Source organism: Sporosarcina gallistercoris (assembly GCF_014836415.1).
GTDB classification, from domain to species: domain Bacteria; phylum Bacillota; class Bacilli; order Bacillales_A; family Planococcaceae; genus Sporosarcina; species Sporosarcina gallistercoris.
Genome location: NZ_JACSQY010000001.1, coordinates 519,042 through 576,712, shown reverse-complemented (window position 1 = coordinate 576,712; position 57,671 = coordinate 519,042). Strand labels below are relative to the sequence as shown.

Annotated in this window: 60 protein-coding genes (2 of these 60 cut by a window edge); 41 read left to right on the top strand and 19 right to left on the bottom strand. The window is 43.9% G+C overall.

Translation table 11 applies throughout. The features are described from left to right. The 12 genes from fadH to H9659_RS02875 form a co-directional block, all read left to right on the top strand. Nucleotides 1–274, top strand: the end of a protein-coding gene (gene fadH, locus H9659_RS02930; RefSeq protein ID WP_039044180.1) for a 2,4-dienoyl-CoA reductase. The gene continues 485 nt to the left of window position 1, outside the view; 274 of the gene's 759 nt are visible here — the last part of the coding sequence; its start codon lies off the left edge, out of view; the stop codon is at nucleotides 272–274. Nucleotides 275–353: 79 nt separating this feature from the next. Then, nucleotides 354–596, top strand: a complete 243-nt coding sequence (locus H9659_RS02925; protein WP_039044179.1) for a hypothetical protein — start codon at nucleotides 354–356, stop codon at nucleotides 594–596. 136 nt (nucleotides 597–732) lie between these two features. Further along, complete coding sequence (cbpB, locus tag H9659_RS02920; protein ID WP_191688439.1) at nucleotides 733–1,173, top strand: cyclic-di-AMP-binding protein CbpB; 441 nt, start codon at nucleotides 733–735, stop codon at nucleotides 1,171–1,173. A 117-nt stretch (nucleotides 1,174–1,290) separates the two neighbouring features. Next, entirely contained in the window at nucleotides 1,291–2,184 is an 894-nt protein-coding gene (locus H9659_RS02915) for a LysR family transcriptional regulator (protein WP_191688438.1), read from the top strand. Between the two features lie 76 nt (nucleotides 2,185–2,260). Continuing rightward, on the top strand, nucleotides 2,261–4,657 hold the full coding sequence (locus H9659_RS02910) for a hypothetical protein (protein WP_191688437.1): 2,397 nt from the start codon (nucleotides 2,261–2,263) through the stop codon (nucleotides 4,655–4,657). Then, complete coding sequence (locus tag H9659_RS02905; protein WP_191688436.1) at nucleotides 4,654–5,604, top strand: ABC transporter ATP-binding protein; 951 nt, start codon at nucleotides 4,654–4,656, stop codon at nucleotides 5,602–5,604. The genes H9659_RS02910 and H9659_RS02905 overlap by 4 nt, the downstream gene beginning before the upstream one ends. Next, nucleotides 5,585–6,433 carry an ABC transporter permease gene (locus H9659_RS02900; RefSeq protein ID WP_191688435.1) on the top strand — a complete coding sequence of 283 codons (849 nt, stop codon included), beginning with the start codon at nucleotides 5,585–5,587 and terminating at the stop codon, nucleotides 6,431–6,433. The genes H9659_RS02905 and H9659_RS02900 overlap by 20 nt, the downstream gene beginning before the upstream one ends. Before the next feature lie 14 nt (nucleotides 6,434–6,447). After that, entirely contained in the window at nucleotides 6,448–7,911 is a 1,464-nt protein-coding gene (locus tag H9659_RS02895; protein WP_191688434.1) for a hypothetical protein, read from the top strand. A 24-nt stretch (nucleotides 7,912–7,935) separates the two neighbouring features. Continuing rightward, a complete protein-coding gene (locus H9659_RS02890; protein WP_191688433.1) occupies nucleotides 7,936–8,928 on the top strand; it encodes an AAA family ATPase in 993 nt (330 codons plus the stop codon). Beyond that, a complete protein-coding gene (locus H9659_RS02885) occupies nucleotides 8,928–9,794 on the top strand; it encodes a DUF58 domain-containing protein (RefSeq protein ID WP_191688432.1) in 867 nt (288 codons plus the stop codon). Before H9659_RS02890 ends, H9659_RS02885 begins: the two co-directional genes overlap by 1 nt. A 15-nt stretch (nucleotides 9,795–9,809) precedes the next feature. Continuing rightward, nucleotides 9,810–11,555 carry a vWA domain-containing protein gene (locus H9659_RS02880; RefSeq protein WP_191688431.1) on the top strand — a complete coding sequence of 582 codons (1,746 nt, stop codon included), beginning with the start codon at nucleotides 9,810–9,812 and terminating at the stop codon, nucleotides 11,553–11,555. Beyond that, nucleotides 11,539–14,124 carry a VWA domain-containing protein gene (locus H9659_RS02875; RefSeq protein ID WP_191688430.1) on the top strand — a complete coding sequence of 862 codons (2,586 nt, stop codon included), beginning with the start codon at nucleotides 11,539–11,541 and terminating at the stop codon, nucleotides 14,122–14,124. Before H9659_RS02880 ends, H9659_RS02875 begins: the two co-directional genes overlap by 17 nt. A gap of 54 nt (nucleotides 14,125–14,178) precedes the next feature. Here the strand turns inward: H9659_RS02875 and H9659_RS02870 are convergent, their stop codons facing one another. The 6 genes from H9659_RS02870 to H9659_RS02845 form a co-directional block, all read right to left on the bottom strand. Continuing rightward, the gene (locus tag H9659_RS02870) at nucleotides 14,179–15,375 is read right to left on the bottom strand and encodes an MFS transporter (RefSeq protein ID WP_318240676.1); all 1,197 of its coding nucleotides are present in this window, start codon (nucleotides 15,373–15,375) and stop codon (nucleotides 14,179–14,181) included. A gap of 342 nt (nucleotides 15,376–15,717) precedes the next feature. Continuing rightward, the gene (locus tag H9659_RS02865) at nucleotides 15,718–16,791 is read right to left on the bottom strand and encodes an ABC transporter substrate-binding protein (RefSeq protein ID WP_191688429.1); all 1,074 of its coding nucleotides are present in this window, start codon (nucleotides 16,789–16,791) and stop codon (nucleotides 15,718–15,720) included. Then, the gene (locus H9659_RS02860) at nucleotides 16,788–17,588 is read right to left on the bottom strand and encodes an ABC transporter permease (protein WP_191688428.1); all 801 of its coding nucleotides are present in this window, start codon (nucleotides 17,586–17,588) and stop codon (nucleotides 16,788–16,790) included. Before H9659_RS02860 ends, H9659_RS02865 begins: the two co-directional genes overlap by 4 nt. After that, on the bottom strand, nucleotides 17,572–18,399 hold the full coding sequence (locus H9659_RS02855) for an ABC transporter permease (protein ID WP_191688427.1): 828 nt from the start codon (nucleotides 18,397–18,399) through the stop codon (nucleotides 17,572–17,574). The genes H9659_RS02860 and H9659_RS02855 overlap by 17 nt, the downstream gene beginning before the upstream one ends. Beyond that, on the bottom strand, nucleotides 18,389–19,492 hold the full coding sequence (locus H9659_RS02850; protein ID WP_191688426.1) for an ABC transporter ATP-binding protein: 1,104 nt from the start codon (nucleotides 19,490–19,492) through the stop codon (nucleotides 18,389–18,391). The genes H9659_RS02855 and H9659_RS02850 overlap by 11 nt, the downstream gene beginning before the upstream one ends. 16 nt (nucleotides 19,493–19,508) lie before the next feature. Then, on the bottom strand, nucleotides 19,509–20,051 hold the full coding sequence (locus H9659_RS02845) for a helix-turn-helix domain-containing protein (protein WP_191688425.1): 543 nt from the start codon (nucleotides 20,049–20,051) through the stop codon (nucleotides 19,509–19,511). A gap of 238 nt (nucleotides 20,052–20,289) precedes the next feature. Between H9659_RS02845 and H9659_RS02840 the strand changes: the two genes are divergently transcribed. The 4 genes from H9659_RS02840 (at nucleotide 20,290) to H9659_RS02825 (ending at nucleotide 22,615) form a co-directional block, all read left to right on the top strand. Next, nucleotides 20,290–20,619 carry a hypothetical protein gene (locus tag H9659_RS02840; protein WP_191688424.1) on the top strand — a complete coding sequence of 110 codons (330 nt, stop codon included), beginning with the start codon at nucleotides 20,290–20,292 and terminating at the stop codon, nucleotides 20,617–20,619. Nucleotides 20,620–20,767: 148 nt separating this feature from the next. After that, nucleotides 20,768–21,310 (top strand): peroxiredoxin, encoded by a 543-nt coding sequence (locus tag H9659_RS02835; RefSeq protein ID WP_191688423.1) that lies wholly within the window; start codon nucleotides 20,768–20,770, stop codon nucleotides 21,308–21,310. Between the two features lie 80 nt (nucleotides 21,311–21,390). Continuing rightward, the gene (locus H9659_RS02830) at nucleotides 21,391–21,840 is read left to right on the top strand and encodes a redoxin domain-containing protein (RefSeq protein ID WP_191688422.1); all 450 of its coding nucleotides are present in this window, start codon (nucleotides 21,391–21,393) and stop codon (nucleotides 21,838–21,840) included. Between the two features lie 115 nt (nucleotides 21,841–21,955). Next, entirely contained in the window at nucleotides 21,956–22,615 is a 660-nt protein-coding gene (locus tag H9659_RS02825; protein WP_191688421.1) for a potassium channel family protein, read from the top strand. Nucleotides 22,616–22,665: 50 nt separating this feature from the next. Here H9659_RS02825 and rnjA read toward each other — a convergent pair whose 3' ends face one another. From rnjA to def, 3 genes are all read right to left on the bottom strand, one after another. Further along, entirely contained in the window at nucleotides 22,666–24,333 is a 1,668-nt protein-coding gene (gene rnjA / locus H9659_RS02820) for a ribonuclease J1 (protein ID WP_191688420.1), read from the bottom strand. 3 nt (nucleotides 24,334–24,336) lie between these two features. Continuing rightward, entirely contained in the window at nucleotides 24,337–24,546 is a 210-nt protein-coding gene (locus tag H9659_RS02815; protein ID WP_191688419.1) for a DNA-dependent RNA polymerase subunit epsilon, read from the bottom strand. A 246-nt stretch (nucleotides 24,547–24,792) separates the two neighbouring features. Beyond that, a complete protein-coding gene (def, locus tag H9659_RS02810) occupies nucleotides 24,793–25,350 on the bottom strand; it encodes a peptide deformylase (RefSeq protein ID WP_191688418.1) in 558 nt (185 codons plus the stop codon). A gap of 105 nt (nucleotides 25,351–25,455) precedes the next feature. Here def and H9659_RS02805 point away from each other — a divergent pair, with 105 nt between their 5' ends. From H9659_RS02805 to H9659_RS02780, 6 genes are all read left to right on the top strand, one after another. Beyond that, nucleotides 25,456–26,094, top strand: coding sequence for a YkyA family protein (locus H9659_RS02805; RefSeq protein WP_191688417.1), 639 nt, complete (start codon nucleotides 25,456–25,458; stop codon nucleotides 26,092–26,094). Between the two features lie 212 nt (nucleotides 26,095–26,306). Then, nucleotides 26,307–27,422, top strand: a complete 1,116-nt coding sequence (pdhA, locus tag H9659_RS02800) for a pyruvate dehydrogenase (acetyl-transferring) E1 component subunit alpha (RefSeq protein WP_191688416.1) — start codon at nucleotides 26,307–26,309, stop codon at nucleotides 27,420–27,422. Nucleotides 27,423–27,425: 3 nt separating this feature from the next. After that, on the top strand, nucleotides 27,426–28,403 hold the full coding sequence (locus H9659_RS02795) for an alpha-ketoacid dehydrogenase subunit beta (protein ID WP_191688415.1): 978 nt from the start codon (nucleotides 27,426–27,428) through the stop codon (nucleotides 28,401–28,403). A gap of 36 nt (nucleotides 28,404–28,439) precedes the next feature. Next, a complete protein-coding gene (locus H9659_RS02790) occupies nucleotides 28,440–29,828 on the top strand; it encodes a dihydrolipoamide acetyltransferase family protein (protein ID WP_191688532.1) in 1,389 nt (462 codons plus the stop codon). A gap of 3 nt (nucleotides 29,829–29,831) precedes the next feature. Then, the gene (gene lpdA, locus H9659_RS02785) at nucleotides 29,832–31,244 is read left to right on the top strand and encodes a dihydrolipoyl dehydrogenase (RefSeq protein ID WP_191688414.1); all 1,413 of its coding nucleotides are present in this window, start codon (nucleotides 29,832–29,834) and stop codon (nucleotides 31,242–31,244) included. Between the two features lie 82 nt (nucleotides 31,245–31,326). Continuing rightward, entirely contained in the window at nucleotides 31,327–31,596 is a 270-nt protein-coding gene (locus tag H9659_RS02780) for a UPF0223 family protein (protein WP_191688413.1), read from the top strand. Between the two features lie 104 nt (nucleotides 31,597–31,700). On the opposite strand, the gene H9659_RS02775 is transcribed toward H9659_RS02780, so the two are convergent. Then, entirely contained in the window at nucleotides 31,701–32,324 is a 624-nt protein-coding gene (locus H9659_RS02775; RefSeq protein ID WP_225217596.1) for a YktB family protein, read from the bottom strand. Nucleotides 32,325–32,478: 154 nt separating this feature from the next. Here H9659_RS02775 and H9659_RS02770 point away from each other — a divergent pair, with 154 nt between their 5' ends. Continuing rightward, the gene (locus H9659_RS02770; protein ID WP_191688411.1) at nucleotides 32,479–32,673 is read left to right on the top strand and encodes a hypothetical protein; all 195 of its coding nucleotides are present in this window, start codon (nucleotides 32,479–32,481) and stop codon (nucleotides 32,671–32,673) included. A gap of 137 nt (nucleotides 32,674–32,810) precedes the next feature. Continuing rightward, complete coding sequence (locus tag H9659_RS02765) at nucleotides 32,811–33,605, top strand: inositol monophosphatase family protein (protein ID WP_191688410.1); 795 nt, start codon at nucleotides 32,811–32,813, stop codon at nucleotides 33,603–33,605. A 37-nt stretch (nucleotides 33,606–33,642) separates the two neighbouring features. On the opposite strand, the gene H9659_RS02760 is transcribed toward H9659_RS02765, so the two are convergent. Continuing rightward, the gene (locus H9659_RS02760; protein WP_116016112.1) at nucleotides 33,643–33,828 is read right to left on the bottom strand and encodes a YlaF family protein; all 186 of its coding nucleotides are present in this window, start codon (nucleotides 33,826–33,828) and stop codon (nucleotides 33,643–33,645) included. A 100-nt stretch (nucleotides 33,829–33,928) separates the two neighbouring features. Here H9659_RS02760 and typA point away from each other — a divergent pair, with 100 nt between their 5' ends. Together typA and H9659_RS02750 are read left to right on the top strand one after the other, a co-directional pair. Continuing rightward, nucleotides 33,929–35,761: a translational GTPase TypA gene (gene typA, locus H9659_RS02755; RefSeq protein WP_191688409.1), complete on the top strand. Its 1,833-nt coding sequence runs from the start codon at nucleotides 33,929–33,931 to the stop codon at nucleotides 35,759–35,761. Nucleotides 35,762–35,785: 24 nt separating this feature from the next. Continuing rightward, a complete protein-coding gene (locus H9659_RS02750; protein WP_225217595.1) occupies nucleotides 35,786–36,118 on the top strand; it encodes a YlaH-like family protein in 333 nt (110 codons plus the stop codon). Nucleotides 36,119–36,134: 16 nt separating this feature from the next. On the opposite strand, the gene H9659_RS02745 is transcribed toward H9659_RS02750, so the two are convergent. Further along, nucleotides 36,135–36,338, bottom strand: a complete 204-nt coding sequence (locus H9659_RS02745; protein WP_191688408.1) for a YlaI family protein — start codon at nucleotides 36,336–36,338, stop codon at nucleotides 36,135–36,137. A gap of 14 nt (nucleotides 36,339–36,352) precedes the next feature. Continuing rightward, a complete protein-coding gene (locus H9659_RS02740) occupies nucleotides 36,353–36,850 on the bottom strand; it encodes a peptidyl-prolyl cis-trans isomerase (protein WP_191688407.1) in 498 nt (165 codons plus the stop codon). A gap of 179 nt (nucleotides 36,851–37,029) precedes the next feature. Here H9659_RS02740 and H9659_RS02735 point away from each other — a divergent pair, with 179 nt between their 5' ends. From H9659_RS02735 to pyc, 3 genes are read left to right on the top strand one after another with little or no spacing between them, the layout of a single operon-like run. Next, nucleotides 37,030–37,311 carry a YlaN family protein gene (locus tag H9659_RS02735; protein WP_191688406.1) on the top strand — a complete coding sequence of 94 codons (282 nt, stop codon included), beginning with the start codon at nucleotides 37,030–37,032 and terminating at the stop codon, nucleotides 37,309–37,311. A gap of 60 nt (nucleotides 37,312–37,371) precedes the next feature. Continuing rightward, nucleotides 37,372–38,535, top strand: a complete 1,164-nt coding sequence (locus H9659_RS02730) for an FtsW/RodA/SpoVE family cell cycle protein (protein ID WP_191688405.1) — start codon at nucleotides 37,372–37,374, stop codon at nucleotides 38,533–38,535. Between the two features lie 23 nt (nucleotides 38,536–38,558). Then, complete coding sequence (gene pyc, locus H9659_RS02725) at nucleotides 38,559–41,996, top strand: pyruvate carboxylase (RefSeq protein ID WP_191688530.1); 3,438 nt, start codon at nucleotides 38,559–38,561, stop codon at nucleotides 41,994–41,996. 129 nt (nucleotides 41,997–42,125) lie between these two features. Here the strand turns inward: pyc and H9659_RS02720 are convergent, their stop codons facing one another. After that, entirely contained in the window at nucleotides 42,126–43,037 is a 912-nt protein-coding gene (locus H9659_RS02720) for a COX15/CtaA family protein (protein WP_191688404.1), read from the bottom strand. A gap of 320 nt (nucleotides 43,038–43,357) precedes the next feature. On the opposite strand from H9659_RS02720, the gene cyoE reads away from it, so the two are divergent. The 7 genes from cyoE (at nucleotide 43,358) to H9659_RS02685 (ending at nucleotide 49,880) form a co-directional block, all read left to right on the top strand. Beyond that, on the top strand, nucleotides 43,358–44,278 hold the full coding sequence (gene cyoE, locus H9659_RS02715) for a heme o synthase (RefSeq protein ID WP_191688403.1): 921 nt from the start codon (nucleotides 43,358–43,360) through the stop codon (nucleotides 44,276–44,278). A 97-nt stretch (nucleotides 44,279–44,375) separates the two neighbouring features. Beyond that, nucleotides 44,376–45,440, top strand: coding sequence for a cytochrome c oxidase subunit II (coxB, locus tag H9659_RS02710; RefSeq protein ID WP_191688402.1), 1,065 nt, complete (start codon nucleotides 44,376–44,378; stop codon nucleotides 45,438–45,440). Nucleotides 45,441–45,475: 35 nt separating this feature from the next. After that, nucleotides 45,476–47,356, top strand: a complete 1,881-nt coding sequence (locus H9659_RS02705) for a cytochrome c oxidase subunit I (protein WP_191688401.1) — start codon at nucleotides 45,476–45,478, stop codon at nucleotides 47,354–47,356. After that, nucleotides 47,356–47,982 (top strand): cytochrome c oxidase subunit 3, encoded by a 627-nt coding sequence (locus H9659_RS02700; RefSeq protein ID WP_191688400.1) that lies wholly within the window; start codon nucleotides 47,356–47,358, stop codon nucleotides 47,980–47,982. Before H9659_RS02705 ends, H9659_RS02700 begins: the two co-directional genes overlap by 1 nt. A gap of 1 nt (nucleotide 47,983) precedes the next feature. Next, nucleotides 47,984–48,331 carry a cytochrome C oxidase subunit IV family protein gene (locus H9659_RS02695; RefSeq protein ID WP_191688399.1) on the top strand — a complete coding sequence of 116 codons (348 nt, stop codon included), beginning with the start codon at nucleotides 47,984–47,986 and terminating at the stop codon, nucleotides 48,329–48,331. A 139-nt stretch (nucleotides 48,332–48,470) separates the two neighbouring features. After that, nucleotides 48,471–49,385, top strand: coding sequence for a cytochrome c oxidase assembly factor CtaG (ctaG, locus tag H9659_RS02690; RefSeq protein ID WP_191688398.1), 915 nt, complete (start codon nucleotides 48,471–48,473; stop codon nucleotides 49,383–49,385). A gap of 33 nt (nucleotides 49,386–49,418) precedes the next feature. Beyond that, the gene (locus H9659_RS02685) at nucleotides 49,419–49,880 is read left to right on the top strand and encodes a DUF420 domain-containing protein (RefSeq protein WP_191688397.1); all 462 of its coding nucleotides are present in this window, start codon (nucleotides 49,419–49,421) and stop codon (nucleotides 49,878–49,880) included. Between the two features lie 63 nt (nucleotides 49,881–49,943). On the opposite strand, the gene ytvI is transcribed toward H9659_RS02685, so the two are convergent. Together ytvI and H9659_RS02675 are read right to left on the bottom strand one after the other, a co-directional pair. Continuing rightward, nucleotides 49,944–51,002 carry a sporulation integral membrane protein YtvI gene (gene ytvI / locus H9659_RS02680; protein WP_191688396.1) on the bottom strand — a complete coding sequence of 353 codons (1,059 nt, stop codon included), beginning with the start codon at nucleotides 51,000–51,002 and terminating at the stop codon, nucleotides 49,944–49,946. 97 nt (nucleotides 51,003–51,099) lie between these two features. Continuing rightward, complete coding sequence (locus H9659_RS02675) at nucleotides 51,100–51,465, bottom strand: YugN family protein (RefSeq protein WP_191688395.1); 366 nt, start codon at nucleotides 51,463–51,465, stop codon at nucleotides 51,100–51,102. Nucleotides 51,466–51,671: 206 nt separating this feature from the next. On the opposite strand from H9659_RS02675, the gene H9659_RS02670 reads away from it, so the two are divergent. After that, nucleotides 51,672–52,739 carry a CAP domain-containing protein gene (locus H9659_RS02670; RefSeq protein WP_191688394.1) on the top strand — a complete coding sequence of 356 codons (1,068 nt, stop codon included), beginning with the start codon at nucleotides 51,672–51,674 and terminating at the stop codon, nucleotides 52,737–52,739. 5 nt (nucleotides 52,740–52,744) lie between these two features. On the opposite strand, the gene H9659_RS02665 is transcribed toward H9659_RS02670, so the two are convergent. Continuing rightward, nucleotides 52,745–53,485 (bottom strand): amino acid kinase family protein, encoded by a 741-nt coding sequence (locus H9659_RS02665; RefSeq protein ID WP_191688393.1) that lies wholly within the window; start codon nucleotides 53,483–53,485, stop codon nucleotides 52,745–52,747. 112 nt (nucleotides 53,486–53,597) lie between these two features. Between H9659_RS02665 and H9659_RS02660 the strand changes: the two genes are divergently transcribed. Further along, complete coding sequence (locus H9659_RS02660) at nucleotides 53,598–55,025, top strand: UDP-N-acetylmuramoyl-L-alanyl-D-glutamate--2,6-diaminopimelate ligase (RefSeq protein ID WP_191688392.1); 1,428 nt, start codon at nucleotides 53,598–53,600, stop codon at nucleotides 55,023–55,025. A gap of 65 nt (nucleotides 55,026–55,090) precedes the next feature. Next, complete coding sequence (locus H9659_RS02655; RefSeq protein ID WP_191688391.1) at nucleotides 55,091–55,534, top strand: YlbF family regulator; 444 nt, start codon at nucleotides 55,091–55,093, stop codon at nucleotides 55,532–55,534. A 45-nt stretch (nucleotides 55,535–55,579) separates the two neighbouring features. On the opposite strand, the gene H9659_RS02650 is transcribed toward H9659_RS02655, so the two are convergent. Next, nucleotides 55,580–56,359, bottom strand: coding sequence for a PI-PLC domain-containing protein (locus H9659_RS02650; RefSeq protein WP_191688390.1), 780 nt, complete (start codon nucleotides 56,357–56,359; stop codon nucleotides 55,580–55,582). 129 nt (nucleotides 56,360–56,488) lie between these two features. Here H9659_RS02650 and H9659_RS02645 point away from each other — a divergent pair, with 129 nt between their 5' ends. Further along, entirely contained in the window at nucleotides 56,489–56,761 is a 273-nt protein-coding gene (locus H9659_RS02645) for a YlbG family protein (protein WP_191688389.1), read from the top strand. Nucleotides 56,762–56,763: 2 nt separating this feature from the next. Here H9659_RS02645 and H9659_RS02640 read toward each other — a convergent pair whose 3' ends face one another. Next, nucleotides 56,764–57,159, bottom strand: a complete 396-nt coding sequence (locus H9659_RS02640; RefSeq protein ID WP_191688388.1) for a DUF7147 family protein — start codon at nucleotides 57,157–57,159, stop codon at nucleotides 56,764–56,766. Nucleotides 57,160–57,260: 101 nt separating this feature from the next. Between H9659_RS02640 and rsmD the strand changes: the two genes are divergently transcribed. Continuing rightward, nucleotides 57,261–57,671, top strand: partial view of a 16S rRNA (guanine(966)-N(2))-methyltransferase RsmD gene (gene rsmD, locus H9659_RS02635; RefSeq protein ID WP_191688387.1) — the 5' portion only. The gene runs 138 nt beyond the window's last position; only the first 411 of its 549 coding nucleotides appear in the window; its start codon is at nucleotides 57,261–57,263; its stop codon lies beyond the right edge, outside the window.

Sequence of the window (57,671 nt, the reverse complement as noted above, 5' to 3'; positions counted from 1 at the left end):
AAGAACGCTTGCTGTTGAATGGGGAAGGAAATATGGTGTGCGTGTTAACGGAATCGCACCTGGTCCTATTGAGCGTACAGGAGGAGCGGAAAAGTTATTCCAATCAGAGAAAGCAGCGCAGCGAACGATTCAATCCGTACCACTTGGACGTGTAGGTAAGCCCGAAGAAATCGCTGAACTCGCTGCCTTCATCATGTCTGACAAAGCTTCCTACATGAACGGAGAAATCGTGACATTAGATGGCGGTCAGTGGCTGAACCAATATCCTTTTTGATGGATAGTTTACCTCAAGATGCACATTCTAATCCAACAGGTAGCAGAAAAAAATAGTGGCCTGTTGAGGAGGGAAGAAATTGTTTGATATTTGGGCAATTCCAATTGGTGTTGTCGTTGCAGTAATGGTCATCATTGGAGTGTTGGCGGTTCGTAAAAAGCCTCATTATAATCCAGATGGTGTGCTCAACAGACAGGATCGAAGTGTGGCGGAGCCGATTGAAGACCACCCCTTCACGTTGAATCCCATTTTGTGGGTGATTCTCGTAGCTGCTCTATTTAGTGTAATCGTTATATTTTACTACTGGGCCTCTTTCTCATAAGGAAGAGGCTTTTTTGTTAAAAATGGAAAATATCTATACGAATCGTCCGGGACTTCTTCATTTTATAGCGAGCTCTATGATATAGTAGAAGTGCAGCTTAGCTTGAAGTAAATTGCTGCTGGAGGAGCGATTTAAATTGGTTGCTTTGAATAATAGTGACTTTTTAGTCATGCCAATATCCGACTATCTAATTTCTTCTGAGAAAGTTGCACATGTGCAGGTTGGAAATAATGCAGAGCACGCATTACTCGTACTTACAAAGACGGGGTATTCAGCAATTCCTGTACTTGACGCAAAGTATAAATTAAGAGGTTTGTTAGGCATTGGAATGATTACAGATGCAATATTAGGGTTAGAAAGAATCGAATATGAGCGGCTATCAGACCTAAAAGTGGATGAAATTATGCAAACCGATCTACCGATGATCAGGACGACAGACCGCTTTCAGAAAGGATTGGACCTGCTCATTAACCATACGTTTTTATGTGTGACAGAAGAAGATGGTACTTTTGCTGGAATTTTAACCCGTCGTGTGATGTTGAAGCAGTTCAAGAAATATGTATATAGCTCAAGGTAAACTAGTTATCAACTGAAGTGAAGAGGCTCTTTTAAAGAGTCTCTTTCTTTTTAGATAAAACGAGAAACAACAAGTGACGAAGCCACGGCTTCTTGAAAAGGGTGTGGAATAGTATCTATGAACACAACAGAAATCATGAAAGTCTTAGCAGAAGAAGGAAATATGAGAAAAGCAGCAGACCGGCTATTCATCTCCCAACCGGCACTATCACAAAGACTGCAATCTATCGAAAAAGCCTGGGGGGCTAAATTATTCGTCCGTTCACAGAAAGGGCTCGTACCTACAGCAGCTGGAGAATTGGTCATCGAGTTTGCTAAAGAGACGGTTCAACGGAAAGAAGAAACCATCGAGCAAATTGCTGGACTTGCGGACAGGGTGCACGGAACTCTTAAAATCGCATGCGCATCCATAGTCGGACAAACGTGGCTCCCTGAAGTACTCAAGGACTATGTGAAGTTATATCCTGACGCTAAAATTTCACTCATGACAGGGTGGACATCGGAAATCTTGAAAGCGCTCTACGAAGGTGAAGCGCATGTGGGGATTGTAAGAGGAGAAGTGGAATGGAACAGCAGACGTACCTATCTGTTCCGTGACCAGCTCTATTTAGTGGATAAGGAGATCACTTCCCTTGAGCAATTGAAAGATACGGAACGACCTTACATACAATTTAAAAGCGATTCCAATTATTATACGGAAATTCAACAATGGTGGCAGAAACATTTCTCCAAAAATCCTGGAAGACAACTGACAGTCGACCAAATGGAAACGTGTCGACAACTGGTCCTTAACGGTATTGGTTATGCTATCTTACCTTCGATAACGTTACGTGGGGATGAGCAAGTGAATAAAATCCCGTTGCTGAATAGCGAAGCGGAATTTGAACTGACAAGAGATACATACTTGATCGGTTACGAATCCAGTTTCGAACTGAAGCAAGTGGATGCATTTTCAAAAGTGATTGAAGCCCATGCACTAACTTTAAAAAATGATTCCAGATTACTTGAATGATGGAACTTTCTAGAAACTAGAACGTACTAATTATCGATATGATTGGAAAAACAATTCAGAAAGTGAGGCGGGCTATTTGAAAAAGACTTTATGGAAGCCATTTGCAATGTTCGTAGTGCTAGTCGGAATCACGTTTCTGTGGCCGATGACAACTACGTTTGCTGCACCTGACTTGCATGTCTCCGTTAAAACGGGTTTAGACCAAAAAACAAAGGATGGTAAAGGTGCACCCGTCGTTTTCACGATTGAAAACAAAGGAACTGCCTTTGCAGGTGATCTGATTGTGAATACTACATCCAGTCAAGAGGGAGGTGTGGGTCAATCTACTGAGGTGGCAATCGGAGAAGGAGAGAAACAGACGGTCACCATGATTGTCGACTCGATTCAAGATCCGATGATGTATGGAAATCCAGTAAAGAAAAACATATTTTTCTACGAAAATGGATGGAGATCAGGAGAAGAAATTACGCATTCCGGAACACAGCTCATTTCATCTTCCATTTTTCCAGAGCAAGCCCTTTTCATTGCAGCGTTATCAGATAATATCGATCGGTTGTCTTCGCTGAAAGATCTGTATTTAAAAGGAAAAGAAGGTACGCAACTTCTGAATTTAACAAAACAAGACCAGCCTCCATTACCTGTAGAAGAAAAGGGATGGGATGCAGTAGATATCATAGCTGTCGATGGTTTTTCCATTGCAGATCTTTCTAAGAAACAGCAGGAAGCCATGCTGGAATGGGTCAAAACGGGAGGAACTCTACTAATTGGTGGATCCCAGAATGTAGCGGCAGAAGCAGGTATTTTCCGTTCACTGCTTCCTCTTGATATTAAAGAAAGCAAAGAGCTTGCTCCGTCAGTTTTCAATGAAAAATTCAAAGATCCTGTTCCAGGATTCCGAGCTGAAAAGTCACCGGAAGGAAATATTCTATTGCAGCATGATGACACTGTTTTAGCGGCCTCTCGACTTGTAGGCTCCGGTATGGTTCTCCAGACTGCTTTTTCAATGGGGAGCGAATCCTTTAGGGGTTCCACTGGCGTTAAAACATTTTGGACAGATTTGTTGAACAAGAGTAGTCAACAATTGAAACAGCGTTCTTCTCAAATGTATTACACGCCTCCAACAGATGATTTGAGGTTTACTGTTGGCGAAACAAATGAACTTTTTCCTTCCTTTAGAGTATCTACACCGCTGTTGTTCGGCATAATTATTGCTTATATTATTTTAGTCATCCCGTTTCTTTATTTCCTTTTACGCAAAAAAGATAAGAGGGAACATGCATGGTGGGTCATTCCTATGATTGCAATTGTCGTCTCTTTTGCAATTTTTGCTTATGGAGGAAAGGATCGCTTGGGGATATCCCAGCTCCAGCATTCCGCTGTCTATCTCGTTGAACCTGACAAATCGCTAACTGGTTATTACGCTGAATCCCTATTAACCGACAAATCAGGTGAATTCACTTTTTCAATACAAAAACCGAGTACAGTCAATACAAATTCAACGATGAACTCGATTTTTGGAGGAGCGATTCCAGCTCATGAGAGTGCTATTTTAGAAAAAGGAGCAACTGAAGAAGTTTTATCATTCAAGAATCTCGGGTTTTGGAATGTAGCATCTATTTATGGTCAAACAGAACTTGAGGCAATCGGCAGTTTTGACACGGACTTGAAGCTTGAAGATAATCGACTGACTGGAACCATTACGAATAACTTTCCATTTTCAGTGAAGGATGTCTCTGTTTTGTCAGGAAGTAAAACGATTGAACTGGGGTCGATACGTGCTGGAGAAACTATGACTGTTGAAAAAGAGGTGAAAGCAACTGCTCTAGGTGCACGTAGTTCATCTCAATATGGATATATGAATCCAGTGGCGAAAAATCAGGAAGATCTCGTCAAAATGAGAAAAGAGGGACTATTGAACTTTTCCTCAATTCATATGAATGATTCGTTGAAACCAACTTTGTCAGCGACGACAGATACTCAAATTATGGAACTTTCATTGAATGATAGAAAAGCTAAAAACTCACCCATTTCCATGTTGCTTCAGCCGATAGAAATTGAAGCGAAGCTAAATGGAAAAGTAACTGTTGATGGTGATTTGATGGAGATGCAACTTCTCTCCTCTTCAGGATATCCCGCCGAAGAGTTAGATGCAGTGAATAAAGAATATTTATTCTCGGAAAAGGAATACAGCCAGGTATGGCAAATGCCAAAAGACTTTACGAAGGAAGTTAACAGTTGGACGAAGCTACAATTATTCGGGGCGGATTTCAACAAGTATGACGTAAGTCTTCTTAATGTGAAAACAGGCAGTTATGAACTGTTGGAAGGAAAATCGTCACCTACTGTTGAACCAGCCGGGGATTATGTATCGAAGGACGGAAAAGTAACGATCAAGCTGAACTTCACGGATTCACAAATGGGAGAATCTGTCCATCCGCCAGAACTCCGTTTAACAGGGGAGGTTGCAAAATGATAGAGATCTCCAATCTGACAAAAAAGTATGGTCAATTTAAAGCTCTGGACCAGTTGACTTTGTCCCTTGACGAAGGTACTGTTTTTGGATTTGTAGGAGCGAATGGCGCAGGGAAATCCACTACTTTTCTCATATTAGCCACTCTCTTACAGCCTACTTCGGGCACGGTCATCATCAATGGGGTAGACATTACCAAGAAACCTGAAGAAATTAGAAAACTCATTGGTTACATGCCTGACTTTTTCGGGATTTATGATCAGTTGAAAGCACATGAGTATTTAGATTTCTACGGGGCCAGCTATGGGATTCCAGCGGATAAAAGAAATCAGCTCATTACGGAACTTTTGGAACTGGTCAACTTAACGGACAAACGAGATGCATATGTAGATTCTCTTTCCCGGGGCATGAAGCAGCGGTTATGTCTTGCGAGAAGTCTGATCCATGACCCAAAAGTTTTAATACTAGACGAACCTGCTTCGGGGCTGGACCCTCGAGCACGTGTAGAAATGCGAGACATTTTACGCTCACTGAAAAACCTAGGAAAAACAATTCTGATTTCATCACACATTTTACCGGAGCTCGCGGAAATGTGTGATGAGATTGGAGTGATTGATAATGGTAAGCTGATTGCTCATGGTTCCGTTTCGGAAATCCAGGCACAACTGCTAGGAGATAAAGTGATTTCTGCAAGAATTGCTGGAAATAGTGATGCAGCTATCGCGTTTTTTGAAGAAAGTCCATTTGTCTCCGCAATCTCTCATGAACTCAATGAAGGCGTACTGTCATTTACGTTTAAAGGAGATGACGTTCAGCAATACCAATTGTTGAGAGAAGCTGTGTTGTCAGGTATTCAAATTGTGTCGTTTGTGGAGAACTCTGTAGATCTGGAAGATGTATTCATGGAGATAACGAAGGGAGTGGAGCTTGATGAAAAGCAGACTCAATAATCCTGTGCTTGCTAAAGAAGTGAAGCTCCGGTTCCGAAGCTCCAAAAGTTTTACTGGAGTATTGCTCTATTTGCTTGCCATGTGTATTTTTGTTTTCGGCTTTATCTATATAACGACCAGTTTGGCTGGGACTATCTATTTCAAGCCTTCTGAAAGTGTCATATTGTTTAGTTTCTTAACGTTTATCCAATTGGGATTAGTCCTCTTCATTACTCCTGGACTGACTGCTGGAACAATAAGTGGAGAGCGTGAACGGCAAACACTGCCGATGCTGTTGACGACCTCTCAAAGTTCGTTTCAAATCGTTACGGGAAAACTGTTGTCATCCGTATTATTTTTAGTGCTTCTTATCATTGCAGGATTACCGGTATATAGCATGGTGTTTCTGTTTGGTGGAATCTCTCCCGTATTGTTTCTGAAATCCTTACTTTTCCTGATTGTCACGCTATTAGCGATAGGGAGTCTCGGAGTATTATTTTCAACATTGTTCCGCAGAACCACGGTATCGATGATTGCCACGTATGGCAGCATGCTGTTTTTCACAGCTGTCATTCCATTCTTGTTTTTGATCATCATTCAGGTGAACCAGTTTGGAACTATGGGTATAACACCGCCCAAATCCTACATTGGCCATTTCCTGGCATCCATTAACCCTGAAATTTTCTTTGCATCATTACTTGGAGCGGAGATTGGGATGGGAATTCAAGAAATGACACAAGTGACATTCCCACTGTGGATAGGATACTTACTCTTTTATGGAATGGTAACCATAGTGTCCATCTGGATCGCTACAAAACGATTACGAGTGAATATAAAAAAACATAAATAAGGAGGCGGGCAACTATGACGTCACAGTCTGGATATTTGAAGATGATCAAGAGGACAATTCACAAAGTGAGAAGAAGTCTACTATTTGAACAAGCAATTGTTTACGCTGTTCGTGGTACTGCAATCGCTATTGGTGCAGCAGCTCTAGTCTTGGCGATGTCCAGATTGTTTGTCCTTCCTTATTACGGGGTGTATGCATGGAGTGCCGCTCTACTTGTACTGCTCGTTGTCTCTGGATTGTTTTTGAAAAAACGTGTGAAGCGTGCCGAAGCAGTCCGTACATTGGACCGGTACATCCCTGATAACTTACTCCTGACCGTTTTAGACAAAGAGATCCAAGCCTCACCATTTGGCGGGATTTTACTGGAACGTGTCGGCGTTCGAATTCCAGCTGCAGAAAGTCTGTTTTCATCGCGCAAAAAGACACCGGTTGAGTGGAAGGTAATCGCTGCTGGAGTTTTGGGAGTTATGGTAGTGAGTGTCCTATTTTTAATACCTTCTCCTGCACAACAAGAAGCACAAACAATCGTGAAAGAAAAAGAAATCGTGAAAAGTCTTGTGAAAGAAACAAAGAAACAGTTGACGCGTTCAAAATCACCTACTGTCAAAAAGAAATTGGAACAACTCACAGTGGATTTGAAAAAAGCAGAAGGATCCGAAAAAGCATTGAAGGAATTCGTGAAGACTCAAAAAGAGTTGAAATTGCAACAAATGCAATTGCTTGAGAAGAAAAGTAGTCAAAAGAGTGGTTCCGCTAAATCAGGATTATCTTCTGAAGAAAAGCGTCAGCTAGAAGAGTTGGAGAAGCTCGCAAGTCCTCTTGCAGAACAGGCGGACCAAGCCTATAAGGAGTTAGCGGGCATTGGAAAAGCTCCATCGATTCCCCAATTGGCAACAGGTCAGTCTGCTGTTTCCGGAAAGGAAGCTGGAGCATCTCCTACTGCTGTTGGAATGGAGAACTCAACAACTGGACAAAATCCAGCTACAGGCAATCCCTCTTCTGGATCAGCCAAACCATCTGGAGGCCAACGACAGGGGAATAAACAGGCACAAGGCCAGGGCCAGGGCCAAGGACAAGGCCAAGGGCAAGGGCAAGGGCAAGGCCAGGGCCAAGGACAAGGACAAGGACAAGGACAAGGACAAGGACAAGGACAAGGCCAAGGACAAGGCCAGGGCCAAGGACAAGGACAAGGCAGTACTGGCACAGGCGGTATAGGGCAAGGCGGCAGAAATTTGTTGTCCATTCCGAATAATCGTCTTGGTGATACTGCAGACGTAGATAAGGACAATGGAAAGCTTGGAGCTGGCAATGTAGTCGACTCCAAAGATAAGCAGACCGCCAATGAACGCGGGACGATCCGACCTTATGAGGAAGTTGTAGGTCAATATAAAGAGGCTTATTTGAAGCGTACAGAACAGCTGCCTTTATCCCCGGAACTTGAAAAAATTTTAACTGATTACTTTTCATCCATCGAATAATTCAAGTTGAAAGGAGAACTTACTATGAGTGAACTGCTGCAACCATTTGAAGAAATGAGTCAGAAACTGAGTGAAGTGCGAACTGAAATCGAAAAATTCATCGTGGGACAGGAGCAGGCGATTGAATATACGCTTCTTTCTATTCTTGCGGATGGGCATGCCCTCCTTGAAGGAGCACCGGGACTTGGGAAAACTATGTTGATCCGTACGATTAGTGAAGCACTGGACCTTTCTTTTAAACGTATCCAATTCACACCCGACCTGATGCCTTCGGATATTACAGGTACGACCTTACTGGAACGGGACGCAGAAGGGCGTCAAAGATTCACTTTCAACGAAGGACCTTTATTCAGCCAGCTCGTACTGGCGGATGAAATCAACCGTGCTACTCCGAAAACCCAAAGTGCATTGCTTGAAGCGATGGGAGAGAAGACTGTAACTGTTTTGGGACAGACGTATCCAATGGAAAAGCCGTTTTTTGTACTCGCAACACAAAACCCGATTGACATGGAAGGTACATATCCTTTACCTGAAGCACAGCTAGATCGCTTTCTATGCAAAATCAATTTACAACATCCATCTCCAAGTGAACTGAAAGAAATTGTTAAACGGACGACGGGAACTGCTATCATTTCGATACAGAAAGTGATTAGCAGGGAGGAACTGCTTCAAGCGCAGCAACTGGTTCGTGAGATTGTCATTGCCGAAGAAATGATCGACTATGCGATACAGCTCATCTCCATGACACATGCTGGAGCTGAGGGGGCGGATGACTGGTCTCAATACATCCAGTTCGGAAGCGGACCCCGCGGCTTACAGGCGATGATTCGTCTTGCAAAAGCGAGAGCCTTCCTTTCTGGTCGTGTTCACGTATCCATCGGTGATATCCGTGCGGTTGCGAAACCCGCTTTGCTCCACCGTATTCAGTTGAACTATGAAGCGGAAGCTGAAGGCATTACAAATGAGATGTTCCTTGATCAGGTTCTTGCGAGCATGCGGAGGGAGGCAGTCGGTTAATGACTTCTTTCTTTCCATCGAGCTTAACGGCCCGTCTTGGCAGACTCTCATTTGTGCAGCATGGCGGACGTCTTGGTCATCACAAAGGGAGCCATGTGTCCAAAAAAACAGGTTCCTCCTTGGAGTTCTCGGATTTTAAGGAGTACCATCCTGGCGATGACATCCGTCATATCGACTGGAATGTGTACGCTCGAACTGATTCCTATTTCATCAAACAGTTTTTGGATGAACAAGAAATGCGAGTCCATATATTACTGGATACGAGCAAGTCGATGGACTTTGAAGATAAATGGAAGTTTGCACAACAAATTGCGATTGGGCTTGGACAAATCGCATTGAAAAACGGCGATACCGTATCCATCAGTCGAATGTTTAGCGGAAAAAAACAATCATTCACACGTAAAGGTGCTCGGCAGGCAGGATCTTGGACGACGTATATCAGCCGTTTTGAACAACCGTCCGAAACAACCGGCCTATTAGAAGGGATCCATGCGGTTCCTAAGGGGACGACGTTGTTATTCGTGGTGACAGATGCATTGGAACCGAATGAGAATCTAGATAAGTTGTTTAAACAGCTTTCAACGAGGTATCGGGATGTGCGGGTAGTAGCCATCCGATCGAAAACAGAGCTTAGCCCTTCCTATCAGGGAGATATCCGATTCATTGATAGTGAAAGTGAACGGATTTCAGAAGTAACAATGATGCCATCAGTCGAAACCGCTTACCAGCTTCAACAGAAAAAACATCAGCTGCTTATGATGGAAAGTGCAGCGAAATATGGAATTGGTGTACTCATGACGACACCTCAGACAGGACCTGAAGATGTATTTACGATGCAAATGCGTAGACAGGGCTGGGTGCGCTAGAGAGGAGGGGTGAGGATGGGGTTTGCGGGTATGACGAATTTGTGGACACTTGTATTTCCGCTCACAGTCATCATCTATTATTTATTCAGAAAACGTTTTGAACCGAAAATGATCTCATCCACGCTTTTTTGGAACGAAGATCGCCGGGAAGAGAATGTTTCTCCATTCATACGTAATTTGCAACGCAATGCTCTATTTTACTTACAACTGCTTGCCCTTCTGGTATTTGTATGGATGATGCTTGAACCGTTCACCAAGCACTCCGGAACTGAAGGCATTCCCCTAGTATTCATTGTAGATAGTTCTGCTACGATGCTTGCAACACCTAAAGATTCCACCCTCTTTGAGATGAATCAAGCGGAGATGGAAAAGTTATTGGAATCGGCAGAAGGACGCCCCATCTCCGTCGTGATTACAGGGAAAGAACCGGAATTCGCAATACAAAACAGTGATTCCCATGCAGCGATCCAGGTGATAGAAGATTTGACCGTTCGTTACGAGCAAAACCATATGGAGACATCTATTGAGTTAGTGAAATCGATGTATAGTGAACACGGGGCAGAAGTTCATATCTTTACTGACTCATTGGAACGGACAGCCTTGTCTTATGATGGAACGAACATGAGCTGGCACGTACATACAAATGATGAAAAGTTGAATAATCATTCCATTGTCCGATTCGGGGCCAACCGACTCGAAGACAGTGTAACAGCAATTGTGAAATTACACCATGATACAGAGAAAGCGCAACCTGGGACAATTCGATTAAAAGAAGCGGACACTCGGAACGTACTTGCTGAAAAATCCTTTGATGGCGAACCGGGCAGTGAAGAATTGGTTTCGTTTAAAAAGATTGAGACAAACGCACCTGCGCTTCTAGTTGAACTGGATGGTAACGATGACTATCTTGCGGATAACACGAGTTATGCACTGCTAGCGACCGAACGCGCGAAAGTGGTAGTGGATGCTGAACTTCACGAATTATTGAAAAAAGCTGCACAGGCAATAGAAGAGGTCACGATTGATAGCGGAGAAGATTTCGAAGAAGGTGACATTTTACGAATAACTGGTTCAGAAAGTTTTTTGGACCAAGGGAACCGCCCGATTTTCTTGGTGGGACGGAACGATGTTAAGCCGATTGAAGCAAAAGGGGAAGTTTCCGTAACAAATGATCCATTGTTTTCAATCGCAGCCCCAAAAGATATGTATGTAGAAGAAGTTTATCCTTCTTATGAAGACTATGAAGTACTCGCGAGAATCGGGAAAGATCCGCTTATCCAACGATCGCCTAGAGGAGACATCATATTTCTTGCTGACTTGGAAGCAACGGATTGGCCGTTACAACCAACATTTCCACTATTCGTATGGAGTGTCATGAAATCCTTGTCAGATGACGCCGAAACGCTAGGTATATTCACACCGCTTCAACGGAAATCTGTCGTGATGACGGAAGCAGCAGATATATATGAGTTATCCGGCTCGTATTTGTACTCGGCGGAGTCAGCGAATACATTACAGGCTCCAGCGATACCTGGTATTTATAAAGTGACAGAGGGAACGACTGACAAATTATTCGCTGTTCAGCTTGATGCATCTGAGAGAATTTTAAGAATCGGGGATTCTTATTCAACTGGGAATCTCACAGCAACGGATAGGGATACAGAGCAAATCATTCCAGTCATTTGGCCGTTTCTTGTGCCACTCTTACTGCTGTTGCTCGTAGAATGGGAGGTGCAGCGACGACGTGGATATCCGTATTGAACATCCTTTATGGTTACTCGTTTTAGTACCTATTACGGTCTATCTGATTTTCACATGGCGCACAGTAGGACGAAAAACACCTAGGACCGCTCTTCTTTTTATACTTCGAAGTGCGTCCATTCTATTCTTGGTTGCTGCACTCGTGTCGCCATTTCTAGTGCTTTATAATGATGAAGAACAGATTTTGTTCCTTGCCGATCGTTCAGCTTCGAACACTGGGACAGAGGAGGAAATGAACGCCTTCATAGAACAGAGTCTTGGAGCCAAAAAAGCGGACCAAGCAGTAGGTCTTTATTCGTTTGCAGGTGATTTCAGAACGGACGCTTCCCTAACAAAAGAGAAAGTGCTGATGCCGGAAATTGAAGCACTGGAAGAAGTGGGCGAAACAGATATTGAAAAAGCTTTTGCCTTAGCGAATTCGACCGGTCCTACCGATGCCGCCACGCGAATTGTTTTACTGTCAGACGGATTGCAAACACGTGGGGATGTGTTCAGCTACCTACAGAAATTCACAAATAATCGTGTGCAAATCGATGTTGCACAGCTAAAGCGTAAAACGTTTCCTGATGCCGCTTTAACCAGATTAGACGTGCCTCGAACCGCTTATGCGGGGCAACAGCAACTCATGACGATTGAAGTGAATGCATCAGATCGTACCTCAGGGACCCTCTATTTGTACCAAGATGATCGACCGCTCGGTGAAGAGGACATCGACCTGATTCCGGGGAAAAATCAATTCACATACCCATTACCTTCAGTCGATACTGGATTGGTGAAGTATGAAGCAAAACTCGTTGTTGAAAATGACCACTTTTTAGAGAATAACCGAATGTTTGCAGCAGTGACTGTACAAGGCCAACCATCCGTATTAGTTGTGGAAACGGATGATCATCCATCTGTTATACCGGAGTTGTTGGATCAGAACACGTTGAATGTGATAACACTTCGAGCGCAAGACTTACCTTCAACGTTGTCAGGCTATTTACCTTATCAGGCGATCATTTTCGATAATGTGCCGGGTACACTAGTTGGAGAAGAAAAAATGGCTATGATTGAACAGACAGTGAAAAATTTCGGAACGGGTTTCATGATGACTGGAGGAACGGACAGTTTCGGGCTTGGCGGCTATTTTAAAACGCCAATTGAAACTCTTTTACCTGTCGAAATGGAAGTGAAAGGAAAAGAAGAGCTTCCTTCACTTGGACTTGTCATCGTCATGGACCGATCGGGAAGTATGAGTGGTTCGAAATTATCCCTTGCCCGTGAAGCTGCTGCACGGTCAGTCGATTTACTTCGGGAAAAAGACACGTTCGGATTTACTGCGTTCGATGATAGTATTTGGGAAGTTGTTCCGGTAGGTCCTCTTGACGATAAAGAAGATGTGACTGCGAAGATTCTTTCAGTCCCTGCCGCAGGAGGGACGAATATTTTCCCTTCGGTGGCTAAAGCATATGAGGATCTGGCAAATCTGTCTCTCCAACGGAAACATGTTATTCTCTTAACGGACGGACAGTCATCGATGCCAAGTGGATATCTCGATATTATTGAAGAAGCAAAAAATAACAATACGACGTTATCCACAGTGGGAATCGGGTCAGATGCCGATCAAGCATTATTAGAGGCGATGGCGGAAGCAGGAGGAGGACGCTATTATGGCGTTTCTGATGAATCCACTGTACCGGCTATCCTATCTCGCGAAACGATTACAATGACACGGACATATATAGAGGACAATCCATTCCACATGAAACTGGGACCAGTTGCGGAGTGGAATGAGTTATTTGCTGAAGGGGTCCCGCAGATGAATGCCTATATCGCTACAACTGCTAAACAAACAGCTGACGTTGCCGCGGTTAGCCCTAAAGAGGATCCAATCATTGCTGAATGGAAATATGGTCTCGGTCGTACTGTCGCATTCACATCGGATTCTTCCGGTAAATGGTCAGGTGAACTCGCTGCCTGGGAAAAGTATCCTGATTTTTGGAATACGGCAATGAGAAGAATATTACCTTCTTATAGTTCGGCACCTTACGTAGTGACCCAACTTGATGGCGGGAAATTCACGATTACAGATACGAGCGGAGAATCCGCATTTCTTGAAGTGTCAGCAGTGACAGAGACAGGGGAGGAAATAGAAGTCAACGAAGATCAGACGGCACCTGGTAAGACAGAGATTACCCTCGAAGCCGCGCCAGGTCTTGTCTATCTCAGTGTAACGGATGACCAAAACCGGCTCTTTGAAACAGGTGTCACCATTCCTTATGGGGAAGAATACAGCCCGAAAGAACCGAATGAGGACTTGTTAGCAGCAATCGCTGAAGAAACTGGTGGACGTGTATTGGAAGAGCCTAAAGAGGCATTCCGTTCTCTCCCTTATCGGGGAGAAGAGCGAAAATCCATAACCACTTTGTTGGTGTTCGGATCTTTACTCCTGTTCTTTGCAGATATCACATTGCGCCGTTTCAGCAGATTTGTTCCGGTAATAAGAAAGAGATCATCCGTTGAACCTATCGATTCGCCAGGTCAGACGAGTGTTTCAGAACTTCTCAAACAAAAGCGAAAACGTTAGATGAATGGTAAAATCCCAAAGCGCATTTTATGCGACTTTGGGATTTTTTTCCGTTCATGAACGTGTGGCAGATAAAATATCTGAATTTCTCTTTGCCCATGTGGCGGCCAGTAAGAAACAGGAGAGTAGTATAGCGGTTCCGAGAAAGTACGGGGCCGTCATTTTCCAGTCGAAAACAAAGCCCGCTAATGCCGGTCCAACCATATTCCCTAAGCTCATGTAGGCATTCATCATTCCAGCTGCATATCCTTGTTCGTTGCCAGCAAGTTTTGAAACCAGCGTGTTTACTGCGGGTCTCAATAATGCCGTAGCCGTAGAGAAAATTGTTGCAACTAGCAAGATCGACCAGAACATATTGACAAATGTGATACTGAGCATAGCCACCGCTGCAATGACTAAGTTAATGAGAATGACACGCATTTCACCGAAACGCTTGAACAATCGGTTGATGACAAACGTCTGGATGATGACGCCTACGAATCCACCTACTGTTATGATAACTGCAATCATGAGTGGGGTGTAATCGTATTTAATACCTACATACAGAGAGATGGTCGATTGGAAGTTTGCTAGACCAAACGAGAAGACAAACATGACCAGTAAGACGACGAAGTAGGAAGTCTTAGTTGAGCGCGCAATTTGTTGAAACAAATTTTCAGTTCGTCGCGCTCCGTTTGCAGCAGCTGGACTAGGTGTCGGATTCGGTAAAATATAAATCGACAAGACTGCAGCGAATAACGCAGCGCCTGCAGCGAAGTAGAATGGGAACTGCAGTCCGAATTTAGATAGAAATCCTCCGATTCCAGGCCCGATCATGAATCCGAGAGACATCGATGCACCTAGTAAACCCATACCGCGACCGCGTTCTTCGAATGTTGTGATGTCTGCAACAAAAGCCATCATCGGGGGAATTAAGAATGCAGAGCCGAAACCTGAGAAGAATCGAGCTACAAAGAGCATCCAAAGTTCAGTGGAAAGACCGAAGGCGAGCTGAGAAACACCATAGAGGATGAGTCCGAAAATGATGATATTCTTTCGTCCGTGTTTGTCCGAAAGAGAACCCGAAACCGGCGAAAAGATAAATTGGGCAAATGAGAACACGGCTATGAGTGCACCAAGTGCAGTACCGGCAACGCCGAATGTCCCTAAGTAGTCAGGCATGATAGGGATGATGAGTCCGATTCCTGACATCGTGATGAACATATTGAACATCAGAATATAAATCGCAAATGATGTAGTTTTAGTGGCCACGCGTGTTCCTCCTTCTTATTCAGTTGTATCTTCGCCTTATTTTAGCATACAGCTTGTCTCTATTGTGTTCGAACACCTCGACAATTCGAGCAATAGGGATTTTTCCATTTGATCACCGTATATGAGGGATTAGTGAACTGATTTATCCATAGATGATGAAACCACTTCTTGCCCTGGGGAGGTGCTCATAACGGGGGATGAGTGATCATAACCAAAGAAAAATGCTCATAACCGGAGCAAAACTTTCGAATCGTTCCATCACCGTCTCACGACCACCAACCAATCACTTCATTCCAATAAAAAAGCAGAAGCGGCGATCCGCTTCTGCTGCTACATATCCCATCACTTCATGTTCATCTTGAACTCTAAAAACAATTCATTGTACGTACCGAGCATCTCCAACCCTAAATCCTTGTACACTTCCAAGTGGTCCCGGGCTTCTTCATCAGGATAATACCGCTCATCCGAAACCACTTCGGGATCTAAGAGACTCAATGCTTCCTTATTTGGTGTTGAATAACCGACATAATCCGCATTTTGAGCAGCGACTTCGGGACGCAGCATGAAGTTGATGAACTCGTAAGCTCCGTCAATGTTTTTCACAGTCTTCGGAATCACAATGTTATCGAACCATAAGTTCGAGCCTTCTTTTGGAACTACATAAGTGATGTCTTCGTTCTCGTACATCATATCCGCGGCTTGGCCGGACCAGATGAGTGATACAGCTGCTTCGTTATTCACCATCATCTGCGTGACTTCATCACCGATGACCGCTTTAATATTCGGGCTCAACTTTTTCAACTTATCCGTAGCTTCACGAAGTTCGTCCACGTTTGTCGAGTTGAGGGAATAACCAAGTGAATTCAAGCTCATACCCATGACCTCGCGTGCACTATCTACGAGAACAGCTTCTTGTTTGAGTGAAGGGTCCCATAGATCATCCCAACTCTCAAACGTTTGGCCATCTAACAAAGTAGGATTATAAGCGATCCCAACAGTCCCCCAAAAATAAGGAATGGAATACGTATTGTCCGGGTCAAAAGGAAGATCCATAAAATAAGGGTCGATGTTTTTGATATTAGGAATTTTTTTGAAGTCGAGAGGAACGAGCAAATCCTTTTCTCGCATCATTTCCACCGTATATTCGGATGGAACCGTAATATCATAAGAAGTACCGCCTTGCTCGATTTTCCCCATCATCCCTTCGTTGGAATCAAAGGTTTCATAGATGACATTGATGCCTGATTCTTTTTCAAACTGTTTGATGAGATCAGGATCGATGTATTCTCCCCAATTGTAAACGGTAAGTGTATTCCCGCCGGATTGCGCACCGCTTTTTGCAAGCTGTGCATTGATGAACATGAGAATGGCCGCAGTAGCCGCAATTAAAATAGCTCCACGTACTAGTGATTTCATCGTTTCACCCCCACGGCAGGAGTTTTAGGCCGGTTTGTAATGAAGTAATAGCCTAAAATCAGACCAGCTGTAATTACAAAGATGAGACCGGATAGTGCATTGATCGTTAACGTGACACCGGTTCTGGCCATTGAATAGATTTCAACAGAGAGTGTGGAGAATCCGTTACCGGTTACAAAGAATGTCACCGCAAAATCATCCAGTGAATACGTAAGTGCTAGGAAAAATCCTGCAAAAATCCCTGGTTTGATGAACGGCAAAATGACACGGGACATAATTTCTTTTCGAGTAGCGCCTAAGTCGAGTGCAGCATCAATCAGAGTCGGACTCATCTCCTGCAATTTCGGCAACACCATAATGACGACAATGGGAATACTGAACGCAATATGAGACAGAAGCACAGAGGCGAACCCGAGTTTAATGCCGACTAACGTGAACAATATGAGGAATGAAGCACCGATGATGACGTCAGGACTTACCATAAGAATACTATTCATGGAAAGCATGGCGTTCCGCATCGCTTTGTTCTTCATATAATGGATCGTGATCGCTCCCATCACACCAATTGCAGTGGATATCAATGCAGAGAGCAAGGCGACGACTACCGTATTGAGCACGATAATAATGAGCCGCTTATCTTCAAATACAGCAGCGTAATGCTCCCAAGTGAAGGACTCGAAATTGGACATCGTGCCGCCAGAGTTGAATGAGTAAAAAATCAAGTAAAAAATCGGTGCATACAACACAAGAAAGACAGCCGTCAAATAGATTTTTGGGAGTTTACCGTTTCTTTCCACTTCCAGCCATCCCCCTTTCGTTCGCAGTCGTAAGAAGCAAAATGATCACCATGAATAGAATTAAGAACACTGCAATCGTCGAGCCCATGCCCCAGTTTTGTGTAACGAGGAATTGCTGTTCAATTGCTGTACCGAGCGTAATGACTTTGTTTCCTGCAATAAGTCGAGTGATCATGAACAAAGATAGTGCGGGGATGAACACGACTTGGATCCCTGACTTCACTCCATTCAATGTAAGCGGCCAAATGACGCGTCTGAAAGTCGTCCAGGCATTCGCACCTAAATCCCGCGAGGCATCTATCAGTGCAGGATTCAATTTATCAAGCGCATTGAAAATCGGCAAAATCATAAATGGTATGAAGATATAAACAGATACGAACACGAAACTGAAGTCAGTGAACAAAATCTGCTGTTTCCCGATGCCGACCGTTTCAAGCAATGCATTGACCGGCCCATACAAGCCCATCAGCCCGATGAATGCATACGTCTTCAGCAAAAGATTGATCCACGATGGGATGATGATCAGTAACAGCCACAGCTGTTTATGCTTCAACTTTGTTAAGAAATAAGCTGTCGGATAGGAAATCAGCAACGAGAAGAACGTGATGAGAAACGCATACCAGAATGAGCTCACTGTCAGTTTTAAATAAACGGAAGTGAAAAAGTTTTTATAGTTATCCAATGTGAAATCGCCACTAAGATTGAAAAATGAGTAGTACACGATCAACCCGATTGGCGCAATTACGAAAAGCAGTATCCAAAGAGAGTAAGGGACCATAGATAAACGAAGCCCAGCGCGATTAGTCTTCATCCGCCGCACCATACGCTTCAAGACGCGCATCATAGTCTTCCTCTGATTCGTTAAGACGCATGACGTGAATATTTTCAGGGATGAAGTCCAGCCCGATTTGCATACCGACCTCAGCTTTTTTCGTGGAATGGACGAGCCATTCGTTGCCATCTTGGTCATAGGTTGAAATTTCATAATGGACACCACGGAAAAGGGAAGTATCTACGGTTACTGTCAGTTTCCCGGAATTCACCGGAGTGATTTCAATATCTTCAGGTCGAAGTACGATGTCGACCTTCTCATTAGGCTGCAGTCCGGCATCGGCGCATTCAAAGCGTTTTCCGTTGAATTCTACGAGATAGTCTTCAATCATGACGCCAGAGACGATGTTGGATTCCCCGATGAAATCAGCGACGAACCGGTTGATAGGTTCATCGTAAATATCGATAGGGGTACCTGATTGTTGAATCTGCCCAGAATTCATGACGAAGATTTCATCAGACATCGCAAGTGCTTCTTCCTGGTCATGTGTGACAAAAATGAACGTCTTGCCAAGACGCTGCTGCAGTTCACGCAGCTCATACTGCATCGCTGAACGCAATTTCAAATCGAGTGCTGAAAGGGGTTCATCCAACAAAATGACTTCCGGATCGTTGATGATTGCGCGTGCAATCGCAACACGCTGGCGTTGTCCACCAGACATTTCGGTGATCTCCCGGTTTTCATACCCATCGAGGTTGACGAATTTGAGAGCTTCTTTCACACGTCGATCGACTTCCGGTTTTTTCACTTTTTTTATACGTAAACCGAATGCGACGTTTTCATAGACATTCAAATGCGGGAACAGGGCGTAATCCTGGAACACGGTGTTCACTTGACGTTCGTTGGCAGGTGTTTGGTTGACGGATTTTCCGTTAAAGTAAATTGTGCCTTCAGAAGGCTCAGAAAAACCAGCGATCAGTCGCAGGATTGTAGTTTTCCCACATCCGGAAGGACCGAGAAGTGTGTAGAACTTTCCGCGTTCCATTTCAAAAGAAACGCCATCTAAAACAGTTGTGTCTTCGCCGAAACGTTTGCTGACATTCTCAAAGCGAATGATTGGTTGCGTGGACAATGAAGGTCCCCCTTTTTTATAAGTAAGATTCTGTAGCGACAAGTAAAAGTTCGCTGATTCCGTCGTGTGCATTTGAAATACGGTGCTGATCTTCTGCAGAATAGTACACCGCATCCCCTTCACTAGCCGTATAGATACGAGTTCCGATCTCTATCTCAACGTTCCCAGCAAGAACATAGATGAACGTTTCAGAAAGGGAAGGGGCGAACTGTTTCAGCTCCCCTTTATGAGAGAACGTAATATGTACGGGTTCCATTTCATTTTCGTTGGATCTAGGAATGAGCCAGCGTATTTTGTAATGCAACTCATCGTTTATATACGTTGTTTGGTCTTCTGGTGAATAAACGACGGGGTCGCTCTTCTTTGTTTCGTCAAAAAAATCTTTTGGAGTTGTACCGAGAACTTCAAGCAAGGAGAAAAGCGTTTCAATTGAAGGGGAATTCAAATCCCGCTCTAATTGAGAAATGTAGCCTTTCGTCAAATCAGTGCGTTCACCAAGCTCTTCTTGCGTGAGCCCGCTTTGTAATCGCAGCCGTTTGATTTTGCTGCCGATCTGCATGTGACATCCTACTTTCGTGGAAGTTTAGTATAACTGAACTTCAAGTTTACTTTTAGCATCTTTCATTATACAAAATCATGACAGGAATGCAAGAGTAACTTACAGCAACAAATGCAGTGTTTCAGTAAACTCGAGATCTATAAGCTAGAAGTGGTGTAAACAGTGATATATAACGGGCTTTCGTTGTATTATTGTCTGATGCGTAGTAGAATAATACCAAAGAAATGGGGGACTCCGATTGGGCGAGAAAATGCTTTTTTATTTTGACCCGGAAGACCGGCACTGGAACGATTTGCTGAAGACTGCGCTGAATGAGGACATGCGAACCGTAACGGATGGCAGTTCCCGTGTGTTTTTATATAATCGTGAAACGATGATCGAATGGGAGGAAATGGCGGATCATTGTGTCCGCTGCATGGGCTCACTCGTCTATAATGAAGAGTTCGATTCAGTCTACTGTGCTGCTTGTGATGAATGGCGGGAAGCTTCCTGTGAAGACCCATCTTGCGACTATTGTGGAGCCAGACCTACAAAACCATCGATGTGCACGGATAGTGAAGAGTCCTAATTGGCCATCTTCTCAATTACATGACATTTTTCGATAATGATTCTTATGTATGAGTCATTCTAATTGATATTCTGACGGGTATTTGATAAGCTAAAGAGGAATTGAGCGGATGAGAATTCCGCCCAGAAGATAATTGGAGGGATTTTGAATGGTAGAACGCATGGTTGGTAAACAAGCGCCAAGATTCGAAATGGAAGCTGTAATGACGGACAAGTCATTCGGTAAAGTAAGCCTTGAAGAAAACATGAAAAATGATAAGTGGACAGTATTGTTCTTCTATCCAATGGACTTCACATTTGTCTGCCCGACAGAGATCACTGCAATGTCCGATCGCTATGACGAATTTGAAGACCTTGATGCAGAAGTGATCGGAGTTTCTACAGATACGGTCCACACACATAAAGCTTGGATCAACACAGACCGTAAAGAAAATGGTCTTGGGGATTTGAACTACCCGCTTGCTGCTGATACAAATCATGAAGTATCTCGTGATTATGGCGTTTTGATTGAAGAAGAGGGGATTGCATTGCGCGGCCTTTTCATCATCAACCCAGAAGGCGAAATGCAATACCAAACAGTATTCCACAACAATATCGGTCGTGACGTAGACGAAACACTTCGTGTACTTCAAGCGCTCCAAACTGGCGGTCTTTGCCCAGCAAACTGGCGTCCTGGTCAAGAAACTCTATAATCTCATACACTGATAATTGATTGAAGTTCCCCGCTAAGTTTTTACAGCGGGGATTTTTATCCAAGAGGAGGAACTGACGCATGAAATTACGTGAACAGATGCCAGAATTGGCTGGCGCTACAGCATGGTTGAACGGTGAAGTTACTAAAACTGAACTCGTTGGCGAAAAACCGACACTCATTCACTTTTGGTCAGTGAGCTGTCATATGTGTAAAGAAGCGATGCCGGACGTGAATGCATTTCGTGATAAGTACCAAGACGAACTGAATGTTGTCGCGGTCCACATGCCGCGTTCAGAAGATGACGTGGATTTGGAGAATATCAAAGCAGTGGCTGCAGAACACGACATTACACAACCGATTTATGTGGATAGCGAGCTTAAATTGAATGATGCATTCGAAAATCAGTATGTACCTGCGTATTACGTTTTCGATAAAGATGGGCAACTTCGCCACTTCCAAGCTGGCGGAAGCGGTATGAAAATGCTTGAGAAGCGCGTAAACCGCGTACTCGATGAAATGAAGAAGTAATAAGTTTCAAAACCCGGCGTCCGTTCCATGGACCGTCGGGTTTTCTTGGTATTTGAGCGAGTCCCGTTGCTGTGGTAAACTTAACGCATTCTTACGTGAATCGGAGAGATGAGATATGAAACAGGAATTTGTCGTCATCGGCCTTGGCCGCTTTGGCGGGAGTATCGTGAACGAACTAATTGAATTGGATGCTTCGGTTATGGCGATTGATAAGTCTCAGGACAGAGTGGATGAATTTGCTCAAATCGCCACACAAGCGGTAGCGGCTGATACAACCGATGAATCGTCTTTACGTTCACTTGGAATTCGTAATTTTGAGCATGTCGTCGTTGCGATCGGAGAGAATATCCAAGCTAGTATTCTCACAACACTAATCTTAAAAGAACTTGGCGTGCAGACAATCACTGTGAAAGCTCAAAATGATTATCATGAAAAAGTCTTGCGGAAAATCGGTGCAGACCATGTCATTCATCCCGAGCGTGATATGGGACGGCGTATTGCGAATCGAATGGTATCAAACGATATCCTCGATTACTTGGAACTATCGGATGAGTATTCTATCGTGGAAATCCGTGCAAACCAAAAACTGTCTGGTGCGACATTGATCGACTTGGATATCCGTGCAAAATACGGTGTCAATATTGTCGCGATTAAGCGGGAAGATCATATTTTAGTTTCACCTCAAGCAATAGAAGAGATTCAATTGAACGACGTACTGATCGTTATTGGATCGGATGTCGATATTCATCGATTCGAGAAGAAAGTACTTCATTAAAAAACAGCCTTTCCCGATTGTTTCAAACAATCGGGAAAGGCTGTTTTTCTTTATACTTCCAAAATGACCGGTAGAATCATAGGTCTGCGCTTTGTTTTGTCGTACAGATAAGAACTGAGTGTATCAATGATTTCACTTTTCAGTACTCCGATATCAGCTGGTCCAGTCGACAATTTGCGATGCATTTGACGCGTCAGCATATATTGTGCTTCGTTGATCATCGCACCGGATTCCCGCATATAGACGAATCCGCGTGAAATGAGGTCTGGCCCTGAAACAACCCGGTTACGTTTCTTGTCAATCGTTGCGACGACAATGACGAGGCCGTCTTCAGAAAGGTTTTTACGATCACGAAGAACGACATTCCCGATATCACCAATTCCGCTACCGTCAATATAAATGTCGCCTGAAGGAACACGTCCAGCAGGGCGTGCCGTATCCTCGGTAAGTGCAAGGACATCCCCATTAGACATAATGAAGACATTATCAGGTTCCACATCACAGGCAATGGCGAGTTCTTCATGCATTTTCAGCATTCGATATTCACCGTGGATCGGCATGAAGAATTTCGGCTGAATCAGGCGCAGCATCAGTTTTTGTTCTTCTTGTGATCCGTGACCCGATGTATGGATATTATTCAGAGCGCCGTGAATGACTTCTGCTCCAGCGCGGAACAAAGCATTGATCGTCTTATTGACACTCAACGTATTGCCTGGAATAGGTGAAGAAGAGAAAATCACCGTATCACCTGGTTGGATCTGAACTTGACGATGTGTGCCGTTGGCGATTCTGGATAATGCAGCCATCGGTTCACCTTGACTGCCTGTACATAAAATCATCACTTCGTTTGCGGGCAAACGATTAATGCTTTGCGTATCTACGAAAAGGTCTTTAGGCGCGTCGATATAGCCAAGTTCACGGCCGATTGTTATCGCATTGTCCATGCTGCGTCCAAAGACAGCAACTTTCCGACCATGAATCTGTGCAGCTTCGATCACTTGCTGCAAACGGTGGATATTCGAGGCGAACGTTGCGAAAATAATGCGTCCGTCCACTTTTCTGAAGATTTCGTTCAGACTATCTCCGACTTTCCGTTCCGACATCGTGAAGTTCGGAACTTCAGCATTCGTACTATCCGAGAGTAGGCAAAGAACACCTTCGCTACCGATTTTCGCCATTTTAGCGAGGTTGGCAGGTTCTCCGACAGGGGTGAAGTCGAATTTGAAATCACCTGTGTGGACGATGTTGCCTGAAGGAGTTTTAACAACGACACCATACGCATCAGGAATACTATGTGTCGTGCGGAAGAAGGATACGGATGTTTTTCGGAATTTGAAAACATCCTCTTCACCATACTCGATGAGCTTTGTCGAACGGACAAGGCCATGTTCTTCAAGTTTGTTGCGTAATAAACCGAGTGCCAATTTACCGCCGTAAACAGGCATGTTCACCTGGCGCAACAAATATGGGATGCCCCCGATGTGGTCTTCATGACCATGGGTGATGAAAAGCCCTTTGATTTTATCGGCATTACGTTTTAAGTACGTGTAATCAGGAATGACATAGTCGATTCCGAGTAAATCATCTTCTGGGAATTTGATGCCCGCATCAATCAGGATAATTTCATCTTGGAATTGAATGGCATACGTATTTTTACCGATTTCACCTAGTCCGCCTAAGGCGAAAACGGCAGTTTCATTATTTTTTATGGATTTCATGAATTACACCTGCTCAAGCTCGAAGTGCTCAGAAGCCTTCTCATATTCGAGATGCTCCCCTTCAAGTTGCTGGATGAATTCGATGTTGTAGTTGCGGTCCTGCAGCTTTTTACGCACTTCGCGTTGAGTTTCAGCTTCTACATACATCGTCTTTGTATTTTCGCGGACAGGTACTTGTACCTTGGTTTCTTGATAATAAACTTTAAAGATCATGTTGTGCTCTCCTTTTTGAAAACGTTCGATTTTTGGACTGATATTTTTAATAGTACCACGTCATTCAGGGAAAATAAAGAAAAGCCCACCTTATGAAGGGTGGACGTATAAACGTTATGCAATTGACTTTTTCCCGAGGATGCCATTCAGCCGTTTCAACAATTTGCGTTTCAGGCGCCTATACATGGCGATATCACTCCTTGTTAAAGAAGTGTAACGTATTTTGAACTTTCTGTCAAGTATGGATCATTCCCTTTCGAAAGGGGAAGCACCTGGAATGTCTTTATACGGTTCTTTCGCATCGATGTGATCGTAGAACATAATTCCGTTTAAGTGATCAAGCTCATGTTGAAACGCGATTGCGGGTAATCCCTTTAACCGCTTTTTGAATTCGTTTCCTTCTGCATCGAATGCTTTTATTGTAATCCGTGCATATCTCGGTACGAACCCTTCTACTTCGCGATCGACAGATAGACAGCCTTCACCTGTTGATAAATAAGTTTGTTCTACTGAATGACTGACAATTCTAGGATTGATCGCCACGAAACTGAGATCTTTATCATTCTCTTGTTCAATGTGCAAAGCGAACATCCGCTTAGGTTGATTCACTTGCGGAGCGGCCAGACCGATTCCGGCACGCAATCCATATTTTTCTGCTATGGCATCGTCTTGACTGTGTATGACATATTCTAGTAATTCAGATGCAAGCTGTTTATCTTGCTCAGAAAGAGGGAACGTGACCTCCGCGGAACGCTCTCTGAGAGTTGGATGACCTTCGCGTATTATATCGTTCATTAAAATCATGATGGGTGTCTCCTTTTCGTTTTAGTGCCTAATCTTAGTATAATGGAAGTGTGAAACAGGTGAAAGGATTTAATGCTGACCTTGGAAAAATGACGGGGGGATACAATGCAGAAGCTGTTTTTAATAATCCCGATGTGTTTATTGCTTGTTGTAAGTGGTTGTACAGAAGAAAAGGATCAGATGCAGAGGGAATTAGGGAGTATTTTAACTGATATCCAAGCGTACGAAAAAAAAGTGGCGGAATATGAAAACCAATTGGCAAGTCTGGAGAAAAAAGAACAGATTCTTTTCGAGAAGACTGTGGATTTCAGTGTTGAAGAACGCGAACTCGTAGAAGGCGGGGTTTCCAGACTTGATAATTATCTGGATGAAAGGTGGCAACTCATTAAAAGAGAACAGGAAGTGATCGATGACGCAGAGGAAACGATTGAACAACTTACTGCACTTTCCGATGAAGCTAGTGATGAAGGCTCGCCGTCAGTTGCCGAGTTGAAAACTGCCTTGACGAAGAGATATGCCCTTCACAGGGAAGTCATCGGGCTATACGAAGAGTTGATGGATATGCAGAGTGCTTTATACGGGCTGCTGATTGAGGAAAATGTAAAACGGGTAGAATTGGAAGAAGCGACAATTGCGGTCAACCAACAACGTTCTAAACTTGAGGATGCAATCCAAGTATTTAACCAATCGACATTGGAAGTGAACAGTGCGTTGAAGGAAACTCAGCGGGTGGAATCAGAGTGAATACTTCCGAATTTTTCTATTATAATACAGATTGGGAGTTGTACTAATACAGTGTAGAAGGGCATGTCCGTATTTATGGGTGCGCATACAATCTATATGCTCCATGGATTGACCGTTGCTTTCCCTTTGAGTATACTGATTGTGAAAGAGTTATTGTATCAATAGAATGTCGTGAATTACCTAATACAGTTATGAGAAGGAGAGTTGCCGAAATGGCTGCAGAAAAGAACAAGCAGTTCGATCCGACAGGTGTGTTGCACGAGATCGAAGAAAAGTTTGAAATGTTCCAGATCTTGAACGAGGACGGTAAAATTGTTAATAAGGAATTAGAGCCGAAGCTATCGGACGAAGAGTTAACAGAGTTAATGGAACGTATGGTTTATACGCGTATCCTTGACCAACGTTCAATTGCCCTGAATCGCCAAGGACGACTAGGCTTCTACGCGCCTACAGCTGGTCAGGAAGCGTCACAACTTGCATCCCATTTCGCTTTAGAAAAGGATGATTTCATTTTACCGGGTTACCGTGATGTTCCTCAGCTGATTTTCCATGGTTTGCCACTACATATGGCCTTCCTTTGGTCTCGCGGTCACTTCCAAGGAAGTGAAATCCCTGATGGACTCAACATTTTCCCGCCACAAATCATTATTGGTGCGCAATACGTACAAGCGGCTGGAGTTGCACTCGGTTTCCAAAAACGTGGAACTAAGTCTGTTGTCATGACGTACACAGGTGATGGCGGTACCTCCCAAGGTGATTTCTACGAAGGACTGAACTTTGCAGGCGCATATCGCTCACCAGCTATTTTTGTTGTTCAAAACAACCAATTTGCGATTTCGACACCACGCGAAGTGCAAACAGCTGCGAAAACACTTGCACAAAAAGGGATTGCAGCAGGGATTCCAAGTGTGCTTGTAGATGGAATGGATCCGCTAGCAGTTTACGCGGCTACGAAAGATGCCCGTGAACGCGCTGTGAACGGTGACGGACCTACACTGATTGAAACAATGTGTTACCGTTATGGCCCTCATACAATGGCTGGAGACGATCCAACACGCTACCGTACTTCTGACATTGATAGCGAATGGGAAAAACGTGACCCGATCGTTCGTTTCCGTACGTATTTAGAGGGAAAGAAACTATGGAACGAAGAAAAAGAGAACGAAGTGATTGAACGCGCAAAACAAGAAATTAAAGATGCAATCAAACAGGCGGATCAGGCCCCTAAACAAAAAGTGACTGATTTCCTTAAAATCATGTACGCGGGCGATATGCCTTACAACGTACAAGAACAGTTTGACATCTATACGGAAAAGGAGTCGAAATAACCGATGGCACAAATGACGATGATCCAAGCAATTACCGACGCAATGCGCACGGAACTTAAAAATGATGAAAACGTGCTCGTGTTCGGTGAGGACGTCGGTAAAAACGGCGGCGTTTTCCGAGCAACTGAAGGTCTTCAAAAAGAATTCGGAGAAGAACGGGTATTCGACACACCACTTGCAGAATCAGGTATTGGCGGTCTTGCAATCGGCCTTGCATTGACAGGCTACCGACCTGTAATGGAATTACAGTTTTTCGGTTTCTTGTTTGAAGTGATGGACTCGGTCAGCGGACAGGCAGCTCGCATGAAGTTCAGAAGTGCAGGGAAATTAAATGCACCCATTACGATCCGCTCACCATTCGGAGGCGGGGTTGCTACACCGGAGATGCATGCAGACAGCCTTGAAGGACTTGTCGCTGCACAACCTGGAATAAAAGTGGTCATCCCTTCCACACCATATGACGCAAAAGGTCTTCTGATTTCTGCCATCAAAGACGATAACCCGGTTATTTTTTTAGAGCATATGAAACTGTATCGCTCGTTCCGTCAAGAAGTCCCTGAAGAGGAATATACAATTCCTTTAGGTAAAGCAGACGTGAAACGCGAAGGAAATGACCTATCCATTATTACTTACGGTGCGATGGTGCAAGAAAGCTTGAAAGCAGCGGAAGCACTTGAAAAAGATGGACATTCTGTTGAAGTTATCGACTTACGAACAATACAACCGTTGGACGTTGAAACAATTATTGCTTCAGTTGAGAAAACAAGCCGTGCAATCGTTGTACAAGAAGCGCAGCGCCAAGCTGGAATTGCTGCAAATGTCGTTTCTGAAATTATGGAGCGTGCAGTCTTAAGTCTTGAAGCACCTGTACTTCGTGTAACAGCACCAGATACGATTTATCCGTTTGCGCAAGGTGAAAACACTTGGCTGCCAAAAGCGGATGATATTGTTGCAACTGCGAAAAAAGTACTTGAATTTTAATAGCCAGTCTAATGGACTGAGGAGAGGATGGATCACGTGGCATATCATTTCCGTTTACCAGATATCGGAGAAGGAATTCATGAAGGCGAAATCGTAAAGTGGTTCGTCGCTGAAGGCGACACCATTAACGAAGACGATACACTTCTTGAAGTACAAAACGACAAATCCGTCGTGGAAATCCCTTCACCCGTGTCAGGAACCATAGAAAAAATACTTGTCAACGAAGGCACGGTTGCAGTAGTAGGAGATAAATTGATTCGAATCGATTCTCCTGACCACGAAGATGAGCAAGAAGAGGAAGAGACTGCTGTTGAAGAGAAACAGGAAGCTTCATCAGAAGCGGAATCACAAGTTCAAGCCACTGCCGAAAAAGGTCAGCCGGTAGATAAAAAAGAAGCACCTAAAGAGGATGCGGGGGCTGCAACAGATGCGACTCCTGAGTCAGAGGGAGAAGCAACGAGTAAGGACGTTGATCCGAACCGCCGCGTCATCGCGATGCCTTCGGTCCGTAAGTTTGCTCGTGAAGAAGGCGTGGACATTCGTCAAGTTGCAGGTTCAGGTAAAAATGGTCGTGTCCTGAAAGAAGACATTGAATCATTTAAATCAGGCGGTAACAAAAAAGCTCAAACTGAAGCTCAAGAAGAGAAATCACCGTCTGCAGTTCAGGAAGATCAGCCGGCGAAACAAGAAGGACCGGCAGCAATTGCTGTACCTGAAGGCGACTTCCCGGAGACACGCGAGAAGCTCTCCAATATCCGTAAAGTGATAGCTAAGGCTATGGTGAACTCTAAGCATACAGCGCCGCACGTGACACTTTTGGATGAGGTGGATGTGACTGAATTGGTTGCCCACCGTAAGAAGTTCAAAGAAATCGCTGCTGAACAAGACATTAAATTGACATACTTGCCTTACGTTGTGAAAGCACTTGTTTCGACATTACGTAAATTCCCGGAATTGAATACATCACTTGACGATGCAACCGAAGAATTGATCCAGAAGCATTATTATAATATCGGAATCGCAGCTGATACGGACCGTGGACTGCTTGTACCTGTCATTAAACATGCAGACCGTAAATCGATGTTTGCCATTTCAAAAGAAATATCTGACCTGGGCGGTAAAGCTCGGGACGGGAAACTAGCTGCTTCGGAAATGAAAGGCGCATCTTGCTCGATTACTAACATCGGTTCTGCCGGTGGTCAGTGGTTCACGCCGATTATCAATCATCCGGAAGTCGCGATCCTAGGTATTGGACGCATTTCTGAAAAACCAGTAGTGAAAAATGGTGAAATCGTTGCTGCACCTATGTTAGCATTATCATTAGTGTTTGATCATCGAGTAATCGATGGGGCGACGGGTCAACAAGCGTTGAACCACCTTAAACACTTGCTAGGAAATCCAGAACTTTTATTAATGGAGGCGTAAACGATGGTAGTAGGAGACTTTCCAATTGAAACAGATACGCTCGTAGTCGGTTCAGGTCCTGGAGGATATGTAGCAGCGATCCGTGCTGCACAACTCGGACAAAAAGTGACGATTGTTGAAAAGAATACGATCGGTGGTGTTTGTCTGAATGTAGGTTGTATCCCTTCCAAAGCACTGATTTCTGTCGGGCATCGATTTGTAAGTGCACAAAATGCTGATGATATGGGGATTACTGCATCAGACGTGAAACTCGATTTCTCTAAAGCGATGGCATTTAAAGAAAGCGTTGTGAAGAAGCTGACAGGCGGTGTCGAAGGGCTCCTTAAAGGGAACAAAGTTGAAATCGTCAAAGGTGAAGCTTACTTTGTCGATGCCAATACAGCGCGTGTGATGGATGATACATCTGCACAAACGTATAAATTCAAAAATGTGATTATAGCAACAGGTGCACGTCCGGTTGAAATTCCGAACTTTAAATTCTCTAAACGTGTACTGAATTCTACAGGTGCACTTGAGCTGAAAGAGTTGCCTAAGAAATTGGTAGTCATTGGCGGAGGATATATCGGTACGGAACTTGGTTCTGCGTATGCAAACTTAGGTTCAGAAGTAACGATTATCGAAGGTGCGGATGATATCCTTACAGGCTTCGAGAAGCAAATGACGCAACTCGTGAAAAAAGGGTTGAAGAAAAAAGGCGTTGAGGTTGTTGTGAAAGCGACAGCTAAAGGTGCTGAAGAAACTGAATCTGGCGTGAAAGTTACGTATGAAGTTAAAGGTGAAGAAAAAACCGTTGAAGCTGACTATGTGCTTGTAACTGTAGGTCGCCGTCCGAATACAGATGAGATGGGCCTTGAAGAACTCGGCGTTAAGTTTGAAGAACGCGGACTTCTAAGTGTCGATAAGCAATGTCGTACAAGCATCCCGAATATATACGCAATCGGGGATATCGTTCCTGGTTTACAACTTGCCCATAAAGCATCTTATGAAGGCAAGATTGCTGCAGAAGCGATTGCTGGAGAAAAATCGGAAGTCGATTACTTGGCGATTCCAGCGGTCTGCTTCACTGATCCGGAACTCGCAACTGTCGGACTTAATGAGAGTCAAGCGAAAGATGAAGGCTATGAAGTAGCAGTAGGTAAATTCCCGTTCGGTGCGAATGGACGGGCACTTGCACTGAATGCTCCGGATGGCTTTGTGAAGCTTGTTGCGCGTAAAGAAGATGGATTGTTACTTGGAGCTCAGATTGCTGGAGAGAACGCGTCTGATATGATCGCTGAAATGGCTGTTGCCATTGAAAGCGGCATGACGTTAGAAGACGTCTCCATGACAATTCATGCACATCCGACATTGGGAGAAATTTCAATGGAAGCAGCAGAAGTTGCGCTTGGTAAACCGATTCATATTCTTTCTAAATAAGAAGAAGGAAATCCTATCTGGCATTCCGTCGGATAGGATTTTTCCTTTGTGCATAAACTAACTAGAAATAGGAGGGAATTGGATGGAGTATAGTTATCCGCTGCGTGCAGATTGGTCTACAGAAGAAATTATGATGGTCACTGGATTTTTCACTTGTGTTGAAAAGGCTATTGAGCAAGGAATCGAACGAGATGAATTACTTGAGGCATATAATACGTTTAAGAAGGTTGTCCCTTCGATGGCTGAAGAGAAGACGCTGTTCAAGGAGTTTAAGGAAGCCAGTGGTTATGAGTGCTATAAAGTAGTGAAACGCGCAAAAGATGGTGTGCGTGGAGACGTTATAAAAGGATAAGATGGGCGAGGGCAATTGTGATAATTGTTTTTCCTTTGAACATTATTCAATAAGATGATTCCAGTGGATCGCTTGAGAGGCGAGCTACTGGAATCGTTTTTTTATTAACCAATTACACGATCATACACAGGTAAAAGTTTCTCGAACGTTTCTTCCGCGTACGAAAGAAATTCTTTTTCGGACATTGAGGCAGCTTGTTTACGTTCAAGATGACGTCCCACAAGGAATTCAGCTTTCTTCACATCATGCAGACGTTCAAGAAGGGATACCAGACCTTCTCTTCCGGTAACTTGAATTGAATTCGCATCCGGTTTCATATGATCTCCTGAAACTATATAATCCTCTGGAAGTCCTGTCAGCAGAGGGAGATCATTCAGCAAACGCTCTGAAATTCCTTTTTTATCAGGATTTTCGTAAATAATTGCAAGAACGATGAATAAATGTGTACCCCATAGACCAATCTGAAAGTGAGGAAGCGCTTTATATCCTCTTTTCGCAGGTGCAAATGCAACCCAACTGTCTGAGGGAGGATTGACCGTCCGTCTTGCATGCTTTGCAACATGCGGGTAAAATTCCCCTTTGCCATGTGCGGACAATAAAGGTGTGAATAAGTCTCCTAATTCCGTGAATTTAGGCTGGATTCTTTCTTGCAGTGCGGTCATCCGCGCATCCAATCCATCCACTTCAAAAACAGAAAAATCGTTCTCTGTCCAAAATGTTTTTGTCAATTTTATGACCCCTCTCATTTTTTCTACGTTTATAGGGAAGCACTTTGGGGAATAATTTAAGACAAACGGACAAATCATCTAGCTGTCCGACTGATTCCCGCATATCTTATGGTAACAGGAAATTGCACATACTTTCAAAAAAGGGGTGTTTTCGATGAAACAAGTCGTTCATGTTATTCGTAAAGCTGATGTTGAAAAGGAATTCTTGAAAGTTTTGAACTTGGAGCTGGATTATGAATTAGCGACCCTTCATGACGCATTGAATGAAGAGGACTCCAAGCAGATTGCGAAGAGCAAAAAGAGGTTGTCTGAAATTCATAGTGAATTGGAGAAGTTGAATGGTTTTTAACCGTAGCATTATAGACGATTATTAGGAAAGGCTGTTGGTCATTGTTCTCTCCAGGGAGATCATGCACAGGAGCCTTTTTTGTTTTGGCTCCGTATAGCTATGCTATACTTGGTGGAGATGAACTGGAGGGATTCGAGATGAACTGGGGTGCACTTGACCGTTATGCAAAATCGTTGATCAAAGAAGCGGCTCAACACATAAAACATTCATTTTTCACCGAAATTGAAATAAGCGCTAAGTCATCAGCAAATGATCTTGTCACGAACATTGACCATGAGATTGAACAATTTTTCATCAAACGCATTCGCCGTGATTTCCCTGAACACAGAATTATGGGGGAAGAAGGTTTCGGGGATGATATTCAATCGCTGGATGGGTTCATCTGGTTTTTAGACCCCATCGATGGGACGATGAATTTTGTCCATCAAAAACGGAATTTCGCGATTTCTCTCGGTATTTATATAGACGGAATAGGAATGCTCGGTTATGTTTACGATGTCATGGCAGATGATCTATACTCCGCAATGAAAGATGAAGGTGCATTTCTGAATGACATCCGTCTTCCGAGTCTGGAGGATACGACAATTGAACAAGCAATTATCGGTGTCAATGCGAGCTGGGTTGCGCCGAATCGATATGTGGAAACCGCTCCGATGATTGACCTTGTCACTAAATGCAGAGGGACACGCTCCTATGGATCTGCGGCTCTCGAACTGACTCATGTGGCTGCAGGAAGAGTCGATGCATATATGTCAATGAGGTTGTCACCGTGGGATGTAGCGGGTGGAATAATCATTGCAAACGAAGTTGGAGCGATTTCCTCCACGTTGACTGGTGTGCGACCAGGATTGCTCCAACAAGAGACGTTCGTTGTCGCGAATAAAAGTATCCACACGCAGCTTCTTGAGGAATTCATTGTATTAAAAAAGTGAAGTATCATTAGAGAACCTAACGATCTTCACTCATCTATTAAAGAAGTCCTTGTTCGCGCAACTTCTTTTTTGTTTTAAAACCATTCCCCATGATCAAAACTAGAGAAACGATCGCTGCTATTGCCAATAAAAAACTTTTTACGCCGACTGCTATTCCAATCATGAACATGGATAGGACGGCACCTAGAGCGTACAAAACGAACACCCATTTGACATTTTTCAAAAAAATACGCCTCCTGACAAAGTAAATCGTTTTTTCTCGAAGTATCTTGTGCTATAATAACACAGTTAATCAACTGAATAAAGACAGATGGAGTGAAATGATGACAAACACACGAAATGATCTTAGAAATATAGCTATTATCGCCCACGTTGACCATGGTAAAACAACTTTAGTCGACCAGTTATTGAAGCAATCAGGTATTTTCCGTTCTAATGAGCACGTAGATGAGCGCGCAATGGACTCAAACGAGCTTGAGCGTGAGCGTGGAATTACGATCCTTGCGAAAAACACTGCGATCGAATATGAAAACACGAAAATCAACATCTTGGACACACCAGGGCACGCTGACTTCGGCGGAGAAGTGGAACGTATTCTGAAAATGGTGGACGGCGTAGTATTAGTTGTCGATGCATTTGAAGGATGTATGCCACAAACACGTTTCGTATTGAAGAAAGCACTCGAAATCAATTTGAAGCCAATCGTAGTCGTCAACAAAATCGACCGCGAATTCGCACGTCCAGAAGAAGTGGTTGATGAAGTTCTTGAACTCTTTATCGAATTGGACGCAAATGATGAGCAACTTGAATTCCCGGTAGTCTTCGCGTCAGGGTTCAATGGTACTGCGAGCTTGTCTCCAGATCCTGCTGATCAAGAAGACACACTTAAAGTTCTATATGATGCAATTCTAGACAAAATCCCGGCACCGATCGACAACCGTGAAGAGCCGCTTCAATTCCAAGTTTCCCTTCTGGACTATAGTGACTATGTAGGCCGTATCGGTATCGGACGCGTATTCCGTGGAACGATGACAGTTGGTCAACAAGTAAGTGTCATGAAACGCGATGGTTCGGTCAAGAATTTCCGTGTCACTAAAATGTACGGTTTCCTAGGTTTGAAACGCATTGAAATCCAAGAAGCGCACGCAGGAGACTTGATTGCGATTTCCGGAATGGACGATATCGATGTCGGTGAAACAGTATGTCCTACTGATCATCAAGAAGCGTTGCCATTGCTGCACGTAGATGAGCCGACACTCCAAATGAAATTCTTAGTGAACAACAGTCCGTTCGCTGGCCGCGAAGGTAAATGGGTCACTTCAAGAAAAATCGAAGAACGTCTTCAGCAGCAATTGCAAACTGACGTGTCATTACGTGTAGATCCTACGGAATCCCCAGATGCATGGATTGTATCAGGCCGTGGAGAACTTCACTTGTCGATTTTAATCGAAAACATGCGCCGTGAAGGCTTCGAGCTTCAAGTTTCAAAACCGGAAGTTATCGTGAAAACAATCGATGGTGTACGTTGTGAACCGGTTGAAAACGTACAAATTGACGTTCCTGAAGAGTATACGGGATCAGTCATTGAATCGATGGGTGAGCGCAAAGGTGAAATGCTCGACATGGTCAACAACGGTAATGGACAAGTCCGTATGACATTCCTTGTTCCTGCTCGTGGACTGATCGGTTATTCTACTGATTTCTTAACTCTTACACGTGGTTACGGTATTTTGAACCACACGTTCGATTCCTATAAGCCGATGTCAGCTGGTAAAGTTGGCGGAAGACGCAATGGTGTTCTCGTTTCCATGGAAAACGGAAAAGTGACAGCATACAGTGTCATGCAGCTTGAGGACCGCGGTATTATGTTCGTAGAAGCTGGTACGGATATCTATGCGGGTATGGTTGTTGGTGAAAATACTCGTGAAAGTGATATCACAATCAACTTAACACGGGTGAAACATGCAACAAACGTCCGCTCAGCGACTAAGGATCAAACGGTTTCAACTAAAAAGCCGAAGATCATGACTCTTGAAGAAGCTCTTCAATATGCTGGAGATGATGAGTATTGTGAAGTTACACCGGTTTCAATCCGACTTCGTAAGAAAATCCTTGATAAGAACGAACGTGAAAAGGCTCAGAAAAAGAGTAAATAAGCAGTTGTGAAAGGAATGTGTTGAATGAAGGTAGAGGATTCAGAGCTCGTAGCCACTAAGATGTCCGGTATCGCGAAGTTTATCTACGAAATGATGCCGAATTTCAATGTTGCTGGGTACGTATTGTTCGCCCTCGTGTTTTTACTGGCAGCGTTAGTTTATAAACTAGGGTTTGCGAGAAAAATCAAGCCATTGCAAAATGTTGTGATTTATACGTTTTTGTTTATCGGCTGCCTCGTGCTAACGTTCTTGGCATTTTTCCTTCCAATCGTGGAAGGCTTAATTGTAGCCGCGCTGATTCTGATCATCTATAGAGTCCGCAGATTAAATGAACATCAAAAAGATCCAGTCGCATAATGCGGCTGGATCTTTTTTAAAATTCATCTTCAGCTGGATGGGAACTTCGGCGGAAAGTGAATTTCCCTGTTTCTATGCGCAAACGCGTCAACTCTCCAATGCGTTCTCTGCAAGGCTCGCACATATATGTATGAATCGGTCGGTTGCGCAATTTCTTTGCAAGAGGATCTTCGTCGCTCAGTTTATCGATCGCATCACACATTACACATTTAACACGCATCGTTGCACCTCATTTCAGCTAATCCGGATTGCAGACACATTTCGGATTGGATTATTTCGAGTTGAACCATCTTTTAGCATAACGTGGATCGGACCATCCTCTTTTAACGGTTTTCCTTCCAAACTGAATTGGAATAGCAAGTTCGCTGCATCTGTTATCGGGAAACTATGCTCACCATCTGCTGTTTCAAAGGTGATCGTGGTCGCGTCCTCTGCTGGTATGGCATTTTTCAAGAAGGGTTCGAATAGGATTCCGAAAGTTCCAGTCAGCATTTTCTGTTTTTCATATTTCTTTTCGGATTTCAACGTTGGAGGATAAGTGGCGCCTTCCATGATTTCCCGGGACCAATGCTTTCCCATACGCTCTTTATAGTCTTCCATTTCATCGAACTCTTCCACTTCTGAAGTGAAGTAGGTATCCAAATCGAGTCGTCTGTCATCAAAAATCCAAACAGTCGGGTCAAGCGTAATCGTATGTTTCACATTCCCTTTAATCGGTACAATCGTTTCCATAATAAATCCTCCCAGCTCATTCGTTTCTAGTTTACAGTATACCTGTTTTTTTTCTTAATCGGAAGTTATCTGGCCACGCGCCGTTAGAACCCCACGGGAATTACTTGCAATTTCAGCTTTCTACAGCTACAATTTACACTATAGCAGCTTGCTGAAATAAGAGTAATGGGGGCGTCCTCATGGATACAGAAGTACAGGAAACCTATCAGGAGAAAGCCATAATGCAGCTGCAGGCAGATGCAGACAAGATCGCCCAGCTCATAAAAGTGCAGATGGATCATTTGACGATGCCGCAATGTCCTTTATACGAAGAAGTGCTGGATACGCAAATGTATGGGCTGTCCCGTGAAATCGACTTTGCTGTTAAGCTCGGTCTTATTGAGAGAGAGCGTGGAAAGAACATACTTTCTGTATTAGAAAAAGAAATGAATATCTTACATGAACTGAGCATAAAAAAATAAACAAAAGACTCAAACTAACTTAAAGTTTGAGTTTTTTATTTACAGATACGAGGGATTTTCTTGAAAAGTTATGCAAAGCGGCTATTCCGCCATTTTGATTTCCCATTATTTTTTACATATTTAGTACTTTGTCTTTTCGGACTAGTTATGGTTTACAGCTCCAGTATGGTATGGGCGGTAAATCGTTATGGGTGGGAACCTGATTATTTTTTTAACCAACAGCTAGTGAGCGTAATAATAGCAGCATTCGCATTCTTCTTTACAGCTTTTCTCCCATACAAATTATACCGGAAAAAATATTTCATGATGGTTTCTGTTGCTATCATGTTAGTACTTCTGTTTTTAGTCCATTTCATAGGATTTGGCGGAGAAGTTGGATCCCAATCATGGATTAACCTTCCAGTCGGTAGTATTCAGCCTTCTGAGCTTGCAAAGATTGTAATGATCATATATTTTGCAGGTGTGCTAGCGAACAAGTACGATGCAGGAACAATTAACAGCATTAATACAGCGATTGCACCTCCAGTCATCATATTGGGGATTGCAGTTGGTTCCGTTATGATGGAAACAGATATCGGTGCGACATTTATCATAATAGCGACATCGGTCTGTGTGATGGCTACAAGCGGAATTAACATAAAGACGTTTGGAAAGTTAAGTTTGTTTGTTGCAATCATCCTGGTGTTTGTCGGTATCGTTCTATTTTTCGCTTGGGATTCTGTCATGACCGGCAGCCGTATGGGCCGTTTTACAGCCTATCGCGATCCATTCAAGTATATTACAGGATCAGGTCTGCAGATTGTGAATGGTTACATTGCAATCGGCGCAGGAGGACTGTTCGGACTTGGGCTAGGAAACTCTGTTCAAAAAATGGGATATTTACCTGAGCCCCATACCGATTTCATCATGGCGATCGTTTCCGAAGAATTTGGTGTGTTCGGGACCATTCTCGTAATAGGAGGATTAGGTTTCTTAGTCGTGCGCGCATTCTGGATCGCGTTAACGACTAAGGATCCCCATGCTAGAATGCTCGCTTCAGGTGTAGGAGCCCTTATCGGCATACAGACGTTCATCAATTTAGGCGGAGTAACCGGGCTTATTCCATTGACGGGTGTCACGTTGCCGTTTATTAGTTATGGCGGAACTTCGATTATTCTGTTATCTTTAGCTTTAGGAATATTGATGAATATTTCAATGTTCACTAGATATGAGAAAAACAAATAGAAAAGGACGTGCCTAAGGTGGAAATGAAATCCATTAAAAAGATTCTGGTTGCGAACCGTGGGGAAATTGCAATTCGTATTTTCAGAGCCTGTACTGAACTTCAAATTCCGACAGTGGGTATCTATTCTGCAGAGGACCGGGGATCGTTTCATCGTTATAAGGCAGATGAATCGTATCTGATCGGTGAAGGAAAGAAACCGATTGATGCATATCTTGACATCGATGGGATCATTGAAATCGCTAAACGTTCGGGTGCAAATGCCGTGCATCCGGGTTACGGTTTTTTAGCGGAAAACGAAGAGTTTGCTGCACGTCTTGAAAAAGAAGGAATCATTTTTATTGGACCGACTTCTCGCCATCTGGAAATGTTTGGCGATAAAGTGAAAGCGCGTACACAAGCAATACAAGCAGGAATCCCTGTCATTCCAGGTACAGATGGACCCGTTCAATCCATTGAAGAAGTGGAGGCTTTCGGGACATCTCATGGCTATCCGATCATCATCAAAGCATCATTGGGCGGTGGCGGACGAGGAATGCGTATCGTCGAGCAAGCCGATGATGTTCAAGAGGCATATAATCGTGCCAAATCCGAAGCGAAATCGGCATTCGGATCTGATGAAGTGTATGTAGAAAAGTTGATTAGAGAGCCGAAGCATATTGAAGTGCAGATCTTAGGGGATACTCATGGAAATATCGTGCATCTGTATGAGCGGGATTGCTCTGTACAGCGACGCCATCAGAAGTTGGTGGAAATCGCACCATCCATCTCGTTGTCCGATGATTTAAGACAGGCTATTTGTGATTCAGCGGTTAAACTCATGGCAAATGTAAACTACATAAATGCGGGCACTGTTGAGTTTTTGGTCGCAAATGATGAGTTTTACTTTATTGAAGTCAATCCTCGTATTCAAGTGGAACACACGATTTCTGAAATGGTCACGGGTATCGACATCGTCCATACTCAAATTTTCATTGCAGACGGAGAAAATCTTCACACTGGACAGTCTTCTGTTCCTGAACAAGACGACATTCCATTGTTCGGATATGCGATCCAGGCGCGTGTAACTACTGAAGACCCGTTGAACGATTTCATGCCCGACACTGGGAAACTATCCGTTTACCGTTCAGGTGGAGGATTTGGTGTCCGGCTCGATGCAGGAAATGGTTTCCAAGGCGCCGTAATCACCCCGTATTATGATTCGTTACTTGTAAAGGTTTCAACGTGGGGGATGACTTTCAGGGAAGCTGCAGCCAAAATGGACAGAAACTTGCAAGAATTCCGTATCCGCGGGATTAAGACCAATATTCCTTTCTTAGCAAATGTTGTCCGTCATGAAAGCTTTTTAACAGGAGATTATACGACTAGTTTCATAGACGCAGCTCCTGAATTGTTCGAATTCCCAGTCAGAAAAGACCGCGGAACAAAAGTTCTGAATTATTTAGGAACTATAACGGTCAATGGATTCCCAGGTATTGGGCGACAATCAAAACCTGTATTTGCGGTTCCGCGAAAGCCTGAGATGGATTTGTCCATTCCTCCAAAATCAGGTACGAAACAGATTCTGGACGAGCGGGGACCAGAAGGATTAGCAAAATGGGTCAAAGAACAGGAAGAAGTGTTACTGACAGATACGACTTTCCGTGATGCCCATCAGTCTTTGCTTGCAACTCGAGTCCGGACTTCGGATATGACGAATATCGCTGCAGAATCAGCTCGTCTAATGCCCGATCTATTCTCCTTTGAAATGTGGGGTGGAGCGACGTTCGACGTTTCTTACCGTTTCTTAAAAGAGGATCCATGGGAGCGGCTGGCGGTGCTTCGAAAGCAAATCCCGAACGTGTTATTCCAAATGCTCTTTAGAGGAGCCAATGCAGTAGGATACAAAAACTATCCGGATAATGTAATTAGAGAATTTGTTAAAGAGTCTGCTACTGCCGGCATTGACGTATTCCGTATTTTCGACAGCTTGAATTGGATCAAAGGAATGGAAGTAGCTATCGATGCTGTACGTCAAGAAGGCAAAGTAGCGGAAGCCGCACTTTGTTACACAGGGGACGTATTGGATCCAATGCGCACTAAATACACGATTGCGTACTATAAGGAAATGGCGAAAGAGCTTGAAAATACAGGAGCTCATATTTTGTCCTTGAAAGATATGGCAGGTCTCTTGAAACCCGAAGCGGCTTATCAACTGATTTCCGAGTTGAAGGCAACAGTCGATATACCGATCCACTTACATTCCCATGATACGAGCGGGAACGGAATCGCCATGTATACGCGTGCTATCGAAGCAGGGGTCGACATAGTCGATACGGCGCTTGGCGCGATGTCTGGACTGACATCCCAACCGTCAGCTAACTCGCTCTACTATGCGTTGCAGTATGGAGACCGGGGAGTCCGCACAGATGTAAAAGCGCTTGAAGAGTTATCATTCTACTGGGAGGACGTGCGTGAGTATTATGCTCACTTTGAAAGTGGCATGATCAGTCCTCATTCAGAAGTATACGTCCATGAAATGCCAGGTGGCCAATATTCCAATTTGCAGCAGCAAGCGAAGGGTGTCGGTCTCGGGAATCGCTGGAAAGAAGTCAAAGAAATGTTCTCTCGCGTCAATATGCTGTTTGGGGATATTGTGAAAGTGACCCCTTCATCCAAAGTTGTTGGAGATATGGCGTTGTTCATGGTCCAAAACGAACTGGATGAAGATGCAGTCCTTGCAAGAGGGAACTCGATCGATTTCCCAGAGTCTGTCATTGAATTTTTTGAAGGCTATATCGGTCAGCCTTACGGAGGATTCCCAGAAGAATTGCAGAAAGTCGTGCTAAAAGGACGTAAGCCATTGACTGTGCGTCCAGGGGAGTTACTGGAGCCGGTGAACTTTAACGAAGTCATTGAAAAGCTTGATGAGAAACTAGAGAAACCCGCTACTATCCACGATGCCTTGGCATACTCGTTGTATCCGAAAGTATTCGAGGAATATATAGCGATGTATAAGGATTTTGGGAATCTATCTGTCATCCAGACGCCTGAATTCCTATACGGAATGAGATTAGGAGAAGAAATTGAGGTCGAAATCGAAGTAGGAAAGACACTTATTATTAAGCTTGTTTCCATTGGGGAACCTCAAGCTGACGGAACACGTGTCGTTTACTTTGAGTTGAATGGTCAACCGCGTGAAGTCATCATTCAAGATGTGAGTGTCGAAACCGATTCTGCTAAGAAGCAAAAAGCGGATCCCGGCAATGATGCCCATATCGCAGCAACAATGCCTGGTACGGTTCTCCAGCTTGCAGTTGAAAAAGGGGATCGTGTCCGCCGCGGTCAACACTTGCTGATCACGGAAGCGATGAAGATGGAGACGACAATCCAAACGCCTTATGACGGCATTGTGAAAGAAATTCATGTTGTCCCTGGAGAAGCAATCTCAACTGGCGATTTGTTGATAGAACTCGAACACTGATTGCAGATGAGGGAAAGGATTGAGTGAAGCGCTCGTAAACCCATGAAAGTGCTCATAACCTGCAAAAAAAACGCTTATAAACCATATAAAAACAGCCGTTCGGATATACCGAGCGGCTGTTTTTGGGAGTTATTTTTGAATGCGTACTCTGGATAGCAGCAAAATCATGTACGTCAGTAATCCGAATAGCAATGTCACGAATAAGGAATGGAGCAATGCTATGGTGAGATTCAACCGAGTGAAGATGGATAGCATTCCAGTCGTTGCTTGTGCAAGAACAAGCACCATGGCGATGGACCAGCCCCATACGAGCACTTTCTGCTCACGATAATTACGCAGCACATGGATGGCGATGTAAACTAACCAGATGACAATCAATGCAGCAGCTGCCCGGTGTCCCATTTGAACCCACTCATTCAGATTGGAGGGAAGTTCGAATTGGTCGTTTCGGCACAATGGCCAATCTGCACAAGCGAGACTTGACTCAGTATGTCGAACAAGAGCACCTGTATAAATGACGATGTAGGAATAAACAGTAACACCGATTGTATGGAATTTCAGTTTGGGTCCGACTTGCATTTTATCGGCATCGAATTTTTTATCCACTTCAAATATGAGGAGTGTCAGAAGCAAGACTGCCGCAAAAGATATCAGCGAAATTCCGAAATGCAGAGCAAGTATAAAATCCCCTTGTCCCCATTTCACCTGTGCTGCACCAATGAGTGCTTGCAAAATGAGGAAAAATACAGCCATAATCGAGAGGAATTTCGTTTCACGAACATGTCCAATCGCTTTCCATGACCATACAGATAAAATCACTATTAAAATTCCGACAGCACCCGTAACAAGACGATGAGAAAACTCAATGAGGACTTCTGCGGTGATCTCGTCCGGAATTAGTTGTCCATTACAGCCAGGCCAATGTCTTCCACAGCCCATACCGCTGTCTGTTTTCGTAACGAGCGCACCGCCGAGCATGATGAGCAGCATCCCGATTGTCGCGGCGACTGCAAACCATTTTAAGTAGTTATATCGTTTCAAACAAGACACCTTCTTTTATAAAATGTCGACCGGTGAAAAGGTCTCTAGTTTTTAATGATAGAGAATCGAACCATAAAACACAATGCCGGAAACGAAGAACACGCAATTAGGTTCGGCTTTTCACAAAACGTTCATAAAATAGACCTGATAACTTCACAAATGACATGGTGGAATGATTTACTATAGAGGTTGCACTGTATAATTCCTCGAGAGATTGTGCAATTCTATACAAATTGCGATTTTGTATAGAAATTGTGAAGGATTTTCGATATAGTTAAGTACAGCGGTCATTTTCAAAAGGCTTTGAAAGGGGGAGTCAAATGTCGAACAGTCGCACGACTGCTGCAGGGACGGTACCGGAAACTGTAATTGCACCAACATTCATGAAGGACTTTTTAGCACTTATTAAAATCGGGATTGTGAATTCCAATCTGATTACTGCATTCACAGGTCTCTTCTTGGCATTCCAGTTTGCGGACATCAACTTTGTACATAGTCTGGATCTTATGATTGGTACGCTTTTAGGAACTGCCCTGATCATAGCTGGTTCAGCAGCGCTGAATAACTTGATCGACCGTGATATCGATCCTATTATGACGCGAACTAGGACGAGACCGACAGTAACCGGGCGATTCAAGGCCCCAGCTGTTCTCGCAATGGCGTTGGGTTTCATAGCAATCGGTGAAGTCTTGCTGTTTTCAGCAAATGCTACTACCGGGTTTCTGGGTCTTGCGGGAGTCTTCAGCTACGTCGTTCTCTATTCGATGTGGTCGAAACGCCGTCACGTATCCAATACGATCGTAGGAAGTTTGTCTGGAGCTATTCCGCCGCTGATTGGTTGGGCGGCAGTGGAACCGTCACTTGGATCTGGAGCTTGGGCGTTGTTCCTGATCATGTTTGTCTGGCAGCCGCCTCATTTTTACGCGCTTGCCATGAAAAAAACAGACGAATATGGAGCTGCTGGTATTCCGATGCTGCCGGTTGTGAAAGGCTTTGCTCGTACAAAGAAATCGATGCTTGCATGGGTTGTCGTATTATTTCCTCTGCCATTCATGCTAAGCGAACTAGGTACAGCATTTTTAGTTCTCGCTACAGTGTTGAACGTAGGTTGGTTAATACTCGCTCTTAAAGGGTTCCGTGTGAAAGATGATTTGAAATGGGCAACGACCATGTTCATCTACTCGCTGAACTATATGACAATTCTTTTTGTCTCGATGATTATCTTTTCGATTTTCATCTGAATGTATGGAATTCTTTCTTTGACAGGAATTCATTATAGAGAGGTCTTCACTCCTCGATGGAAGAAAACACTATTAGAAAGAGAGGGATTATGAAGCGATGATGAAAGGACTCAAAAAATGGCGTCTCTTTTCCTTGTTAGCGGTTCTGACTGTATTTCTAGCAGGATGTGGCCAACAGGAATTATCCACGCTTCTACCGGCTGGTCAGGTAGGTAAAGATCAGTTTAATCTGCTGATGCTATCTTCAGGTATCATGCTGTTCGTCATTCTTGTTGTAGTCGTAATTTATGTGGTAGCACTGATACGTTTCAGACGTTCGAAACTAGGTGATGATTTCGTTCCTGAACAAGTTGAAGGAAGCCAGAAATTGGAGCTCATCTGGACGATTATTCCAATTATCCTCATTATTATTCTTGCAGTTCCTACTGTGTATTACACATACAAACTTGGGGATGTTAAAGCGATGGAAGAAGTCACTGACGATGGCAAGGCGAAGCATCTAGTCGTTGACGTAACCGCTAAGCTTTACTGGTGGGAATTCGAATACCCGGATCTAGGTATTGTAACGGCTCAAGAGCTTGTGGTACCAACAAAGGAAAAGATTTACTTTAACTTGAAGGCAGCGGATGTAAAGCACTCCTTCTGGATTCCTGCAATCGGAGGTAAGATGGATACGAACGTTGAGAACTTGAACAAATTCTATCTGACATTCGACAAAGAGTCGGAAGGTCTCAAAGATGGCGTATTCTATGGTAAATGTGCTGAGCTATGCGGACCGTCTCACTCACTGATGGACTTCAAAGTGAAAACTTTGCCTCGTGATGAGTTCAACGCATGGGCGAAAAGCATGAAAGCAACTGAAGACGGAAACGCCGTAGCAAATGCAGCAGGTGAAGAAGTCTTCAAACAAAGCTGTATCGGTTGTCACGCTGTTTCAGGTGCTGGTGAGGGCGGAGCACAAGGTCCAAACCTTGCTTCATTCGGAGACCGTAACCGTGTAGCTGGTTTCATGGAGCATAATGAAGAGAAATTGAAAGAATGGATCAAGAATCCACAAAAAGTTAAACCGGGCAATGTAATGCCTTCTTTTGAAAATCAATTATCCGAGCAGGAATTGGATGATTTAGCTGAGTACTTGCTTGGCTTGTCTGTTGAGCAGTAATACGTAACGCGAAATTGAAGAGGAGGTAAAACAACGTGAGTTCTGTTGCTCAAAAAAGAGGATTCGGCGCAGCCCTTTGGGATTGGATGACGACTGTCGACCATAAGAAAATTGGGATTCTTTACCTCATCGGCGGCGGTTTCTTCTTCGTCGTCGGCGGTATTGAAGCGATGATCATTCGTCTCCAGCTGTTAAAGCCGAACAATGACCTTGTTAGTGCAGGTCTTTTCAATGATTTAATCACGATGCATGGTACTACGATGATTTTCTTGGCCGCCATGCCGATATTATTCGGATTTATGAACTATATCATGCCACTCCAGATCGGAGCGCGTGACGTTGCGTTCCCATTCATTAACTCATTAGGTTTCTGGATGTTCTTCTTCGGAGGATTGTTCTTGAACGTTTCATGGCTAATCGGGCAAGTTCCTGATGCGGGTTGGACTTCATACGCATCACTTTCACTTGCTTCCCCTGGACATGGTATTGACTTCTATGCGATAGGTCTTCAAATTGCTGGTGGTGGTACGCTGATGGCCGGGATTAACTTCCTCGTCACCATCATTAACATGCGTGCTCCTGGTATGACATACATGAGGATGCCATTGTTCACTTGGACGACGTTTGTCGCTTCAGCAATGATCCTTTTCGCTTTCCCACCACTTACAGTCGGTTTGTTCTTCTTGACATTCGACCGTATGTTTGGCGGTAACTTCTTTGACCATACTATGGGTGGTAACACTATTATCTGGGAGCATATTTTCTGGATCTTCGGTCACCCTGAAGTATATATCCTGATCTTGCCGGCATTCGGTATTTTCTCTGAAATCTTTTCGATATTCTCTCGTAAACGCCTCTTCGGTTATCCGGCAATGGTATTTGCGACTGTATTGATCGGTTTCTTAGGATTCATGGTTTGGGCTCACCACATGTTCACAGTTGGCCTTGGGCCGACTGCTAACGCAATCTTCGCAGTTGCGACGATGGCGATTGCTGTACCGACTGGTGTTAAAATCTTCAACTGGCTGCTTACCATTTGGGGTGGAAGTATTTCCGTTACAACTCCAATGCTGTATGCGCTTGGTTTTATCCCATCATTCGTAATGGGTGGAGTCACAGGGGTAATGCAAGGTGCAGCGCCTCTTGACTATCAGTTGCACGATAGTTATTTCATCGTTGCCCATTTCCACTACGTAATCGTTGGTGGAGTTGTACTTGCGATCTTAGCTGGAGTACACCTTTACTGGCCGAAAATGTTCGGAACTATGCTTAATGAAACACTTGGTAAAATTACGTTTGTGTTCTTCTTCGTCGGATTCCATTGCACATTCCTTATCCAGCACTGGCTTGGATTCTGGGGTATGCCTCGCCGAGTTTGGACATATATGGACGGACAAGGCTGGAATACAGCGAACTTGATCAGTTCCATCGGTGCGCTTCTGATGGCTATCGGTGTTATTGTATTAGTCGTAAATATCATCATGACGACTGTTAAAAACGTACGTGTTGGAAATGATCCATGGGGCGACGGACGTACGCTTGAATGGGCGATTCCTTCACCGCCGCCATTCTATAACTTTACTCAAACTCCGCTAGTACGCGGACTTGATACAGTTTGGATTGAAAAGCAGGAAGGTAACGCAACAGGACTTACATTTGCAGAACCCGTTACGGATATTCACATGCCGAATGGTTCAATCATTCCATTCTTTATGACTTTAGGGATGTTCGTTGCTGGTTTCGGTGCAATGTACCATCAAGAAACGGCATGGGGACTTCCAGTGCTCATCTTCGGTCTTGCGGTAACATTTATCGCTATGGCAATGCGCTCATTGAAAGATGACCTTGGTTTCCATGTATCAAAACAAGAGATTCAACGTGATATTGACAATGCTCGCAAAGGGGGTCAAAACTGATGGATTTGAATAAAAAGTTCACTCCGGAGACTTGGCCGGAACACCCCGAGCGTGCAACGCTTGAAGCAAAAAACAAATTTGTTGGATTCTGGCTCTTCCTTGGTGGAGAGACAATCCTTTTCGCAACGTTATTTGCAACCTATATGGCGTTAAAGAATAAAGGGCCAAGTGGTTTCGGTTTCTCGACTCAAGAACTGTATCAATTGCCACTCGTATTTGTAATGACACTGTTACTGTTAACATCTTCACTTACTAGTGTGTACGCAATGCACCATATGAAGAACTACAACTTTAAGAAAATGCAGCTTTGGCTAGCCATCACTGCATTCCTCGGACTTTGCTTCCTTGGACTTGAAGTGTATGAATTCACTCACTATGTGAAAGAAGGATTCACGTTTGGAAACAGTGCATTCAGTTCAGCGTTCTTTACACTTGTAGGAACACACGGTTTCCACGTAGCTATCGGACTTGTTTGGGTAACACTGTTGCTCTTCCGAAATGCAAAACGCGGTCTGAATTTGTATAATGCAACTAAGTACTACACGTTCTCACTTTACTGGCACTTCATTGACGTCGTATGGGTATTCATCTTTACGGTAGTTTACTTGATGGGAGTGATCGGATAACATGGCAGAAGTAGAAACGTACAAGAGAACCCCTATTGAACAGGATCTATTCATCCGTCGTTCAAAGGAAACTATGCGCGGTCAAGTCATGATGTTCTCACTCATGATTTTCATGACCCTCGTCTCGTTTACATTCGTCGTGGCTTATCAGCAAGGAGTGGAAGGTTTTTCTAAGTATTTAGTAATCCCTGTTCTTTTCCTCTTTGCTGCAGTTCAAGTAGCACTGCAACTTTACTATTTCATGCACATGAAAGATAAGGGACACGGTGTTCCTCAGATGTTCATGTTCACAGGAGTTGTGTTTGCATTCCTGATTCCACTTACTTTCGTCACGATTGTTTGGTGGTAAGCTTTACAAAACCTCTGCCTTTGGCCAATTGCCAAGGGCAGAGGTTTTCTTATTTGCTTGGATGTCAAAGAACGTTCATTGTGTTACATAAAAGAAGAGCCTATAATAGATACAGATCTTATAAAAGGAGCTGGGGCATTTGTCGTTAAGTATATTTGGCTTCCGCGCTTTATGGAGTCCATATTTTTTGATATTTCTCGTTCTCATGACTGTCCTTTACTTTTTACTGACAAAAAAGTGGAGAACTCGTTTTGAAGGAACGGAAGCTGTCACGTCGAGACAGATCACTGCTTTCCTTTCTGCAATGGTACTGTTGTATATTGTGAAAGGCTCACCGATGGATTTGATGGGACACATTCTGTTTTCTGTCCACATGGCGCAAATGGCACTATTACTATTGGTGATTGCACCGTTATTCATCATGGGCGTTCCGAACTTTTTGTGGAAAAAAGTATTCAGTTACCCGAAACTGGCGGCTGTTATCCGGTTCTTCACAAAGCCGGTTATCAGTTTAATGGTCTTTACGATCATGTTTTCGCTGAACCATTATCCACTGGTTCTGGATACGATTAAACTTAGCTTGCCTCTGCATACTGCTTTTACGCTGACATTATTTTTATCAGCGTTGTTCCTGTGGTGGCCGATTTTCAATACGTTGCCTGGAGAGACTCAATTACATGGTTTGAAAAAGATCGGGTATGTCATATTGAGTGCAATCCTGTTAACACCAGCTTGTTCGCTGATTATCTTTGCGGATGTTCCGGTCTACGAGACATACAGAAGCGGTGAAGCGTGGCTGAAAGCAATGGCACTCTGTGTACCTGCGGGGACGCTGTCCGGTTTGACGATATCAGGTCCCGAGTTGTTCACAAGTATGCCAACACTGTATGATCAGCAGCTTGGCGGAATCATTATGAAGGTCATACAAGAATTATTGTACGTGTTCATCATAGGAAAGATCTTCATTACATGGTATCGCGATGAACAAGACAATGCGGATGAAATTACCCGACAAGATCTGATCAACCGTAAGAAATTATCGGTTCATGGCTGATCCGTTATATCTGAATAGAAATGGAGAAAATGTATGAACTTGCCTATTCTGCCGACATTGAGCACATTGCTAATAATTATTTCCGGCGTTTTAGTCGGGATTGGTTGGATGCTGATCCGCAAAAAGCGGAAGCACGCACACAAAAATGTAATGGTTGCAGCATCTATTTCAGCACTTCTGTTTTTAGTAATTTACTTATCCCGTACAATTATCATTGGGAACACGGCCTTCGGTGGACCCGATAACATTAAAATCTATTACACCGTGTTTTTGATATTCCATATTTGTTTAGCTACGACTGGAGCCGTTCTAGGTGTGCTGTCACTTATCTCGGGATTCAAGGACAACTTACCTAAGCATCGACGTCTAGGACCTGTGACAAGTATTGTGTGGATTTTCGCGGCACTTACTGGTGTTGCTGTCTATTTACTTCTCTATGTGTTTTACGCAGGCGGAGAGACGACTTCCATGATCAAAGCGATTTTGGGATTCTAATGTAAAACACGCATGCCCCTATTTTAGGGACATGCGTGTTTTCTTTATGGCTTTACGTTTAAGCTAGATTTTGAAGTTCATTTTAATAATCCCGGCTTCTATTGCCGTAGTGAAAAGAATGACGACCATTGGACCGATGAAGAATCCGAGGACACCGAACAGCTTCAAGCCGATAAACATTCCGATCAACGTCGGAAGAGGGGATAAGCCGATTTGTGAACCCATCACTTTCGGTTCTACAGTCCTTCGGATAATCAGTAGTACTGCTGCTAAAATTGCGAGCTTCGTACCCATTCCAACATCACCGCTCACATACATATAAAGTGACCATGGTGCCAGAATGATAATGGAACCCAATATAGGAATAACGTCGATTATCCAGATGACGATCGCCATAACAACGGCATATTTAGGGACAATCAACAGTAATCCAACGAACGCTACCGCTAAAATGATGAAACTGACGAGTAACTGTGCTTTCATGAATCCGATGACTGTTGCATTCAGTTTCGTAGTCATGTAACGGACTTTTTCAGCAGTTCGATCCGTTAGTAAGTTAAACGCACTTTGTTTTAGCTGAGGAAGCTCAAGCATAAACAAAAACAAGGCAATTAAGAAGACGATGAAACTCACGAGGAAATTTGGAATTTCAGAAGCGAGTGCAATGATCTTTTCATAGCTCAACAGTTCAAGAAGAGAAGTTTTGAAGGAAGTGAGCGCAGCAGTCAATTGTTCTTGTGTAGCTTTGACGATGTCAGAAGGCATTCCGGAAGTGTATTTAAATACTTTATCCTGCATATCAATCCAAACACCTGAGAGTGAGTTTAAATAGTCGGGTGCGTCTTTTGTGAACTGAATGATCCTGCCGATTAGTGACGTTACGGAATAATAGATCCCTACTGCAACGAGTAAAACGACAAAGATGAATACGGAAATAACGGATAATTTTCGTTTCCAATTGAACTTTCGCTCTACTAGCTTGACAAGCGGATCGATCATCAGCGCAGTCAGCAGGGCTAAAATTAACGGTATGGAAACCGGGAGTATGAAGAATAGAGCAGCAGCCGCAATAATTGCGGTCACTAAAATAAGCAAAGTTCTTTTTGTTAACCTTTTTGACACCCGGCATTCCTCCAAATCGTGTATTATTTCTATTATAGCCAAAATAAATGAAAATGGATATGAAAAACCGGAGAATGGAATATTCTCCGGTAACGAATCACTTTTTCAGGTTAAAAGCTTGCAGGTCTTTCACTAAGCCAGCTAATGTTTTTTTGCAGTCGTTCACGACGAATGATGGATAGAATTCGTCCTCTCCGTATTCAACACCGTGTGGATAATAATGTTTTCCGAGTTGTGGAGTAATGAATTCAATGACAGCCTCATTCTTTCCAACATCGCCATCCGGTGTGAGTCCGTAGACGCGCAGATAGTATACGCCTTCACTTACTGTATACTTTTTGTCGAATGTGACGCGTTCATAGTCCCATTGTCCAGCGAGAACTAAATCATATCTTTTAGCGATTTCTTCAAGATCAATTAGGCTTACAGCCAGCTCTTCAATACCTGTGTTTACAAAATCCATTGATTAGCTTCCTCCTTATACAACAGTCAATCGTTTGCTCTTCGCCTATAATCATAGAACAAAAGGAAGTCGGTTGCAATGGCAACATTGTGTCTGGAAGCGTATTTAAGTGAACGGATGAGAAAAGGATGACTTATTCGTCTGATGATGATTACAATGGAGGTATAGTGATGTATGAATGGCAGTTGTAAGAAGGGGGCAGGCAGATGAAACGATTATGGAAAGTGCTTGTATTATTAATAATTGCGCTTCTGGCAGTTTACTTTTGGGATGATGGATTCAAAGAGAACGAGCCATTGGAGTCGCCTGTTCAGCCTGGGACTGCTATAAGCGGAGGGCAATCTTTTGAACAGCAGGGTGTCAGTAATGCGAAACGGCCTGAAAAAGGGATTTCCACAGTGGTCGGCCGCTCGTCGGATGAATTGGTGAAGCTGTATGGTGAGCCGGATCGCAAAGATCTTTCAGTATTCGATTTTGAATGGTGGATTTATAGTGCGAATCCGATGATAATGGCAGGAGTTCGGGATGGTAAGGTCAATCAGATTTTCAGTGCGGATCGAGAAGCGGACGTATACCCATATGAGAATGGACAGAGCAGTGAGGACATCTATCGGAGCACGATTATTGAGTCTGAAGTAGAAGTGGTCGTAGGAGAAAACCAATATACATTTGTACTCAATGGGGACGACGTTAAAAACAAGATGCTCATTCAATCGGAAGGTCTTTTCACTCAATTGTATATAGATGAAGAAGGTCAGGAGTTGGAAGGTGTCCGGTTCATCGACCCGATGACACTGGTCATGCAGCAACCTTATGATCTGTTTTATAAAGGGGAGCTAGTGGAAGTGAAAAAGCCTTCCTCCGAAGATCAGATGGCTGTCGATCGTGCGTTGGAGCGTCAAATACTCGACATCACCAATATTTATAGGAAGAATCATGATGTTGGCATTTTAAAACGTGACTACCAACTTCAAGTTGTAGCACGTGAACATAGTAAAGAAATGGCTCTGCAAAATTACTTTTCCCAAGATTCCCCGACTTCCGGTTCACTTGCCAATCGGCTGAAACTTGCTGGAATTGACGTTAAAAAAGCAGGAGAAAATATTGCGTTGAATTATACGGATGCCATTGATGCGGTTCATGGTTGGTTGAATTCTCCTGCACACCAAGAAGTTCTGTTGGATAAGAACTTTACGCATATCGGAACGGGCGTTTATGGGAATTACTATACGCAAAATCTAGTACAAGAAGTTGAAAAACCGGTAAAGCCATAAAATATCTAGGAAGAGCAAGGAGTAATCCAAGTCCCTTCTTCAGCTACAGCAATTCCTCTCACACAAAGAGGGATTGCTGTTTCTTTTGCATGGAGAGCTGCCCGTTTTTGAATGACGGGTCGCGTGCAGTCCAATAGGGGCAGGAATTCATCGATTGTCAACGAAGCGAATTTTTCAGCATCCTTATAGATATGAGGGTCTGCTGACATTACGCCGGGTACATCCTTGAAAAACTCCACATGGGATGCTTTCAGACTGCTGCCAAGAGCAATGGCTGTCAGATCACTGCCACCCCTTCCAAGCGTCATGTAGTCTCCCGCTGCATTCAACCCTTGAAACCCGGGTATGATCAAACATTTGTGGCTTTGTAAGGTTTTTTCGATATAGCTTGTCTCGATTGTTTCGATTGTTGCATTTCCAAATTGGCCAACCGTTTTAATACCAGAATTCATACTGTGCATGACCTTATTAACGGTTCCTGCTTCCTCCAGCTCTGCACTTAGGACAGCAGAAGCAATCAGTTCTCCGCATGACGCAGCAAGGTCCCAAGAGGCTGTAGAGGGTTTAAAGGATGGAGTGATGGATAGTAGACGATCTGTTGAATATGGACTTTCCTGACGACCAATTGCAGAAACTACAACGATGACCTTCTCATGTGATTTCAGACCTTCTTGGATTCGATCAATACATAAACGGCGCATCGCACGATCTTTCATTGCCGCGCCACCAAATTTTTGGATAATCATTTCGTCTCCCAACTTTCTTCGTGACATTTACCCGATGCTTTTCATACTCTGTGGTAGGTTCACTCTTACTATATTCCCTGAAAAGAAAAACGTTCGGGAAGGAGAAGCTGATTTGCATCTGATTGAATTATTAAAAGATTGGCCATGCACGATCCAAGGGAACTGGCGGAATGTCACAATTGACTCGGTTACAGAGCATCCAAACCGTCTTAAAAGGAATTGCTTATTCATCGCAAGAAAAGGGGCTCATCATGATGGAGTCGAGTCAATTGAAGAGGCGCTGGAGAGAGGAGCCGCTGCAATCGTCATTGACCGTCCAGTCTCCGAGAGTGTCTTGTCACAATGGAGTCAACGTGGCACTGCTGTTGTGACAGTACCTGACTGCAAACGGTTTTTATCTTATAGCAGTGCACAATTATCTGGAAATCCTTCTGAAGAATTGACGATAATTGCGGTGACCGGCACGAATGGGAAAACTACCGTGACTCATTTCATTGGTCAGCTGCTCGCTCAATTCGGTATCAAGACAGCAGTGCTAGGAACGACAGGTTGTTATATAGATGGGGAAAAATTCGACGAAGAGCTTCCGTCGCTCACCACGCCTCCTGCAGAGTATTTACACCCCTTGTTGCGCAAATGCAAAGATCGAGGAGTGACTCACGTTGCGTTGGAGGCGTCTTCGCTAGGATTGGAAATGGAACGTCTTGCCCATTGCCGGGTATCCGTCGGCGTTTTCCTGAATATCGGAACAGATCATTTTGAAGAGCATGGGGGGCGTGGGAATTATATTGCAGCGAAAAAGAAGTTATGTTCGTTGTCCGAGCAGCTCATAGTAAATAGTGAAGATAGGGAATGTATGGGGATTGTCAAGGATGTGGAGCTGCCCATTCACCTTTTTGGAAGAAATGTCGCAGGAGGATGTATGCCTTCAGAAGAGTTGATCGGAACGTTGCCTCCGGGAGAGCATAATCGCTTGAATGCGATGGCTGCTGCATCTGTAGTTAAATTGCTTGGCTTTCCGGAGAGGGATATTTTCACTGCATTCCGTTCGTTGAAATTGCCTGAAGGCCGCATGCAGCTTATTGAACACGAAGGAAGGCGGGTTTTTGTCGATTACGCCCATACCCCCGATGCGCTATCTGCGGCCTTACAAGCGGTAACCAGTTTGAACCCGAGAAAGCTTATTTGTGTATTTGGCTGCGGCGGCGATCGAGACAAAGAGAAGCGCCCGGAGATGGGGAAAATTGCTGAGACTTACTGTGATACTGTCATACTTACATCTGACAATCCTCGGAGTGAACATCCGCTAACCATCATTCAGCACATATTAAGAGGAACGGAGGAACCCGCTTCAGTCCGCGTTGTATTGGATCGGAAACGTGCGATTCATCAAGCAATTGCACAAAGCATGCCCAACGATATTGTGCTGATAGCTGGAAAAGGTCACGAAACGTCACAAATCATCGGAAACAAGGAAATCAGAATGTCTGATTTCGCAGAAGCGAGGACAGCATTGAATCAGTTGGAAACACTTCTATAAGGAACAAGTGATGCGTTTACTCCCTCTATTTGGTATAATGGTGGGGAATGGAGGGGAAATCACATATGATGATGACCGACGAATGGCTTGCCATCATCGAACAAACAGACGAATTGGCAGAAATGATTTTGACATCCGACGTACTACTCGCGTACCGCTCCGCTCATCATGAAGTTTACAGTGATCCGGATTTAGTAGAAAAAATCCGGAACTTTTCTGAGATGAAAGACCGTTATGAAGAGGTTCAGCGGTTTGGGAGATACCATCCGGATTATAATATAGTAATGAAATCGATACGCCTCGACAAACGGGCGTTGGACATGAATGAGAAAGTTGCTGCGCTGCGGCTTGCAGAGAATGATGTCCAATACATGCTGGATGAAATCAGCGCAGAGATTGCCCGCTCTGTCTCTGAATCCGTGAAATTACCGACAGATAATACATTTGTAACCGATTCCTCTTGCGGAGGCAGCTGCGGAACTGGCGGCGGTTGCTCGTGTTCTGCATAACTTGAATAGAAAACTAAAAGCGGATGGCTCTTCAGCCATCCGCTTTTAGTTTTCCAGTAAGGTATCCAATTGTGCCATTGTTGACTTTGGAGATTCCGTAATGAATCCCGAAATACCTGCTTGTGCAAGTTTAATAACGTCATCCGTTTCGTAGTTCTCAACATATACACGGATGTTCAGTTTGTTTAGAAACTGGACGAACCCTTCACTAGCCGGCTGAAATGGACCGATCTTATCACCTAATACAAACAGGTCCGAACGGGGCTGATAGAGGTGTCCGAAACGGCTAGTAAATGCGGCATAGGCTTGCTTCAGTTCGGTCACACCTGCTCCTGAAGCAGCCGTATGTTGAGTATACAAGTTAAACCGATCGACTTGTTCGTCGTATTGACTGATGACAGCAACTTGTTGTTGAGCTACACATTCTTCGAGCAATTTCCAAAGCTTTGAAGGCATCAAACTCCCTTCATAGGTATCAGGTGAATCGGCGATCCGAATGATGAAAAGCAGGTGCGGGTAAAGGGCAAGCATATCTTTCAGTAAGCAAAGGGAGGATTCTGCATGCTCATCGCTTACGATTACGATCTCTTCATCGGCGGTTAGTTTTACATCCACAGCAAAGCCATGGACTCCAAGGGAAGCAGCTTCATCAGCTTGTTGCTCGCTATTAGGTATGTCGGTCAGGTGCTGGATCACAACAGGTCCTTCAAAGTGAAGCGCCTTTTTTCCTGGTCTCGCATTTGGGCGGATAATGGCTTTAGAAGCGACCCAGGCTGCTGCGCCTGCTGCACCAAACGAGAGGGCGACCTTTGTTTTTCTTCCCATGTCTAATTCCTCCTTGTTTTTGAAACTGTTACAACTATTATAAGACAAATCGGACGAACTGTCAGTAAAGTCTGGTTGCGGCTTTTTTCAAACCTATGGTATTGTTAGAGGAAGAAAAGAGGGATACTATTGGTTGATCGTCAAGGAGTTATCATTTATCTCCATCATTTGAAACAGGCGAAATCGTTCCGTAAATACGGACACGTTCACTATATATCACGACGCATGAAGTATGTGGTCCTCTATTGCGGTCAAGATGACGTCGAGGACGTCATCCGTAAAGTCGAGAAACTCTCGTCAGTCAAGAAAGCCATTCCTTCATACCGGCCGTTTGTGAGCACGGAATACGAAAATGTACGCCCTGACAAAGCTAAGGAATACGATTACAAAACAGGTTTATGAAGTTAGTCAAGTGGCGGCAACAAATGATTGAGTCGCAGCACTCCAGTTACATATTGATAAAATAATTTTGTTTCTGGAAACTCAGAAGAATGTTTAAGTTCCACATGGACTGGCTTGCTGCCGGCAGACGCTGCAGCTTCTTCAAACACGAGTTGTCGTTTTGAAACGTTTCCTTCTTTTAAGGGTATCCCTTCACGGCATATATAGATCGGGTAAAACCCGCCTTCACCAGCCGGCGAGAAGGAAGCTGCTAAAGAGATGGAAGGTTTTCCTTCTTTCGTTGTTGCGTTGAATAAAAAGGTTCTTTGGAGTCTGTTTGCGTTCGTTGTAATGAGTTCGCACAATTCATAAATATCCGAGTACCCTTCACCGAGTTCGATGAATCGCTGTTGTCGCATTTGTGATGCACACACCTTTCGAAAAGTATCTTTTCCATCATAGCATGATGCGTGATTCTTTGCAGATCGGTTGTAGGGGAAAACAGTAAGGGAGTTACAAAATGAGAGTCATTGCCGGCACGAGAAGGGGAATCCCTTTAAAATCGATAAAAGGCATGGATACACGGCCTACGTCTGACAAAGTAAAAGAGGCGCTGTTTAGTAAAATAGGGCCTTTTTTCGACGGTGGCATTGCAGTGGAGTTATTTGGCGGGAGTGGCTCGCTGACTTTGGAAGCGCTCTCGCGCGGGTCCGACAGCGCCTGGATTTTTGAGAAGAATCCTAAAGCATGTACAGTCATCAAGGAGAATGCAGAGAAATGCAAGTTTACGGACGAACTTCACATAGTTCGAGGCGATGCAAGATCTGCAGCCAGTAAACTTGCTAAAGAAAGTATTCAAGCCGATTTGCTGTTTTTGGACCCGCCTTATGCAAAAGAAGAACTTTATAATCTTGCATTACAGTTTGTTGAA

Bases quoted from the DNA above. Each gene is read 5' to 3' on its own strand.
- H9659_RS02650 (WP_191688390.1), bottom strand. From the start codon at position 56,359: ATGGGAAGAAAAACAAAGGTCGCCCTCTCGTTTGGTGCAGCAGGCGCA.
- H9659_RS02665 (WP_191688393.1), bottom strand. From the start codon at position 53,485: ATGATTATCCAAAAATTTGGTGGCGCGGCAATGAAAGATCGTGCGATG.
- H9659_RS02855 (WP_191688427.1), bottom strand. From the start codon at position 18,399: ATGAAGACTAATCGCGCTGGGCTTCGTTTATCTATGGTCCCTTACTCT.
- H9659_RS02750 (WP_225217595.1), top strand. From the start codon at position 35,786: ATGAAGGTAGAGGATTCAGAGCTCGTAGCCACTAAGATGTCCGGTATC.
- H9659_RS02885 (WP_191688432.1), top strand. From the start codon at position 8,928: ATGACTTCTTTCTTTCCATCGAGCTTAACGGCCCGTCTTGGCAGACTC.
- H9659_RS02745 (WP_191688408.1), bottom strand. From the start codon at position 36,338: ATGCGTGTTAAATGTGTAATGTGTGATGCGATCGATAAACTGAGCGAC.
- coxB (WP_191688402.1), top strand. From the start codon at position 44,376: ATGATGAAAGGACTCAAAAAATGGCGTCTCTTTTCCTTGTTAGCGGTT.
- H9659_RS02805 (WP_191688417.1), top strand. From the start codon at position 25,456: ATGCAGAAGCTGTTTTTAATAATCCCGATGTGTTTATTGCTTGTTGTA.
- def (WP_191688418.1), bottom strand. From the start codon at position 25,350: ATGATTTTAATGAACGATATAATACGCGAAGGTCATCCAACTCTCAGA.
- H9659_RS02865 (WP_191688429.1), bottom strand. From the start codon at position 16,791: ATGAAATCACTAGTACGTGGAGCTATTTTAATTGCGGCTACTGCGGCC.
- typA (WP_191688409.1), top strand. From the start codon at position 33,929: ATGACAAACACACGAAATGATCTTAGAAATATAGCTATTATCGCCCAC.
- H9659_RS02740 (WP_191688407.1), bottom strand. From the start codon at position 36,850: ATGGAAACGATTGTACCGATTAAAGGGAATGTGAAACATACGATTACG.
- H9659_RS02830 (WP_191688422.1), top strand. From the start codon at position 21,391: ATGAAATTACGTGAACAGATGCCAGAATTGGCTGGCGCTACAGCATGG.
- H9659_RS02845 (WP_191688425.1), bottom strand. From the start codon at position 20,051: ATGCAGATCGGCAGCAAAATCAAACGGCTGCGATTACAAAGCGGGCTC.
- H9659_RS02735 (WP_191688406.1), top strand. From the start codon at position 37,030: ATGGATACAGAAGTACAGGAAACCTATCAGGAGAAAGCCATAATGCAG.
- H9659_RS02780 (WP_191688413.1), top strand. From the start codon at position 31,327: ATGGAGTATAGTTATCCGCTGCGTGCAGATTGGTCTACAGAAGAAATT.
- H9659_RS02640 (WP_191688388.1), bottom strand. From the start codon at position 57,159: ATGCGACAACAGCGATTCATCGAACTCGGTGAAGGGTACTCGGATATT.
- H9659_RS02675 (WP_191688395.1), bottom strand. From the start codon at position 51,465: ATGGATTTTGTAAACACAGGTATTGAAGAGCTGGCTGTAAGCCTAATT.
- rnjA (WP_191688420.1), bottom strand. From the start codon at position 24,333: ATGAAATCCATAAAAAATAATGAAACTGCCGTTTTCGCCTTAGGCGGA.
- H9659_RS02835 (WP_191688423.1), top strand. From the start codon at position 20,768: ATGGTAGAACGCATGGTTGGTAAACAAGCGCCAAGATTCGAAATGGAA.
- H9659_RS02900 (WP_191688435.1), top strand. From the start codon at position 5,585: ATGAAAAGCAGACTCAATAATCCTGTGCTTGCTAAAGAAGTGAAGCTC.
- H9659_RS02685 (WP_191688397.1), top strand. From the start codon at position 49,419: ATGAACTTGCCTATTCTGCCGACATTGAGCACATTGCTAATAATTATT.
- pdhA (WP_191688416.1), top strand. From the start codon at position 26,307: ATGGCTGCAGAAAAGAACAAGCAGTTCGATCCGACAGGTGTGTTGCAC.
- H9659_RS02765 (WP_191688410.1), top strand. From the start codon at position 32,811: ATGAACTGGGGTGCACTTGACCGTTATGCAAAATCGTTGATCAAAGAA.
- H9659_RS02825 (WP_191688421.1), top strand. From the start codon at position 21,956: ATGAAACAGGAATTTGTCGTCATCGGCCTTGGCCGCTTTGGCGGGAGT.
- H9659_RS02815 (WP_191688419.1), bottom strand. From the start codon at position 24,546: ATGATCTTTAAAGTTTATTATCAAGAAACCAAGGTACAAGTACCTGTC.
- H9659_RS02895 (WP_191688434.1), top strand. From the start codon at position 6,448: ATGACGTCACAGTCTGGATATTTGAAGATGATCAAGAGGACAATTCAC.
- lpdA (WP_191688414.1), top strand. From the start codon at position 29,832: ATGGTAGTAGGAGACTTTCCAATTGAAACAGATACGCTCGTAGTCGGT.
- pyc (WP_191688530.1), top strand. From the start codon at position 38,559: ATGAAATCCATTAAAAAGATTCTGGTTGCGAACCGTGGGGAAATTGCA.
- H9659_RS02655 (WP_191688391.1), top strand. From the start codon at position 55,091: ATGATGATGACCGACGAATGGCTTGCCATCATCGAACAAACAGACGAA.
- H9659_RS02695 (WP_191688399.1), top strand. From the start codon at position 47,984: ATGGCAGAAGTAGAAACGTACAAGAGAACCCCTATTGAACAGGATCTA.
- H9659_RS02770 (WP_191688411.1), top strand. From the start codon at position 32,479: ATGAAACAAGTCGTTCATGTTATTCGTAAAGCTGATGTTGAAAAGGAA.
- H9659_RS02890 (WP_191688433.1), top strand. From the start codon at position 7,936: ATGAGTGAACTGCTGCAACCATTTGAAGAAATGAGTCAGAAACTGAGT.
- cyoE (WP_191688403.1), top strand. From the start codon at position 43,358: ATGTCGAACAGTCGCACGACTGCTGCAGGGACGGTACCGGAAACTGTA.
- H9659_RS02700 (WP_191688400.1), top strand. From the start codon at position 47,356: ATGGATTTGAATAAAAAGTTCACTCCGGAGACTTGGCCGGAACACCCC.
- H9659_RS02880 (WP_191688431.1), top strand. From the start codon at position 9,810: ATGGGGTTTGCGGGTATGACGAATTTGTGGACACTTGTATTTCCGCTC.
- H9659_RS02905 (WP_191688436.1), top strand. From the start codon at position 4,654: ATGATAGAGATCTCCAATCTGACAAAAAAGTATGGTCAATTTAAAGCT.
- H9659_RS02915 (WP_191688438.1), top strand. From the start codon at position 1,291: ATGAACACAACAGAAATCATGAAAGTCTTAGCAGAAGAAGGAAATATG.
- H9659_RS02670 (WP_191688394.1), top strand. From the start codon at position 51,672: ATGAAACGATTATGGAAAGTGCTTGTATTATTAATAATTGCGCTTCTG.
- H9659_RS02795 (WP_191688415.1), top strand. From the start codon at position 27,426: ATGGCACAAATGACGATGATCCAAGCAATTACCGACGCAATGCGCACG.